We start from the raw sequence: 56841 nt of genomic DNA, 5'->3' as shown, positions 1-56841 counted from the left end.
GGCCCAGGGCGAGGGCACCGCTGAGCCCGGCCGCGCCGCCACCGACCACCACCACGTCGTGCACCACCGGGTACGTCATGACCACTGCCTCCCTCCGGGCGGGTCCGTCCCGCCGATGCCCCGGATCGTCCGCCCGGCTCACCGTACTGCCAAATTTCTTTGCCGGAATGGCAAACTGGTGCGGTGACCGACGATCACAGCGACCAGACGGCGGCATCCCGACGCGCCGGCCCAAGCCCGGTGCGCGACGGCTCCGGGCGGGCCGCAGCGGCGGGGCAGGGGCCCGGACCGGGGCAGTGGGTGGTGCCGGGCGATACCGGTGTCACCATCGAGGAGGAGGTGCTCACCACCGTCGGGCCGCGGCTGCGGGCGTTACGGCAGCAGCGTGGCGTGACGCTGAGTCAGCTCGGCGCGGCGACCGGGATCTCGGTCAGCACCCTGTCCCGGCTGGAGTCCGGCGGCCGGCGGCCCACCCTGGAACTCCTGCTCGCCCTGGCCCGCTTCCACCGGGTGCCGCTCGACGACCTCGTCGGCACGCCGATGACCAGGGATCCCCGGGTCCACCGCCGGCCGGTCGTCAGGCACGGCGTCACCATCGTGCCGTTGACCCGCCGCCCGGGTGGCGTCCAGGCGTACAAGATGATGTATCCGCCGCAGACGCCGGTGGGGGAGCCGGCCCCGCAGGTGCACGAGGGGTACGAGTGGCTCTACGTGCTCTCCGGCCGGATCCGGCTGCTGCTCGGCAGGCACGACCTCACCCTCGACGCCGGTGAGGTCGCCGAGTTCGACACCCGCACCCCGCACTGGTTCGGCAACCCGTTCGACGTGCCGGCCGAGATCCTCAGCCTTTTCGGCCCCCAGGGCGAACGCCTGCACGTCCGCGCCCGCCCCACCGCCCCCGCCCAGTCGAGTTGATCAAGAGGTTCGCGTCACCCTACCGCGAATCCGTGACGCCAACTTCTTGATCACGGGGCAACGGCGTGGTGATCAAGAGGTTGGCGTCGAAGATCCGGGCGGGGCTGACGCAAACCTCTTGATCGCCCGGCCCGGACGGGGTGGTCTGCGGTGATCAAGAGGTTTACGTCAGGAACGGCGACCAGGCTGACGCCAACCTCTTGATCGACACGAGCGGGCGCGAGCGGGCGCGAGGGCGGGCGGGGTGGGGGGCCGGCGGGTCAGGTGTGGAGGGTCCAGGTGCCGGCGTGGGGGACGGTGACCAGGGTCCAGGGGCCATCGGGGGTGACGGTGGCCCCGGGTGAGACGGTCAGCCAGGGGGAGTGGCGGACCCGGACCGGGACCTGGCCGGCGGCGGTGGTCCGGAACGTCAGCGTGGCGGCGTCCTGCCGGACCAGCACCCCGGGCCCGGCGACCAGGGGCATCGGGTCGGTCACCGCGTACAACCGCCAGTGCCGGTCCGACCAGACCTCGGTCAGGTACGGCAACCCCGCCCCGACCAGGTCCGCCTCGGCCCGGCCCACCCAGGACAGCGGCGCGTCGGCGACGGCGACGTACTGCACGGCGTACTCGTCCAGCCAGGCCCGGTAGCTGTCGGCGGTCAACGGCACACCGGTGCCGCGGGCCCCGGGGACGGTGGTGAAGAACAGCGGGTTGCGGCCGATGTCGACCTGACGCAGCCAACCCCGAGCCAGCGGCACCTCGCCGAGCTGTGCCGCCTCCCAGTAGTTGCGGGTCGGCGGCACCTCCACCCGCCCGGTGAGCCCGCGCCGGCCCAGCTCGGCGGCGAGCGGGGCGAAGTAGCTGCGATCGGCGGTCGGATCGTCGGCACTGCGGACGTCGGCGGGGACCACCGGGGGCAGCCACCAGCACACCGCCGCCAGCAGCACGGCCAACGCCACCGCGCCGGTCCCGACGGGCGGGCTGACCGGCGGGACCGGTCGGGTGGCCCCGCCGGACCCCGGGGCGGCCCGGCGCGGGAGTCGGGTGGTGAGCCAGGCGGGTGGCCGGGCGGCGGCGGCCAGCACCGGCAGCGCGAACATCGTCACCAGGCGGGTCGCGTTCAGCCCGACCGGGGTGTGCACCAGCGCCGCCGCCAGCACCCCGCCCGCCGACAGCAACGCCCCCACCCGCACCGGCCGGTACGCCACCACCGCCGCCACCAGCAGGCTGACCGTGACCGACCGGAGGGTGTCGGAGCCGCTGATGTTCATCCAGCCGCCCTCACCGAACAACAGCCCGGTGACCGCCAGCGGCACCGCCGCCGCGACCCCGAGCAGCAGGCCATCGGCCCATCGGCGGGTGACCAGCAGCGCCACCCCGACCAGGCCGACGAACAGACCCGCCACCGGGCTGCTCGCCGACGCCAGCGCCGCACCGGCCACCGCCAGGACCGGCCGGCCCCAGCCCCCGCCCCGTGTCCAGCGCCCGCCCCGGCGGTCCGCCCCGCCCGCGCTGCCCCGGCGGTCCGCCCCGGCCGCGCCGCCCCGCCCGTCCGCCCCGCCCGCGCCGCCCCGGCCGTCCGCCCGGCCCCGGGTGCCTGGCGCGAAACCCGGTCCGTCGGGGCCGTGCCGGTCGGCAGGCAGGGTAAGGGCGAGCAGGGCGACCAGCCCGAAAGCCACCCCGAGGGCGTAGGTGACCCGGCCGGAGACCAGGTTGCCGGTGATCGTCAGCACCCCGACCAGGCTGCCGAGCAGCGGCCGGGGCACCCGGGTACGCACCAGCAGGGCGGCGAACGCGGCGGCCGAGACGACCAACGCCAGTGCCCCCGTGGGACGTACCCCGAGGGTCGCCATCAGCGGCGGTGAGACCAGGCTGTAGCCGAGCGGCCGGATGCCGGCGTACCAGCGCAGGTCGACCAGGGCCCAGCCGTGCCCGGCGAAGAAGTCGGCGCGGGCCACCTGGGCCGACAGGTCCGACCCGAGCGGGGGCGACGCCAGCCACACCCCGGCGAGCACGACGGCGACCACGGTGGCCGACCCCACCACCCTGCTGCCCCGCATGCCCACCTCCGGTCCGCGCCCACGCTACTGGCAGCATGACGGACGTGCCTCACCACCTGTCCCGCTGGCTCGGTCTGTCCGGTTCGGTGCTGCTCGCCGTCGCCGCGTACCTCGGGGGTGCGCTGCCCGGGTCGGAGTTGCGACCCACCCCGGTCAGCATCTGGCAGAGCCGGCACGGGCCGCTGATCATCGTGCTCTGGCTGGTCGGCACCGGGCTGCTGGCCTGGGCGTGGTGGACGCTGCGCGACCGGGTGCCGTCGACCCGGTGGGCGCTGGTCACCGCCGGGCTGTGGGTGCTGCCGCTGCTGGTCGCGCCGCCGCTGGCCAGCCGCGACGTGTACGCGTACTCCTGCCAGGGCGCGAGTTACGCGGCCGGGATCAACCCGTACGAGCAGGGGGTGTCGGCGCTGCCCTGCCCGTGGATCGACACCATCTCCTACATCTGGCGGGACACCCCCGCCCCGTACGGGCCGCTGTTCGTGATGATCGCCGGGGCGGTGGTACGGCTCACCGGTGGTCTCGACCCGGACACCGCGCTGACCGTCAACATCGCCCTGTTCCGGCTGCTCGCCGTGGCCGGGGTGGCGCTGACCGCCGCCTGCCTGCCGACGCTGGCCCGGCGCTGCGGCGTACCGGCGCAGCGGGCGGTGTGGCTGGCGCTGGCCTCGCCGCTGGTCGGCGTACACCTGGTCTCGGGGGCGCACAACGACGCGCTGATGATCGGCCTGCTGGTCGCCGGCCTGGCCGTGGTGGCGGCCAACCCGGGCCGGCGCTGGCCGCTGCTGGCCGGCGGGGTGCTGCTCGGGCTGGCCGGCGCGGTGAAGGTGACCGCGCTGGTGGTGGTGCCGTTCGCGGTGCTGGCCGCGCTGGTCGGGCCGTACCGGATCAGGGCGCTGCTGCGCGAAGGCCTGCCGGTCGCCGGCGGCGCGCTGGTCGCGGTGGCCGGCGCGACCCTGGCGGCGGGACTGGACTTCGGATGGATCGCCGGCCTGGAACAGGGCGGTCTGGTGATCGCCTGGACCTCACCGCCGACCGCGGTCGGGCAGACCGCCGGCTACGTCGCGGCCCTGTTCGGCGCGGACGTCGACGCGCTGCCGGTGACCCGGACGATCGGCATGCTGGTGCTGGCGGTGCTGCTGGTCTGGCTGTGGTGGCGGGCCCGCACCCGCGACCCGCTGTGGCACGCCGGCCTGGCGCTGGCTGCGACGGTGGCCCTCGCGCCGCTGTTCCACCCCTGGTACTGGCTGTGGCCGATGGCCGTGCTCGCCGCGACGACCCACCGGTCGACCCGGTGGTTCGCGCTGGTGGCGTTGGTCTCGTCGTTCCTGGTGCTGCCGGACGGCACCGGGCTGCCCCGGTTCACCAAGATGCCCGGCGCCCCGCTGATGACGCTGTTGGTGATCGTGGTGGCTGTCCGGTTGGTACGGTCGGCTCGGGCGGGAAGGCGACCCGCCACCGTGGATGCGCCCGCCGACTGAGGAGAGGTGGCCGGTGACCGAGGCCGGCGCACCGACCGGGCGGGCCCGCGTGGCCCGCTACGTCGGGCTGACCGGAGCGGTGCTGCTCGCCGTGGCCGGCTGGCTGGGCGGGGTGCTGCCCGAGGTGCCGCCGACCGGCCCGTGGCGTGCGCCGCACGGTCCGGCCGCCGTGAGCTGCTGGCTGGCCGGCACGGCGCTGATGGTGGGGGCCTGGTGGGTGTTGCGCGCCGGTGCCCCGTCGACCCGGTGGGCGTACGTCACCGCCGGGCTGTGGTCGCTGCCGCTGCTGCTCACCCCGCCCCTGGCCAGCCGGGACGTCTACTCGTACGCCTGCCAGGGCTGGTCGTACGCGGCCGGGCACGATCCGTACCGGGTGGGGGTGGCGGCGGCCGGCTGCCCGTGGGTGGACGCGGTCGCGCCGATCTGGCGGGACACCCCGGCCCCGTACGGCCCGGTCTTCGTCCTGTTGGCCGCCCTGGCTGCCGGAGCCGGCGGTTCCCTGCTCGGCACCCTGCTGGTGCTGCGGCTGTACGCGGTGGCCGGGGTGCTGCTGGTGGCGCTGTGCCTGCCCGGCCTGGCCCGTGCCGCCGGGGTGCCGACCCGCCGGGCGGCCTGGCTGGGGCTGGCCTCGCCGCTGGTCGGGGTGCACCTGGTGGCCGGCGCGCACAACGACGCGGTGCTGCTCGGCCTGCTCGCGCTGGGTCTGCTGGTGCTGGTGCGGTCGCCGGGCCGGACCCGGGGGCTGCTCGTCGCCGGGGTGCTGTTCGGGCTGGCGGTGGCGGTGAAGGCGACCGCGCTGGTGGTGCTGCCGTTCGCGGCGTTGACGGCGGTGCACGGCCGCTACACCCTGCGGGCCCTGCTGCGCGACGGCGGCCGGCTCGCCGGGGCGGTCCTGGCCACCCTGGCGGCGGTGTCGGCGCTGTCCGGCCTGGGGTTGGGCTGGGTGGCCGGGCTGGCCCGCAGCGGGGACTCGCAGCAGTGGACGTCACCACCGACGGCGGTCGGCTTCGTCGTCGACTACGTCGGCGAGTTGGCCGGTCGGCGGCCGGACGCGGTGCCGGTGACCCGGGCGGTGGGCCTGGTGGCGCTGGTGGCGCTGCTGGTGGTGTTGTGGTGGCGGGCGTGGACGGCGCTGCGCCGGCTCAACGACGTCCGGCAGCGGGTGCACCGGCTTGCGGCGGCCCGGCCCCGGGTCACCCTGGGTGCGGCGGGCGCGGCGCTGGCCGCGACGGTGCTGCTCGCCCCGGTCCTGCACCCGTGGTACGTGACCGGGCCGCTGCTGCTGCTCGCGGTGGCGGCGACCCGGACCACCTGGTTCGTGACGGCGGCGGCGGTGGCGGCCTTCCTCACCCTGCCCGACGGCACCTCGGTCGCCCGCTACACGAAGGCACCCGGGGCGATCGCGATGACCGTCCTGGTACTCGCGGGCGCGCTCGGGGCGCTGCGCCGGTACCCGACCCGCCGTGACCTGCCTGACCCGCCCTGACGGGCCGGGGTGCGGGGTGGGCGCGGGCTGCCCGGATGGGCGGTTTCGAGTAGGGTGACGGCAACGTCGCGTGCCGGTGGCAGACCGTGTCAGGCATGGAGGCGTCGAACCATCGAAGGAGCCGACGTGATGCCGTCGTTCCCTTCGCCCTCGCGTGTCTGAGGGCGAGCAGACCAGGCTGATCGCCTGGAGTCAGGAAATGCGCACCGTCCACCATCGCCTGCGCGAGGCCCTACGGGTGACCCGGGACGCGCTGCGGGACGGCGCGGACGCCGAGCCGGCGACCCGGGATCTGCTGGTGTTCTGCCACGGGTTCTGTGCCGCGCTGACCGGCCACCACGAGGGCGAGGACGAGCTGCTGTTCCCTGCTGTCGCGGCGGCGTACCCCGAGCTGGGCGACACCCTGCGGCACCTGAGACAGGACCACTCGATGATCGGGCATCTGCTCTCCGGCCTGCGGGCCGCCGTGGAGCGGGCCGCCACCCCCGCCGAGATCGGCCGACATCTGGAGGGGGTGGCCGCGATCATGGAGAGCCACTTCCGGTACGAGGAGCGGCAGCTCCTGTCGGTGCTGGAGACGCTCGCCCTGGACGCGGACCCACACGTGGTCTTCGGACCGCTGTGAACGCGTCACACCCGCAGGCCGGTCGACACGTCCGCACCACCACACGGAGCAGGCCCCCGGAGATCCGGGGGCCTGCTCCGTGTGCGTGACCGCTCAGCAGTCGAAGTACATCGCGAACTCGTGCGGGGTCGGGCGCAGACGCACCGGGTCGACCTCGTTGGCCCGCTTCCACCCGATCCAGGTGGAGATCAGGTCGGGGGTGAAGACACCGCCGTCGAGCAGGTAGTCGTGGTCGGCCTCCAGGGCGTCGAGCACCTCCGGCAGCGAGCCCGGCACCTGCTTGACGTCGCCCCACTCCTCCGGCGGGAGGTCGTAGAGGTCCTTGTCGATCGGGGCCGGCGGCTCCATCTTGCTCTTGATGCCGTCCAGGCCGGCCATCATCATCGCCGAGAAGGCGAGGTACGGGTTGCTGGACGGGTCCGGCACCCGGAACTCGACCCGCTTGGCCTTGGCGTTGCTGCCGGTGACCGGGATGCGGGTGCAGGCGGAGCGGTTGCGCTGCGAGTAGACCAGGTTGACCGGGGCCTCGTAGCCGGGCACCAGCCGACGGTACGAGTTGACCGTCGGGTTGGTGAACGCCAGCAGCGACGGGGCGTGGTGCAGCAGGCCACCGATGTACCAGCGGGCGGTGTCCGACAGGCCGGCGTAGCCGGTCTCGTCGTAGAACAGCGGCTCGCCGTTGAGCCAGAGGCTCTGGTGGGTGTGCATGCCGGAGCCGTTGTCGCCGAAGAGCGGCTTGGGCATGAAGGTGGCCGTCTTGCCGTTGGCCCAGGCCTCGTTCTTCACGATGTACTTGAAGAGCTGGAGCTGGTCACCGGCGTGCAGCAGGGTGGAGAACTTGTAGTTGATCTCCGACTGGCCGGCGGTGCCGACCTCGTGGTGCGAACGCTCCACGGTGAAACCGCCGTCGACCAGCCGCCGCACGATCGAGTCGCGCAGGTCGGCGTAGTGGTCCACCGGCGGCACCGGGAAGTAGCCGCCCTTGTACGCGGTCTTGTAGCCGCGGTTGCCGCCGGCCTCCTCACGCCCCGTGTTCCACGCGCCCTCGACCGAGTCGATGTAGTAGAACGACTGGTGCGCCGAGGTCTCGTGGCGGATCGAGTCGAAGATGTAGAACTCCGCCTCGGCGCCGAAGTACGCGGTGTCGGCGATGCCGCTGGCGGCGAGGTAGGCCTCGGCCTTCTTGGCCACGTTGCGCGGGTCCCGGGAGTACGCCTCACGGGTGAACGGGTCGTGGATGAAGAAGTTGAGCGCGAGGGTCTTCTGCGCGCGGAACGGGTCGATGAAGGCGGTCGCGACGTCCGGGAGCAGGAGCATGTCCGACTCGTGGATCGCCTGGAAACCGCGGATCGACGAACCGTCGAACGCGAGACCGTCGGTGAAGACGCTGTCGTCGAAGGACTCCACCGGCAGGTTGAAGTGCTGCATCACGCCGGGCAGGTCACAAAAACGTACGTCGACGAACTTTACGTCCTCGTTCTTGAGGTATCGCAGGAGTTCCTCGGGATTGGCAAACACACGTCCTCCTGGCACGTCCACTCCGGTGGCTGGGCTCTGGCGACGCTATGACCATGGGGTTGCTCGCCCGTGTCTCCAATGTTTCTGCCGTGTTACGCCGCTAGCGGAGCGTCATCTGCGCCGCTCAGTACCCGCCGGGTTGTCCGTTCGGACGATACCGGCTGAAGCGCTGTATCGCTGTTCAGGATGAAAAGACCGAATTTGCACAGACTGCGGGAACGCCCCCGGAGTCCACCTGCTGGTCGTCCCGGGGCCATCCTGGAGCGGTTCCGGAGCGCCCGCCGCCCGACGACGGGCTGCGGGGCGGCCCCGGGCCGGCGCTGACTACCCTGGACCACCGTGACGAGTCCGCCCGCTGCGGCACCGGTGCCGCCCGCCACCGACCCCACCTTCGACCCGCCCGGCCTCGGCCGACGGTTCGGTGCCCTGGTGATCGACTGGGTGCTCTGCCTGCTGGTGTCGAACTTCTTCGCCGACCCGGTCCGTGACGGCTGGTCCCCGGTGCTGGTGCTCATCGTCGAGTACGGCTTCTTCCTCGGCCTCTTCGCCCAGACCCCCGGCATGTGGATCACCAGGCTGCGCTGCCTCGACTGGTCCGACGGCGGGCGGCTCGGGATCCCCCGGGCGCTCCTGCGCGGCCTGTTCCTGGCCCTGGTGGTACCGCCCCTGATCATGGACGCTCAGCGTCGTGGCCTGCACGACCGGCTCACCGGCGCGGTCATCGCCGACGCTCCCCGCCCCGCCCGCTGAACCAGCACCACCCCGCTGGCCCCGGACCCGACGCGAGCCGGACCCGACGGACGGGCCCGGCTCGCGGAGGCGTACCGGATGGGGGTTCAGCGGCCCCGGGTCTGGCGGAACGCGCGGCCCGGCGGCCGCATGTTCTTGGGAATCGCGCCCTTGGGCATCTGCGGCCGGGCGGTGAGCGCCTTGAGCCGCTTGTCGAGCGAGTTGACGTCCTTGCCGTTGAGGGTGCGCGGCAGCCGCATCAGGGTCATCCGCAGCTTGCGGATCGGCAGTTCGCCCTCGCCCTGGCCGATCACGTAGTCGTGCAGCGGCGCCGAGCCGATGACCTTGGCCAGCCGGCGCTTCTCCTGGCCCAGCAGGCCCCGGACCCGCTGCGGGTGCCCCTCGGCCAGCAGGATCACCCCGGGCCGGCCGATCACCAGGTGCACCATGTCCATCTGGGTGGTGGAGCTGACCGCCGGGGTGACCCGCCAGTCACCACGCATGCTCTCCATGATCTGCGCCGCCGCGCCGGGCTGCCCCTCGGCCGCGTTCATCATCGCCTTGTTGGACCGCAGGTTGAGCACGACCAGCAGCGCGAGCAGGGCGAACAGGATGCCGATCGGCAACCAGAGCCAGCCCCAGAGGATCACCGCGACCACGGTCAGCGCGAGCGGGATCAGCACCGCCCCGGCGGCCAGCGGCGCGAACCACCTGTCCTGCTTGGCGGTGAACCGGAACACCATCCCGATCTGCTTCAGCCGTTGGCCGAACGACACCTTCTCCTGGGGCTTTGCCATGCCGCCGAGTCTAGTGGTCGCCGCCAGGACGGATGATCCCCGGCCGGTGCTCGGCCGGGGCCCGACCGTGCCGGCGGTCAGCCGGCGGGCGAACGGTCCCCGACCGGCGCGGTACGGGGCCGGGGCACCACCGGCGCGGCGCGGCCGGTGCCGCCCTCGCCACGAGCGGCGTCGGCGCTGCCGCCGCCCTCCTCGTGGTAGTCCTCCTCGACGTTGACCGCCCAGACGTCGTGGTCGGTGCCGTCCAGGATGTTCTCGGCGGCCAGCATCGCGGTGAGCATGGAGTGGTCCTGGTTGTTGTACCGGTGCATGCCGTTGCGACCCACCGGGTGCACGTTCGGCACCGCCTCGGCCAGCCAGCGGCGGATCACCTCGACGGCCTCGGCGTACCCCTCGTCGTAGACCGGGTAGGCCTTCGGCATCCGCACCACGTACCCGGTGGTGACCGAGCCGGGGCGGACCAGGCCGAGCCGCTCCAGCTCGGCGGTGCCGAAGGCGACCAGCTCCGGGTCGGGGGTCGACCACAGCTCGTCGCCCTCGTTGACGAAGTACTCCAGGCCCAGGCAGGTGCCGCCGGCCCGGACCATCTCCGGCGACCAGGCGCCGTAGTTCTGGATCCGCCCGACCTGCACCCCGGGGGTGTGCACGTAGATCCAGTTGTCGGGGAACCCGGCCTCGGCCGGCACCACCAGCGCCACGGTCAGGAAGTCCCGGTGCCGCAGCGCGTCGGCGGCCTCGCGGACCTCGGTCGGCGCGGGCGGGTCCATCGCCCGGACCAGGGCCGAGATCGGCATGCTGGAGACCACGTGGTCGGCGGCGATCCGCCGCTGGCCGGACGGGCCGTCAACGGTCACCGCGACCGCCCGGCCCTCCTCGCGGTGCACGGTGTGCACGGCCGTCTCCAGCTCGACCGTCCCGCCGCCCTTGACCACCAGTTCGGCGCAGCGTTCCCACATCATCCCCGGGCCGAGCCGGGGGTAGCGGAACTCCTCGATCAGGCTGGTCACCTCGGTGCCGCCGCGTTGGGGCAGCAGCGCGCCCCGGATCGCCGCGCCGAGGGAGAGGTTGCGGATGCGCTGGGCCGCCCAGTCCGCCTGCAGCTCCGTCGCGGGGATGCCCCAGACCTTCTCGGTGTACGTCTTGAAGAACATCCGGTACAGCCGGGCCCCGAACCGGGCCGACACCCAGCCCTCGAAGTGGCTCTGGTCGGCCGGCGGACGCACCCGCGCCCACAGGTACGACCCGACGCACCGGCACGCCTCCCACACGCCCAGGTTGCGCAGCGCGTTGCCGGCCCGCAGCGGGTAGTCGAAGAGCCGCCCCTGGTAGTGGATGCGGCTCATCCGGGGGCGCAGCAGGAAGTCGTCGTCGGAGAGCAGCTCGTGCCAGAACGCCTCGACCCGGGACACCTTGGTGAAGAACCGGTGCCCGCCGATGTCGAACCGCCAGCCCTCCCGCTCCACGGTGCGGCTGATCCCGCCCACCACGTCGTCGGCCTCCACCACGTCGACCGGGGCGTGTCGCCGGGTCAACTCGTACGCGGCTGTGAGGCCGGCAGGGCCGGCGCCGATGACAACCGTGTGCGGCTGCGCCATCAAAGACACCACCATCGATGAGTTGCGGGTCAGGGCTGGCGGAATCTAACACGATCCCGCCGTGCCCGGACAGCGTCGCCGAATCGACGCCGAGCTGCGGCCCGACACCTCTTGCGGGTGCCGCCGAGGTCTGGGAAGATCGACACACTCGAATGCCCGGCGGGCGTCGCCGTGCCGGTGTTCCTCCGCAGTCGTGCCCGGTGGTTTTCTGCGGGCGTGGCCCGGTGGCGTCCCAGGGTCAGCCGACGGTGACCGGGGTGTCCTGACGGGCCGCCAGCGCCTGCTGGTAGAGCCGCCCCGCCCGGTACGACGACCGCACCAGCGGCCCGCTCATCACTCCGGCGAAGCCGATCTCCTCGGCCTCCTCGCGCAGCTCGACGAACTCCTCCGGCTTGACCCAGCGGGTCACCGGGTGGTGCCGGGGGGTGGGGCGCAGGTACTGGGTGATGGTGATCAGCTCGCAGCCGGCGGAGTGCAGGTCGCGCAGCGCCTGGGAGACCTCGGCCCGCTCCTCGCCCATGCCCAGGATCAGGTTGCTCTTGGTGACCAGACCGGCGGCGCGGGCCTGCCGGATCACGTCGAGCGAACGCTCGTAGCGGAACGCCGGACGGATCCGCTTGAAGATCCGCGGCACCGTCTCGACGTTGTGCGCCAGCACCTCCGGCCGGGCCCCGAACACCTCGGCGAGCTGCTCGGGGACGGCGTTGAAGTCGGGGATCAGCAGCTCGACACCGCAGCCGGAGCGCAGCGCGTGGATCTGCCGGACCGTCTCGGCGTAGAGCCACGCACCGCCGTCGGGCAGGTCGTCGCGGGCCACCCCGGTGATGGTGGCGTAGCGCAGGCCCATGGTGGCCACCGACTCGGCCACCCGACGCGGCTCGTCGGCGTCGAACTCGGCCGGCTTGCCGGTGTCGATCTGGCAGAAGTCGCAGCGCCTGGTGCACTGGTCGCCACCGATGAGGAAGGTGGCCTCCCGGTCCTCCCAGCACTCGTAGATGTTGGGGCAGCCGGCCTCCTGGCAGACGGTGTGCAACCCCTCGCGCGAGACCAGCCCCCGCAGCTCGGTGTACTCCGGCCCCATCTTGGCCTTGACCTTGATCCACGGCGGTTTGCGCTCGATCGGCGTCTCGGCGTTGCGCGCCTCGATCCGCAGCATCCGTCGCCCCTCGGGGGCGACCGTCGCGGAGCGCGCTGCCTGCTGGGTCGTCGGCGCGGAGTGCTCGATCGTCACAAAACCGAGCCTACGCCCGACGGCGGCGATCGATGCACGTCGGGCGACCGGCGTCACGTCACCGGTCTTGTGACACCGGCCACCCGGCGACCGGAAAAGCCCGTTACAGGCCGCCGGAACGGGTGCTAGCGTGCCGGCAGAGCTGTGACGGAGCCGAGTAACGCCCCGATCCGCCAGTGCAGAGAGCCGCCGGTTGCTGGAAGGCGGTCTGACGCCGGGGCGCGAAGACCCTCCCGAGCCGCGGGAAGAACGGCGTGCCCGCACGCCCAGTAGAGCCCGCCCGGCTGGCCCCGGTGAAAAGGCGACGAATGAGGCTCCCGCCACGGCGGGAGCGAAGGTGTGGTGGCACCGCGAGGTTCCCGCTCGCCCACACCTCCCGGGGATCGCGTTGCGATTGATCGAGGAGGTAACCGCCGTGCAACGCATCCTTTCCGCCCACCTGCCCACCCGCACCGGCACGACCGTGCGGATCGCCGGCTGGGTGCACCGCCGCCGACTGCTCAAGTCGGTGGCCTTCCTGATCGTCCGGGACGCCACCGGCCTGACCCAGGTGGTGGTCACCGACCCGGCCGTGCGGGCCGCCGTGACGGCACTGCCCGAGGAGACGGTGGTCGAGGTGGTCGGCACGGTCACCGCGAACGGCACCGCGCCCGCCGGAGTCGAGCTGACCCACCCGACCGTACGACCGCTCGGCCCGCCCGCCGTACCGCCGCCGTTCGACCTGTACCGGCCGGCGCTCACCGCGACCCTGCCCACCCAGCTCGACCACGCGCCGGTGGCGCTGCGGCACCCGACCCGCGCGGCGGCCCTGCGGATCGCGGCGGCGGCGGTGGCCGGCTTCCGGGCCACCCTGGACACCCGTGACTTCGTGGAGGTGCACACCCCGAAGGTAGTTGCCACGTCCACCGAGAGCGGGGCGAACGTCTTCGCCCTGGACTGGTTTGGTCGACCGGCCTACCTGGCCCAGTCGCCGCAGTTCTACAAGCAGCTCATGGTGGGCGTCTTCGAGCGGGTCTACGAGGTGGGGCCGGTGTTCCGGGCCGAACCGCACGACACCGTCCGGCACCTGGCCCAGTACACCTCGCTCGACGCCGAGCTGGGCTTCGTCGACGACCACCGGGACGTGATGGCGGTGCTGCGGGACACCCTCGCCGGGATGCTCGCCGAGGTGGCCCGGCGGGCCGGCGGCGCGGTGGCGACCCTGGGCCTGACCCTGCCCGAGGTGCCGGCCGAGATCCCGGCCGTGCACTTCACCGAGGCGCTGCGGATCGCCGGCGCACCCCCCGACGAACCCGACCTGGCCCCCGCCCACGAGCGGACGCTGGGGGAGTGGGCCCGCGCCACCCACGGGTCGGACTTCCTCTTCGTCACCGGGTACCCGATGGCGAAGCGGCCGTTCTACACCCACCCCGACCCGGCCCGGCCCGCGTACTCGAACGGGTTCGACCTGCTCTTCCGGGGTCTGGAGCTGGTCACCGGCGGGCAGCGGCTGCACCGCCACGCCGACTACCTGGCGGCCCTCGCGGCGCGCGGCGAGCCGGTCGAGCCGTACGCCGGCTACGTGGACGCGTTCCGGCACGGGATGCCGCCGCACGGCGGCTTCGCGATCGGCCTGGAGCGGTTCGTGGCCCGGCTGGTCGGCGCGGCCAACGTCCGGGAGGTGACCGCCTTCCCGCGCGACCTGCACCGGCTGACCCCCTGAACCGCCGGGTGTCCGCGCGAACGAGCTGGGCCGGCCTGGAGGCTGGTGGGGCGGACCGGGCCGGGCGGCCGTGCCGACGATGCTGGCCTGCGGCGGCCGCCTGGTCTGCCCGGCCGTCCGTGGTCGCCCACCGGGCTTGCACTCTGGGTAGCGGCCTCACCGGTGTCGCCGTTGATTGCCCTCCGTGATCGGTGCGGGGTGTAAGTGAAGCCCGTTCTTGTCACGTCTCAGCCCCGCACCTCGCTGATCAGGGGTTTCGTCGCTACCTCTCCCTACCCCACCTACCTGCCTATCCGCGCTTTGCTCTGCTGCCCTCGACGCGACGGTCACTTTCCGGATGCGGTGCCTCCAGGGCAGCAGAGCAAAGCGGGGGAGAGGGGTAGGTGCTACCCGGTAGCTTTTCTTACGCTGCGTAGCGGCCTGAGCGGCCTGAGCGGCCTAAGCGGGGTTGCGGCGGACGGCGCTGGGCGGCAGCGTGGCGGATCCGGTGCCGGTGGATCTGCGGCGGCCCGACGGGTGCAGCGGGGTCAGCGGGGTCAGGCCGGGCCGAGCAGGTCCCAGCGGTTGCCGGCGATGTCCCGGAACACGGCCACCCGACCGTACGGTTCGGTGCGCGGCGGCGTCACGAACTCCACGCCGGCGTCGACCATCCGCCGGTGGACGGCGTCGAAGTCGTCGACCCGGAGGAAGAAGCCGACCCGGCCGGCGACCTGGTCACCGACTGCCGCGTCCTGCCGCTCGCCGTCGGCGCGGGCCAGCAGGATGCCGGTCTGCGCGCCGGGCGGACGGACCACCACCCACCGTTTCGGGCGGCCGTCGTTGGTCAGCGAGGGCGCGTCCTCGACCAGCTCGAAGCCGAGAATCCCGGTGAAGAACGCGATGGCCGGGTCGTAGTCGGCGACGACGAGGGTGACGAGGTCGATCCGCACCGGCTCAGCCGAGCAGGGTGGGCAGGTGCCGCTCCACCACGGGCAGCACCTCGGTCACCGGGACCGGACGGCCCAGCTCGGCGGTGAGCGAGGTGGTGCCGGCGTCGGCGATGCCGCAGGGCACGATCCGGTCGTAGTACGACAGGTCGCAGTCACAGTTGATCGCGAAGCCGTGCTGGGTGACCCCGCGGGCGACCCGGATGCCGATGGCGGCCACCTTGCGGGCCGGCCCCCGGCCGTCGGCGGGCACCCAGACGCCGCTGCGCCCCTCGACCCGGCCGGCGGTCAGCCCGAACTCGGCGCAGACGTCGATCAGCAGCTGCTCGGTGCGGCGGACGTAGGCGACCACGTCGACCGGGTCGGGCAGCCGGACGATCGGGTAGCCGACGAGCTGCCCCGGACCGTGCCAGGTGATCTTGCCGCCCCGGTCGACGTCGACGACGGGGGTGCCGTCCATCGGCCGGTCCCAGGGCTCGGTGCGCTTGCCGGCGGTGTAGACGCTCGGGTGTTCCAGCAGCAGCACGGTGTCGCCGCGCTCACCGGCCACCACCGCCGCGTGCAGCCGCCGCTGCTCGTCCCACGCGGTCGGGTAGTCGACCACGCCCGCCCGGACGGCGGTCACCCCGGAAGTCGTCACGCTCACCCTGCCACCCTAGCCCCGCCCGCCGCCGCCGCGCCCCGTGAGCCTCGTCGCGCCACCGTGGGTGACCCCGCAGAACGGTGTGCACCGGTCAGGCGGCGGGGACCGTCCAGAGCCACACGTCGTCCACCCGGCGGGGCTCGCCGAGCAGGGCGGTGGCGGTGCGGCGCAGGGCGTCCTCGTCGAGGTCGTACTTGGCCCCGTGCACCTCGTCGGGGAGGACGACCGCCTCGACCCCCCAGGACCGCAGATCCGCCCGGGACAGGCGGATGCTGCCCTCGGTGACGATCGGCACCAGCCCGGTCCGGCCGGCCTGGTCCATCAGCGTGTCGAAGGTGCGCGGCGGCGGCCCGATCCGACCCCGTCCGTCCGGGCCGCCGGGGCCGAGGAAGAAGCCGGCCGGCAACCGGAACTCGCCCTGCCGGTGCGACAGGGCGTACGCCTGCCAGCGCTGCCCGTCGGGGGTCACGTCCAGGGTCAACGGGATCGGGGTGAGCACCCCGCCCGGTGAGACGTACTCCCGCCAGGTGCCGGCGGTGACGAACTCCGGCACCGGCGGGCGGACGTTGGTCAGCAGCGGGGTCGGCAGCAGCGGCAGCAGCGCCGCCGCGAAACCCACCAGCCACGCCCAGGCCGCCGTGCGGCCCGGCGGCGTCGTCCGCAACCGGTCGATCGTGTACGCCAGCAGCACCCCGATCACCGGGGCCACCACCAGGGCCAACCGGGACGGCAGGGCGGCGTTGACCACCGGCAGGTTGTCCAGCACCCCGAAGGGCAGCAGTTGACCGGTGCGTCGGCCGTTCCACTTCGCCAGCGGTCCCCAGGAGAGCACCGCGAAGACCACGGCGGTCACCCCGAGGGCGGTCAGCGTGGCCCGCCGGCCGGGGCTGGCCCGTCGCCACAGCCACCCGAAGCAGGCCACGGTGAGCAGCAACAGCGGTAGCCCGAAGAAGCTGTTCTCCTCGGTCGGATTGGGCGCCAGCGAGGTGTCCCAGCCCAGCGCGCCGGCCACCGACCGGCTCGGGTACGCCCCGAACGCGGCGATGTCCTCGGCGTGGATGACCGGGTCGAATCCGGTGCCGTGGAACCGCTGCGGCCCGGCGAAGTGCAACCACAGCGGGTACGCCAGCAGCACCCCGGCGACCAGCGCGGTCACGCCCAGCCCGCGCAGGAAGTCCGGCAGCGCGGCGCGGGCCTCGGCTCGTCGGGCCGGGTGCAACGCCCAGACGGCGAGGAAGACGGCGACCGCCAGCGCGGTGAAGAACAACCCCTCGGCGGCGATCGAGAAGGCCACCGCGACCAACACGCCGAGCACCAGCCCGCCCCGCCACCAGCGCCCCGGCCGACGCAACGCGAACACCGCCGACACCAGCAGCGGCACCAACCAGCCGGCGGTCCAGTTCAGGTGGGCGTTGGCGTGCGCGACCATGCCGGGGGAGAAGGCGATGAACAACGCCCCGACGCCCGCCGCGAGCCGACTGGCGATCAGGTGCCGGGAGAACAGCCAGTACCAGGCCAGCGCGGTGGCGACGAGGTTGAGGGTGAGGACGACCAAGAACGTCGCCGGTGGTCCGATCAGGTACGTCAGCGGCGCGAAGACCACCGCGTACACGGTGATCGAGGTGTTGACGGCGAGGTTCACCCCGTCCGGCACGTTGAGCAGATGGGTGAAGAGCGGATTCTCCCCGTGCGTGACCGCGTGCCCGCCGAAGGCGAGCAGCCACTCGAAGAGCGCCTGGTCGCTGGAGTTCACGGTGATCGCCCGCTGGTTCGGGTCGCGCCACAGCCCACTGGTCACCCAGACCGCCAACGCCACCGCGACGACCAGCACGATCAGGTCGGCCCGCCGACCCCGGGCGGCGTCCGGTGCGGCGGTGGGCGGCTGGTCGGCGGCCAGGGTCGGGGAAGTCGGCACGGAGCGGACGTTACCAACCCGAACTGGACCGACCGGTCGGACCCGGGACCCCGACCGCCCCCGGTTGCGCCGGGCGACCGGCCACCGGGCCGACCTACCCGTAGCACCGGCCCGGCCGGTCGTCGGTCGGCGGCCGTCCGGGTCAGTCGTGCAGGGCGGCGTGCAGCGCGGCGGGCAGCTCGGGGTGGGTCCAGGGGAAACCGGCCCGGGTGAGCACGGCGGGCAGGACCCGGGTGCTGGTCAGCGCCTCCTGGGCGAAGCCGCCCAGGGCGACCTTCAGGGCGACCGCCGGGATCGGCACGATCGCCGGCCGGTGCAGTTGGCGGGCGAACTCCCGGGTGAACTCGGCGTTGGTGACCGGGTTCGGGCCGACCACGTTGACCGCGCCGGCGACCTCCCCGGCGGTCAGCAGGAACACCGTCGCGTCCAGCCAGTCCCGCAGCGAGATCCACGGCAGCCACTGCCGCCCGCTGCCGAGCCGGCCGGCGATGCCCAGCTTGAACGGCAGCAACTGCGGCTTGAGCAGCCCGCCGTCGCGGTGCAGCGGCAGACCGGTCCGTAGCCGCACCACCCGGACCCCGGCGTCCTCGGCCGGCCGGGTCGCCGCCTCCCAGACCCGGCACACGTCGGCGAGGAACCCGTCACCCGCCGGGGCGTCCTCCTCGACCACCCGGTCGCCGGTGTTGCCGTACCAGCCGACCGCCGAGGAGTTGAGCAGCACCCTGGGCCGGTCGGCCGCCGGCAACCCGGCGATCGTGACGGCGAGCGTGGTGGTGGTGTCGACCCGGCTGGACCGGATCACCCGGCGGTAGTCGTCGGTCCACCGCTTGTCGCCGACCCCGGCGCCGGCCAGGTTGACCACCGCGTCGACCCCGGCCACCACGGCCGGGTCGAGCTGCCCGGCGGTCGGGTCCCACCGCTGCTCGTCGGCGGTCCGCGGCGACCGCCGGACCAGCCGGGTGACCTGGTGCCCGTCGTCGGTGAGGCGGTCGACCAGCCGGGTGCCGAGGAAGCCGGACACGCCGGCCATCAGGATCCGCATACCCCTATCTTCGGGCACGAACCCCCGACCAGATGCGCCGACCACCCACCCCCCACCCCGCCCTCCGACCGCCCCCCCGCTTCGGTGATCAAGAGGTTTGCGTCAAGGTTGATCTTCAACTTGCCCTAAACCTCTTGATCAACTGACCTAAAGCTCTTGATCACCGTGGGCGGGGCGGCGGTCGAACCGGGCGGGGTGGAGAGTCGGGGCGGGGGTGGGCGGGTAGGCGGGAGGACCGGGGCCGGGGAGGCGGCGGGGGCAGCGGACCCGTGGTGGGGGGAGTTACCGCAGGGCCGTGTCGCGGGCCGGGGCCGGGCGTAGGTCGGCCAGGAGCCGCTCCACCTCGGCGAACGCATCGGTCGGGAGCGGGCCGAGGGCGAGGGTGGCGAAGTTCTCCCGGGCCTGTGCCACCGTCCGGCAGCCGGGGATCGGCAGCGTACGGGGGCTGCGGGCCAGCAGCCAGCCCAGCGCGCCCTGGCTGAGGGTACGGCCGTCCGCGGTCAACGCCGCCCGGATCGCCGCCACCCGGGACGCCCACTCGGGCGTGGGCCGGCCGTCGCGGAACCAGACCAGCCACTCCGGCGCCCGGCCCCGGACGTCGTCCGCGCCCGGCGTGCGGGTGGCCCCGGTGAGCAGGCCCATCGCCAGTGGTCCCCGGTTGAGGCTGGCCAGGTCGAAGGCGTCGCAGACGGCGAGCATTTCCGGATTGTCGCTCAGCACCGACTCGTCGTGTTCGACGGCGATGCAGTGCGGCCCCGCCCCGGCGAACACCCGTGCCGACTCCGGGTTGTCGGTGCTCCAGCCGTACCCCCGGATCTTGCCCTGGGTGACCAGGCCCTCCAGGGTGTCGACCAGGTCGAGCGCGGCGGACGCCGGCAGGTCGTTGAGGTGCAGCAGGTAGAGGTCGACGTGGTCGGTGCCGAGCCGGCGCAGCGACCCCTCCAGGCTGGCCACCGCGTACGCCGGGCTGGCGTCCACGCCCAGCGCCCGCCGGGTCGCCTCGTCGGATCGGTTGCCGAACTTGGTGACGATCACCGCCTTGTCCCGCCGGCCGGCGAGCGCCCGGCCGAGCACCCGCTCGCTGTGCCCGGCCCCGTAGTTGCTGGCCGTGTCGAAGAGGTTGACGCCCAGGTCGAGGGCCTGGTGGATGGTGGCGACCGACTCGTCGTCGTCCACCTCACCCCAGCCGTACGGCTGGCCGTCGTCGCCCCACAGCGGGCCACCGATCGCCCAGCACCCCATGCCGATCGCGCCAACCTCGATTCCACTGCGGCCCAGAGTCCGTGTCGTCGTCATGCCGACCAGTTTTCAACCTGGAGTGCGCTCCAGGTCAAGCGGTAACATCCGGCCCATGTACCCGCCCTCGGAGGCCGCCCGGCGCAGCGGGTTCAGCCTCGACACCCTCCGCTACTACGAGAAGATCGGCCTGCTCAGCGGCGTCGGCCGCACCTCGGGTGGCCGTCGGGTCTTCACCGACGACGACCTGAGCTGGCTGGTGATCTTCCGCTGTCTGCGCGACACCGGCATGCCGATCGCCGAGATGTGCCGCTACGCCGAGCTGTCCCGCGAAGGCGAGCACACCGTCGCCGCCCGGCAGGAGCTGCTGGAACAGCACGCCGCCCGGGTCGAGGAACAGTTGACCCTGCTCCAGCGCCAGTACGCCCATCTGCGCGAGAAGATCCGCTTCTACCAGGGCCTCACCGGGGCGACCCCCGCCCCCTGAACGCCGGGCCACGCCGGTCACGCTCGGCTGGGTGCCGACCCGGCCGGGGCGAGGTCAGCCGGGCGCACCTGGTGGCCCGTCCGGTCGGCGTCCTCGCCGTCAGTGTCGGCGCAGTCCCGCCATGAGCAGGTCGAGCAGGCGACCGGCGAGGTCCCGTTGCTCCGGCCCCTGCGCCGCCAGTGACATCCCGCTCAGCCCGGCCAGCACGTCGCCCGGGTCGACGTCCGGGCGGATCGTGCCGGCGGTGACGCCGGCCGCCAGCAGCCGGGTCAGTGCCGCGACCAGCAGGTCCCGGCTCTGCGCGTACGGGTTGGTGCCGGCGGCGATCACCAGGCGCAGGGCGTCGGCCATGCCCCGTTTGGTGGCCAGGTAGTCGACGAAGCGGTCCATCCAGGCCCGGGTCGCCTCGGCGGGTGGCAGTCGGGTCAGCAGGTCGTCGGCGGCGGCGCAGAGCTTGGCCAGTTCGCTGCGGTAGGCGGCCTCGACCAGTGCCTCCCGGGTGGGGAAGTGCCGGTAGAGGGTGCCGATGCCGACCCCGGCGTCCCGGGCGATCGACTCCAGGGTCACCTCCGGCCCCTGTCGGGAGAACGCCCGCACGGCGGTGTCGAGCAGCCGCTGCCGGTTGCGCAGCGCGTCGGCGCGCAACGGCCGGGAACCACGCTCCGGCGCGTCGCCTCCTGAGCGGTTCTGCGACACGTCGCCTCCTGGTCTGGTGCAGTGGTGCCGACGGGTGGTGTCGGCGGCGGTCGGTCCCGTTCGCGGGTCGGGTGGCAACCGGAGGAACCTCCGGTTAAGCTCGGAGCCGTAGCGGAGGGCCCTCCACTTCTCATCGTACCGGTCGGGCCGCCCGGCCCACGCCGCACCGACAAGGACGGATCATGACCACCGACACGCCAGTCCACACCCCCTTCGACGCCCGGACCACCGCCCTGGAGGTGGTCCGCGACGTCGACCTCACCGGCCGCCGGGCCGTGGTGACCGGCGGCGCCTCCGGCATCGGCGTGGAGACCGCCCGCGCCCTCGCCGCCGCCGGCGCCGACGTCACCCTGGCCGTACGGGACCTCGACGCCGGTCAGCGGGCGGCCCGGGACATCACCGCCAGCACCGGCAACGACCGGCTGCTGGTCGCCCCGCTCGACCTCGCCGACCAGGCGTCGGTGGCCGCCTTCGTGGCCAGCTGGGACGGGCCGCTGCACATGTTGGTGAACAACGCCGGCATCATGGCCTCGCCCGAGCGGCGCACCCCCGAGGGTTGGGAGTTGCAGTTCGCCACCAACCATCTCGGCCACTTCGCCCTCGCCACCGGGCTGCACCGCGCCCTCGCCGCCGCCGAGGGGGCCCGCATCGTCTCGGTCAGCTCCGCCGGGCACCTGCGCTCCCCGGTGGTCTTCGACGACATCCACTTCCGGCAGCGCCCCTACGACCCGTGGGAGGCCTACGGGCAGTCGAAGACCGCGAACGTGCTCTTCGCCGTCGAGGCGACCCGGCGCTGGGCCGACGACGGCATCGTCAGCAACGCGCTGATGCCCGGCGCGATCCGCACCAACCTCCAGCGCTACGTCAGCGCCGAGGAACTGGAGCGGATGCGGGCCGCCAGCGGAGGCGGCGCGGCCAGCTGGAAGACCGTCGAGCAGGGTGCCGCCACCTCGGTGCTGGTCGCCACCTCGCCGCTGCTCGACGGGATCGGCGGCCGGTACTTCGAGGACTGCCAGCAGGCCGCCCCGAACCAGCCCGGCGCCCGCACCGGCGTCGCCGCGTACGCCCTCGACCCGGCCGCCGCCGAGCGGCTCTGGACGGTCTCCGAGCAGACCCTGCGCGGCTGACCCGCCCGGTGAACGACGGCGGCGCCCCCGGTCGATCGACCGGGGGCGCCGCCGTGGACGGGTGTTACAGGCCCAGCTCGGCCTCGAAGTTGCCGCCCTCCAGCCGCTCCTTGACCGCGACCAGGAAACGGGCCGCGTCGGCGCCGTCGATCAGCCGGTGGTCGTAGGACAGGGCCAGGTAGACCATCGACCGGACCGCGACGACCTCGCCGAGGTCCGGGTCGTTCACCACGACCGGACGCTTCACCACGGCACCGGTACCGAGCATCGCCGACTGCGGCGACGGCACGATCGGGGTGTCGAAGAGCGCCCCCCGGCTGCCGGTGTTGGTCAGCGTGAAGGTCGCCCCGGCGATCTCGTCCGGGCTGATCTTGTTGGTCCGGGTGCGCTCGGCCAGGTCGGCGACGCGCTTGGCGATGCCGCCCAGGTTGAGGTCACCGGCGTTGTGGATGACCGGCGTCAGCAGGCCCCGCTCGGTGTCCACCGCGATGCCGAGGTTCTCGGCGTCCGGGTAGGTGATGGTGCCCGCGTCGAGGTCCATCCGGGCGTTCACGATCGGGTACGTCTGCAGGGCCTCGATGGCGGCCAGCGCGAAGAACGGCAGGAACGACAGCTTCACGCCGTGCCGCTGCTGGAACGAGTCCTTCGCCTGCGCCCGCAGCCTGGCGATCCGGGTGACGTCCACCTCGATCACCGTGGTGAGCTGCGCCATCTCGTGCAGCGACTCCTGCAGGCGGTTGGCGATGGCCTTGCGGATGCGGGTCAGCTTCTCGGTGGTGCCCCGCTTGCCGCTCGGCTGCGGCTTCGCCGCCGGTGCGGCCGGGGTCGCCGCGGCGGCCGGCTGCGCGGCGGGGGCCGGCGTCGCCTTGGCGGCCTTGGCCTTCTCCGCCGCCTCCAGCACGTCCTGCTTGCGGATCCGGCCACCCACGCCGGTGCCGTTGACCGAGGCCAGGTCGACGCCGTGCTCGCCGGCCAGCTTGCGCACCAGCGGGGTCACGTAACCGGGGGTGTCACCGCCACCCTGGGCGGGCGCGGCCGGTGCCGCCGGCGCGGCCGGCTGGGCGGCCCGCTCGGCCTGCACCGGCTGGGCCGCCGACTCGGCCTCGGCGGCCGGCTCGTTGTATCCCGCCCCCTGGGTCGGCTCGGCGGCCTCGGGCTTCGGCTCGGCCTTGGGCTGCTCCGCCTTCGGGGCCGCCGCCTTCGGGGCGGGCTCCGGCTCGGGCTTCGACTCGGCCGGCGCGGCACCCGCCGCACCGATGATCGCCAGGTCCGCGCCGACGGCGGCGGTCTCGTCCTCGGGGACCTTGATCTCCAGGACGGTGCCGGCGACGGGCGACGGGATCTCGGTGTCGACCTTGTCGGTGGAGACCTCCAGCAGCGGCTCGTCGACCTCGACGGTCTCGCCCACCTGCTTGAGCCAGCGGGTGACCGTACCCTCGGTGACGCTCTCGCCCAGGGCCGGCATCTTCACCGGGGTGCCCTCGCCCGACGACGCCGGGGCGGCCTGCGCCGCCGGCTGCTCCTGGGCCGGCTGCTCCTGCTCCGGCTCCGGGCCGGTGCCCTCGGCGGCGGCCGTCGGCTCGGCGGCCGGCTCGGCCTGCTCCGGCTCGGCGGACCCGCCGTCGTCCGGCGATCCGGCCGACTCGCCCTCGCCGGAGATGACGGCCAGCTCGCTGCCCACCTCGGCGGTCTCGTCCTCGCCGACCACGATCCGGCTCAGCACCCCCGCGGCGGGGGAGGGGATCTCGGTGTCGACCTTGTCGGTGGAGACCTCCAGCAGCGGCTCGTCGACCTCGACGGTCTCGCCCTCCTGCTTGAGCCAGCGGGTGACGGTGCCCTCGGTGACGCTCTCGCCGAGCCGAGGCATGGTGACCGATACCGGCATGTTCTGAAACTCCTTCGTGGCCTGGTGCGATCCTCGCCCGCTTGCCGCCGGCGTCGCGGAATGAGTGTGGGTCAGGCGTGCGCGTGCAGCGGCTTGCCGGCCAGGGCCAGGTGCGCCTCGCCCAGCGCCTCGTTCTGGGTCGGGTGGGCGTGCACGAGCTGCGCCACCTCGGCCGGGTAGGCCTCCCAGTTGTAGATGAGCTGCGCCTCGCCGATCAGCTCACCGACCCGGGCACCGACCATGTGGACGCCGACCACCGGGCCGTCCTCGACCCGGACCAGCTTGACGAAACCGGCGGTCTTGAGGATCTGGCTCTTGCCGTTGCCACCGAGGTTGTAGTTGTAGACCTTGACCTTGTCGCCGTACTGCTCCTTGGCCTTCGCCTCGGTCAGGCCCACCGACGCCAGCTCCGGGTCGGAGTAGGTCACGCGCGGGATGCCGACCTCGTCGATCACGGCCGGGTTCAGGCCGGCGATCTCCTCGGCGACGAAGATGCCCTGGGCGAAACCCCGGTGGGCGAGCTGGAGGCCGGGCACGATGTCGCCGACCGCGTAGACGTTCGGCACGCCGGTGCGCAGCCGCTCGTCGGTCAGCACGTACCCCCGGTCGAGCTTGACGCCCTGCTCGGCGTAGCCGAGATCGGCGGTGTTCGGACCCCGGCCGACGGCGACCAGCAGCAGCTCGGCCTCGACGGTCTCGCCGCCGGCGATGGTCAGCTTGACGCCGTTCTCGGTCTTCTCGACCTTCTCGAACGGCTTGCCGACCTTGAAGTTGATCTTCCGCTTGCGGAACGCCCGCTCCAGCGCCTTGGACGACTCCTCGTCCTCGGCGGCCACCAGCCGGGGCAGCGCCTCGACGATGGTGACGTCCACCCCGAAGGACTTCCACACGCTGGCGAACTCGACGCCGATCACGCCGCCACCCAGTACGATCGCCGACGCCGGCACCCGGTCCAGGGTCAGCGCGTGGTCGCTGGTGATGATCCGCTCGCCGTCGACCTCCAGGCCGGGCAGGCTCCTCGCGTACGAGCCGGAGGCCAGCACCACGTTGCGGCCGGTGTACCGCTTGCCGTCCACCTCGACGACGTTCGGGCCGACCAGCTTGCCGGCGCCCGCCACGAAGGTGATGTTCTTGTTGCCGCCGACCAGCCCCTGCAGGCCCTTGTAGAGGCGGGAGATCACCCCGTCCTTGTACGAGTTGACCCCGGCCATGTCGATGCCGACCAGCTCGGCCTTGACCCCGAACTGCGCCGACTCGCGGGTCTGGTCGGCGATCTCCGCCGCGTGCAGCAGCGCCTTGGTCGGGATGCAGCCGTTGTGCAGGCAGGTGCCGCCGAGCTTGCCCTTCTCGATCAGCGCGACGGAGAGATCAAGCTGGGCGGCACGCAGCGCCGCCGCGTAGCCGCCGCTGCCACCTCCGAGAATGACGATGTCGAAGGTTGCGTCGTTCGGCTCGCTCACGTCCAACTCCCTGGTCGCTTCGCTGCATCGGGGGGTCACGGCGGGGCGGTACGGGCAGACCCCACCTCGGTCATCTTGTCACTTGCCCGTCCGGGGCGCGTACCGAGGTGCCCAACGACACGTCCCCGACACGTACTCTTGTCACCGTCCGCGACGACGGACGGGGGAGAGGAGTAGCCCGGTGGCGCTGTTCCGGCGACGCAAACCGCCGACGCCGGCCAACCGTGACCGGCCGGCCGACCGGGCCGACCTGGATCACCTGGCCAACTTCGCCCGCACCCGCCGGGGGGTCGAGGCGTACCTCGAACCCCGCACCACGATGACCGAGACCACCGTCATCATGATCGCCGACGACGGCGAGTGGACCCGGCGACGCATCGACGGCCCGGACGGCGCCCGCCGCTTCGCGCACGCCCTGGGCATCCCGATCTACGACGTCCGGCTGATGGGCTACCCGCAGCGGATGCGCGACTACAACGAACGCCGCAAACGCCGCCCCGAGCGGTACTGACGGCGGCCCCGGAGCCGACGATCCGGAAAACGCGGACGGGACGCCCGAGGGCGTCCCGTCGTGGTGTCGCGAATCCGTCAGCCGTTGGCGGCGACGTCCTCGACCAGATGCAGCAGGGTACGCACCGGCACCCCGGTGCCACCCTTGGTCCAGTAGCCGGTCGGCTCACCCGAGTGGTAGCTCGGACCGGCGATGTCGATGTGCGCCCAGGCCACCTCGTCGGTGACGAACTCGCGCAGGAACACCCCGCCCTGGAGCATGTGACCGGCCCGGTCCATGCCCGCGTTGACCTGCGAGATGTCCGCCACGTCGGAATCCATGCCCTTGCGGACGTCGTCCGGCAGCGGCATCGGCCAGGCCGGCTCGCCGACCGTGTCACCGGCCACCTTGACCCGCTCGCACAGCTCGGGGGTGCCCATCACCCCGGCGATCCGCTTGCCCAGCGAGATCACCTGACCGCCGGTGAGGGTGGACGTCTCGAACAGGTAGTCGGTGCCGTCGGCGCAGGCGCGGGCCATCGCGTCGCCCAGGACCATCCGGCCCTCGGCGTCGGTGTTGAGCACCTCGACCCGCTTGCCGTTGAACATGGTGACCACGTCACCCGGCCGGTAGCTGGTGCCCGACGGCATGTTCTCCGCCATCGGCAGGTAACCGGTCACCGTCACGGCCGGCTTGAGCGCCGCGATCGCCAGCATCGCCGCCCCGACGGCCGCGGCGCCGGCCATGTCGGACTTCATCTCCCACATGCCCTGCGCCGGCTTGATCGAGATACCGCCGGTGTCGAACGTGATGCCCTTGCCGACCAGCGCCACCCGCTTGCCGTTGGTCTCGCCCTGCGGGGTCCAGGTCAGCTTGACCAGCCGCGGCGGGGCCTCCGAGCCCTGCCCGACGGCGGTGATGCCGCCGTACCCGCCGGCCCGCAGCTGCTCCTCGTCGAGCACCTCGACGTCGAGCCCGGCGGCACGGGCGGCGGTGGCGACCGCGTCGGCGAAGGCCGGCGGGCGCAACTCGTTCGGCGCGGTGTTGACCCAGTCCCGGCTGGTGCGCACCGCAGCGGCCACGGCGGTGGCCCGGTCGACCTCGGCCCGCGCGGTCGCGTCGGCGGCATCCGGCACGGCGATCAGCACCTCGGCCACCGGCTCCCGCCGGGACGGCTGCGGCTTGGTCTTGTAGCCGGCGAACCGGTAGCCGCCGAGCAGCGCCCCCTCGGCCACCGCGCGCAGCGCGGCCGGCGCGTCGGCGTCGTCGGGCAGCGGCAGGCTCAGCGCCACCCGGGGCGCACCGGCCAGCACCCGGACCGCCGCGCCGGCAGCCCGGCGCAGGGTCTCCGGGGCGGGGGCGGCACCGGTCGGCTCCGGACCCAACCCGACCGCCACGACCAGCGGGGCGGTGACGGTGCCCAGCGTGGCCAGCTTGATCACCTCACCCGGGCCACCGGTCGCGCCGAGCAGGGCCAGCGTCGCGGTCAGCTTGCCGTCGAAAGCGGCGGCGATGCTCTCCGCGCCGTCGGCGAGCAGCAGGGTGCCGGTCGGACCGCTCGTGGCGTCCGGGCCGGTGGTCTGGCTGTGCACGCCGATCACGATCGCGTCGACCGCGAGCTCGGCGGGGTCGGTGTCGACCAGGCTGAGGGTGGTGCTGGACGATGTCACTGAAGCTACTCCGGGCGGGCCGGGCCGGTCGCGTCGTCGCGTACCGGCGGTGATGGTCTCCGGCGGCAACCTACCCGCCGGAGCGCGGGTGCGTCCCGCCGAACTGCCGACGGGTCCCGCCGATGCTAACCAGCGGGACAGCCGGCGGTAAGTTGCCACCCATGACGGACGTGACCTCCGACGCCGCCGTGACCCGGCTGCGCCGTTCCCCGCTGCACGCGCGGCACACCGCGCTCGGTGCCAAGTTCGCCCCCTTCGGGGGCTGGGAGATGCCCCTGGAGTACGCCGGCGGCGGCGTGCTCAGGGAACACACGGCGGTCCGGACGGCGGTCGGGGTCTTCGACGTCTCACACCTGGGCAAGGCGCGGGTCACCGGCCCCGGCGCGGCCCGGTTCGTCAACTCCTGCCTGACCAACGACCTGGACCGGATCGGGGCGGGCAAGGCGCAGTACACGCTGTGCTGCGACGACGCCACCGGCGGGGTGGTCGACGACATCATCGCCTACCGGTACGCCGACGACCACGTCTTCCTCATCCCCAACGCGGCGAACACCGCCGAGGTGGTCCGCCGGCTGCGCGCCGCCGCCCCGGCCGACGTCGAGGTCACCGACGAGCACGACAGGTACGCCGTGCTGGCCGTGCAGGGCCCCCGCTCGGCCGAACTGCTCGACACCCTCGACCTACCCACCGGCCACGACTACATGAGCTTCTCCCCGGCGACGCTGGCCGGTGCCGAACTGACCGTCTGCCGTACCGGTTACACCGGTGAGCTGGGCTACGAACTGGTGGTGCCGGCCGGGGACGCCGTCGCGGTCTGGGACGCGCTGTTCGCCGCCGGGGCGGCCTTCGACCTGCGGGCCTGTGGGCTGGGCGCCCGGGACACCCTGCGCACCGAGATGGGCTACCCGCTGCACGGACAGGACCTCTCCCTGGACATCACCCCCGTGCAGGCACGCTCCGGCTGGGCCGTGGGCTGGGACAAGCCGGCCTTCTGGGGCCGTGACGTACTGCGCGCCGAGAAGACCGCCGGCCCCCGCCGTACGCTGCGCGGCCTGGAGGCCGTCGACCGGGCCATCCCGCGCGCCGGCATGACCGTGTACGCCGATGACGCCCCGGTCGGCACGGTCACCAGCGGCACCTTCAGCCCCACCCGCAAGCAGGGCATCGCCCTGGCCCTGCTGGACACCGACCCGAAACTCGCCGACGGTGACCTCGTCGAGGTCGACATCCGGGGCCGCCGCGCCCAGATGCGGATCACCCGACCCCCCTTCGTCACCCCGTCCGTCCGCTGACCCCACCCGGCTTCGCCCCGGGCCCGGTTCGCCCCGGCTCCGGTTCGCCCCGGCTCCGGTTCGCCCCGGCTCCGGTTCGCCCCGGTGATCAAGAGGTTTGCGTCACCCCGCCCCCACCGGTTGGCTTTTTCCTCTTGATCACCGCCTCGGCCACCCCGCCGGCGTCGGTGATCAAGAGGTTTGCGTCATCTCGGAGCGGATTTCTGACGCGAACCTCTTGATCACCGGGGCGAACCGGGGCGAGGGCGAACCGGGGCGGGGAGGGCGAACCGGGTGCGGGAGCGAGCGCAGGGGAGTGCTGGGGGTGGGTGAGGGGCCGGGTCAGTGGGTGGGGTGGGGGCGTTCACCGGCGTCGAGGACGGCCTGGGTCCAGCCACCCTCGATGACGCCGGTGCCGTCCAGGACCGCCCAGTCGACGACCTCGGTGACCGCCACCTCGACCGGGGAGCCGATCCGCACGGCAGGGTCGGTGTTGGCGTCGCTGGCGCTGGCCCCGACGATCCGCTCCGGGGCGTCCCACGAGCTCACCCCGGCCCACACGTACTCGGGGCCGTCGTCGCCGGGCAGGCCGTACTTGACCACCAGTTGCGCCTCCGGGGGCAGCCCGTCGGCGAGGAACCGGGCCCGGATGTCGTCCAGCCCGGCGCGGGCGGTGGCGACGGCCCGGCTCATCGCGTCGCCGGAGCGGGCGTACCGGACGTCGGGCTCGATACCGGAGAAGAGGGTCGCGCAGGCCGCCGCGTAGTAGCGGCCGTCCGGGCCGGGGTGGCCGGGCGGCGGGCGCAGGCTCAGGAACGAGTCGGCGTCCGGGTCGGTCGCCGGGTCCAGCTCCAGCCGCAGCAGCACCGGGGCCGTCGCGCCGTGCTGCTCCGGATTGCCGTACGCCACCGCGATGTCGTGCCCGGTCACCGTGGCCAGCACCGGTAGCTGCACGAACGCCGGCACCTCCTCGCCGGCCAGCCCGTCGGTCCAGTCCCGCAGCAGCCGGCGGGCGGCACCGGTGAGCACCGCACCCCAGGCCCGGGTGAGATGGTCGGGCACCCCCTGGGTCTGCAACTCCAGCAGCCCGAAACGGCGCAGCCCCTTGGTGGTGAACCACAGCCCCTCGGTGTCCGAGGAGTACGGCACGAGCACCCAGTCGACCAGCCGGATGCGGCCCTGCGCGTCGGGCAGTGACCGCAACGCCGTCGCCGGGTCGAGGAACTGCAACCCGAACACGTCCACCACGTCACCGCCGACGGACTCGGCGACGGCGGCGGCCACCGCACGGGCCGCCCACTCGTGCGCCGGTGGCCAGCCCGGCCGGTACTCGGCCTGCACCACCACCAGGTGACTGGCGGCGGCGAGCCGGCCCAACTGGGCCTCGGTGGCGCCGAACGCGGTGAGCAGGTCCGGCGGCAACTGCGGGAACTCGTCGATCGACCGGGTGTCCACCGACATCAGCGGGCTGTCCAGCATCTGCGTGGCCAGGCCGTACACCGGGTCGGCGAGGCGGCCGGCGAGACCCCGTACCGCCGTCTTCGGGCTCACCGGTGGCAACCCCGCCACCGGCACCAGGTAGGTCGCGCTGAGCGACTCCGGGACCGGTACGGGCAGGAAGTCGTCCGTGATGAGCAAGTCGTCCCCCGGAAGGCCGTGCCGGTGCTGTCGGGGCAAACGCTACCCGGCGCGCCGCGTCGTCCTCAGCCGGACAGCACCAAGCCCAGGTAGACCAGCGTGGTCACCACCTCCACGGTGGCCCCCAGCACGTCGCCGGTGATGCCGCCGAGCCGGCGTACCAGGTGGCGCAGCAGACCGGTGGCGACGGCGAGGGCGGCCAGCACGACCAGCGGCCCCTGCCACGGCCGGCCCGGCACGGCCGGCACCGCCACCAGCGCGACAGCGACCGTGCCGACGACCGGCGCGAGCGGCCCGACCGTCCCGGCGACCAGCGCGCCCAGCCCGTCGGGGCGGGCGGCCGGCACCCCCCGGCGGCAGGCCAGGGTCACCCCGAGCCGGCCGGCGGCGGTGCCGGCCAGCGCCGCCGCGAGCGCCGCCGGCCAGGACCGCCCGGCCAACTCGGCCAGCGTCGCCGTCTGGACCAGCAGCACGACCACCAGCGCGACCACGCCGAACGGGCCGACGTCCGGCTTCTTCATGATCTCCAGTGCCGCCGTGCCCCGCCGGTAGGAGCCCAGCGCGTCCACGGTGTCGGCCAGCCCGTCCAGATGCAGCCCCCGGGTGAGCAGGGCCGCCGCCGCGACGGTCACCCCGGCGGCGACCAGGGGCGGGGCGAGCGCGGCCAGGCCGAGCAGCAGCGCGCCCAGCACCGCCCCGAGCAGCAGCCCGACCAGGGGCGCGAGCGCCATCGCGGTGCCCGCCGTCGCCCGGTCGATCCGCCCGGCCCGGACCGGGACGGTGGTGAGGGTGGTCAGCGCCAGCCGGAACCCGTCGCCGCGCCCCGACTCAGCCGGCACGCCGGCCGGACGGGTCGGGCTCCGGCCCGGCGTCGGCGGGGGCGGTGGTGGTCGGCCCCGGACCGGCCGGCGTCGGCTCGGCGAACTCCGGGGTGACGTCGTCCGCCCCGGCCCCGGCGGCGGCCGGCGCGGCATCGGAGTCGGCCGGGAGGTCGGTGCGAGCGAGGCCGGGGGCGGGGGCGGTTGGCGCGGTGGTGGCTGCGACATCGCCATCGGCCGGGGCGGTCGCGGCGTCGCCGGTCGGCGTGGTGTCGGTCGGCGTGGTGTCGGTGGGCTCGTCGTCGGGGCCGCCGTGGTACGGGTGCACGGGCAGCGACCCGGCCAGCGCCAGCACCGAGCGCAGCAGCGGCAGGGCGGCCAGCGCGTTCGCCCCCTCGCCCAGGTCGAGCCGCAGATCCAGCAGCGGGGTCAGGCCGAGCACGTCGGCGGCCAGCCGGACCGCCGGGTGACCGCCGTGGTCGACCAGCAGGCACCAGTGCCGGGCCTGGCCGGCCAGATCCCGGGCGACCATGCCGGCGGCCAGCCCGACCGGGCCGTCGAGCAGCACCGGCACCCGGCGGGCGGTCGCCCCGAGCAGCACCCCGCAGGCCACCGCCACGTCACCACCGCCCAGCTCGGCCAGGATGTCCTTGGCGTCGCGGGGGGAGCGGCGGGTGCGGTGCAGCGCGTCCCGGATGGTCGCGCACCGCACCATCCAGGCCGCGTCGTCGATCTCACCGTCGGCGGTGTGCACCCGGCCGAGCACCGTCGGGGCCTCCGCGCCGGCCGTCGCGACCAGCACCGCCGCGGCGGCGGCCTCCGCGCCCGCGCCGCACGCCCCCAGCACCAGCAGCCGTACGCCCGCCTCGGCGGCCTCCTCGGCCAGCCGCCAGCCGTAGCGCAGCGCCGACTCGACGGTGTCGGCGTCCAGCGCCGGCCCGTGTTCGATCGGTGCGGCCGGCGGGGCGTCCACCACCTGCAGGCCGGCCCCGTTCTCGGCGGCCAGCCGGGCCAGCGTCCCCCGACCGGCGCGGGCCTGCCGGGCCAGCCGGGTCGACTCGCCGACCGGGGCCCCGGCCGCCACGCCCCCGGTGTGGTCGCCGTGCAGCAGCAGCACCCGCACGTCCGTCCACGGCGTCGGGGTGGAGGTGCCCTGGGTGGCGGCGGCGAACTCGACCACCCGTTCCAGCACGCCCAGGCCGGCGCCCGGCAGGTCCAGGGTGCCGAGCCGCTGCACCGCCTGCGGGCCGGCGTACTCGTCGGGCATCGGCAGTTCCATGCCGGGCTGGATGACCAGCCCGGTGGCGATCACCGGCAGCGCCATGGTCGACGTGGTCCAGGTCGTGCCGGTCGCGGTCGGCGGGGCCGGCGGCACGGTGGGGGTGAGCACCTCCGGCAGCGGCCCGTCGGCCGGCAGCGTCGCTGCGGCCGGGGCGACGCCGTCCACCCCGTCGACCGGGACGGCGCGGGCGGGTACGTCGACCGGCGGGACCGGTGCGGACGGCTTCAACCAGACCGGCTGGCCGGCGACCACCAGGGCGACCGCGTCGCAGGCGTCCGCGACGGCCCGGTTGGCGGCGCCCAGCGCGTCGGCGAACGCCCGCCCCAGCGGGGTGGTCGGCACCAGCGACAGCCCCACCTCCGGGCTGACCAGCACGATCCGCGCCTCGCTGGCGCGCACCGCGTCGGCCAGTTCGGTGATGGTGGCGACGTCGTCGGCCGGCTGGTGGGCCGGGTCGAGCAGCACGGTCACCCAACCGCCCAGGTCGTCCACGAGCATCGTCTCGTTCGGCCCGGCCGAGGCGAGCACGTCGGCCAACCGGCGCGGGTCGTCGGCGGTCTCCTCGGTGGTCCAGCTGCCCGGTCGACGGGCCCGGTGGGCGGCCAGCCGGGTGGCCCACTCGGTGTCCTCCGGGTCGGCGGCGGCCGCGGTCGCCACGTAGCGCACCGTCGGCGCGTCGGCCACCAGGGACTCGGCGAACTCCGACTTGCCCGAACGGATACCGCCGAGCACCAGGACCGTGTTCCACCCCTCAACGGACATGCCCGTACCTTAAGGCCGCCCGACCCGGCCCCGCCCGCCGGCCCGGACCCGTCACGCTGCGCGGAACCCGGCAGCCCGGGGGCGTGCGTCGGGTGCGCCGCGGTGCCGGCCGACTACGCTTGCGGGGATCCGTCCCCCGGGGACGGTTGAGCGGCGAGGGGAGACGCGGCATGGCGTGGAGCTGGCGGTACGAGGGCACGGACGGCGCAGCGGTCGACGGGCCGGCCGAGACGTTCAGCAGCCAGGCGGACGCCGAGTCCTGGATCGGCCAGACCTGGCGGGAGCTCGCGTCGTCAGGCGTCACCGCGGTCACGCTCGTCGAGGACGACCGGGTGGACTACCGGATGAGCCTGCTGCCGACGGCGGAGTGATGGCCGGCGACCGCCCGGGGGGCGAGCCGCTGGTGCTCGGCGTGCCCCGGGCGGCGTTCCGGCCCAGTCCGGTCTTCCTGGCCCTGGTCGCGCTCTTCGTCACCAGTGGCGTGCTGACCTGGAACGGGGTCGGCAACGTCCGGTTCGACGTGTTCCTCTTCGTCGTCTCCGGCTGGCTGGTCTCGCTCTGCCTGCACGAGTACGCGCACGCCGTGGTCGCCTACCGGGCCGGCGACCGGGACATCGCCCACCGGGGCTACCTGACGTTGAACCCGCTGAAATACACCCACCCGCTGCTGTCGATCGTGCTGCCGGTGGTGGTGGTGCTGCTCGGCGGCATCGGCCTGCCCGGCGGGGCGGTCTGGGTGGACCGGCACGCCATCCCGGGCCGGCTGCGGCACACCCTGGTCAGCCTCGCCGGCCCGGCCACCAACGTGCTGTTCACCCTGCTGCTGGTGGTGGTGCTGCGGGTGGGCATCGACGCGGGCGGCCCGGTCGAGTTCTGGGCCGGGGTGGCGCTGCTGGGGTTCCTCCAGCTCACCGCGAGCGTGCTGAACCTGCTGCCGGTGCCCGGCCTGGACGGCGGCAACATGATCCAGCCGTGGCTCGGCCCGCAGTACCGCCGGATGTACGACCTCTTCGCGCCGTTCGGGTTCATCCTGCTGTTCGCGCTGCTGTGGAACCCGCGCATCGGCGGCTGGTTCTTCAGCGCCGTGTTCTGGCTCAGCGACCTGCTGGGGCTGCCGCCGTGGCTCTACGGCACCGCGCTGTCCCTGATCCGCTTCTGGCAGAGCTGACCGCACCCCACCCCGGACCGACCGGGGGTGGGGTGCGGCCGGTGCCGGTCAGGGCCGCTTGGCCGGGCTCTCCGTCTTGGCCGGGTCCCGCTCGGTGACCGGGGCGACGATCTCGTCGATGGCCTTGAGCAGGTCGGCCTCCAGGGTCACCCCGGCCGCCTTGACGTTGTCGTGCACCTGGTCGGGGCGGGACGCGCCGATGATCGCCGAGGCGACGTTGCGGTTCTGGAGCACCCAGGCGACGGCGAGCTGTGGCATGGTCAGCCCGGCCTGCTCGGCGAGCGGCTTGAGCTGCTGCACCCGGGTCAGCACCTCGTCGCCCAGCCACTGGGCGATGAAGTTGGCCCCGGACTTCTCGTCGGTGGCCCGGGAACCGGCCGGCGGCGGCTGGCCCGGCAGGTACTTGCCGGACAGCACGCCCTGCGCCATCGGCGACCAGACGATCTGGGAGATGCCCAGCTCCTCGCTGGCGGGCACCACCTCGGCCTCGATGACCCGCCACAGCATCGAGTACTGCGGCTGGTTGGACACCAGCGGGATGCGCAGTTCCCGGGCGAGGGCGTGCGCCTCGCGCAGCTGCGACGCCTTCCACTCCGACACGCCGATGTAGTGCGCCTTGCCGGCGCGTACGACGTCGGCGAACGCCTCCATCGTCTCCTCCAGCGGCGTGCTGTAGTCGTACCGGTGGGCCTGGTAGAGGTCCACGTGGTCGGTCTGGAGGCGACGCAGCGAGCCGTCGATCGACTCCATGATGTGCTTGCGGGACAGCCCCCGGTCGTTGCGGCCGGGACCGGTCGGCCAGTAGACCTTCGTGAAGATCTCCAGCCCCTCCCGGCGCTCCCCGGCCAGCGCCTTGCCGAGCACCGTCTCGGCCCGCGTACCGGCGTAGACGTCGGCGGTGTCGAAGGTGGTGATGCCGGTGTCCAGGGCGGCCCGGACACACGCCAGCGCCGCCTCCTCCTCGACCTGCGAACCGTGGGTGATCCAGTTGCCGTACGAGATCTCACTGACCATGAGGCCCGAGCGGCCAAGGTGTCGGAATTCCATGCTCCGACCCTAGCCCCGTCCGGTGCGCCGCACCCGTCGGCGCAGCCGGTGTCAGAGCACCGGGTGGGTGTCGGCGAGCAGCCGTTCGATCTCCGCCACCACCGTGTCCCAGTCGGGGTGCACCGGGGGGATCAGCGGCTCACCTCGCCGGTCCAACGCCCCCCAGTGGTTCATCCCGTCGCCGACCAGGAACGCCACCGGGTGCACCACCAGCGCCGGGTGCACCGGCCGGACCAGCACGGCGCCGGTGCGGTCGAGCACCCCCCGCCGGCCGGCCAGCTCCACCACGGCCAGCCCCTCGTCGGTGAACCCGTCGAGCCGGCGGCCGTCGGACAGCGTCGTGTCGATCCCGTGGTAGCGCGGCGGGACGACCAGCCGCCCGTGCCGGTCCACCGCCCCCCAGCCGCCCCGGCGTACCGCCGCCACCCCGGCCCGGAACGGCCTGACCTCCTCGAAGCCCGCCGGCACCACCACCGTCCCGTCGGGTTCGATGGCCGACCAGTCGGCGTCGCCGCCCTGCGACACCCAGGCCAGGCCGTCGGAGAAGGCCAGCACCCGGGCGTACGCGGGACCGAGCAGGGTGCCGCCGGTCTCGTCGATCAGCTCCCACCCGGTCTGGTCGGGGCGGCGTACCCAGGCCATCCGCTCGTGGAACGGCTGCGCCTCGACGTACCGGTAGTCGACGACGAGTTCGCCGTCGGTGTCGGCGTACCCCCAGCGACCCTGGCCGTCGTGGGTGGGGCGCGGGGACCGGCGGCCGTGCCGCACCTCGTCCCGACTACGCGGGTACGGCCCGAAGCCGCCCCCGGCGGCTGCGCGGGCGTGCACCGCGTCCAGGCACACCGCGATCCGCCCGGTCAGCTCCGGGTCGTCGGCCCGGCGCAGGTCCAGGGCCCGTTCGAAGTGTCCACACGCCTCGATCAACCGACCCTGGTCGTAGCAGGACCGGCCGGCGTGCTCGTGCAGCGCCGAACGCAGCCGGTCCGGCAGCTCGGTCGAGTTGGCCTCGGTGAACAGCCGGTCGGCCTCGGTGAACTCACCCTTCCACCGCAGCGCCTCGGCCAGCCGTGCCCGGGCCAACGCGGTACGCCGCAGCTCCCCTGTCGCCTCGGCGTAGGTCAACGCGAGCCGGCCGTCGGCCACCGCGTCGTCCAGGTCGTCGACCAGCCGGGACAGCACCGCCCGCAGGCTGAGCAGCCGGGCGCGGGCCCGGTTGTCCAGGGCCGAGGCGAGCTTCTCGGTCAACCGGCGGCGGATGATCCGTAGCTCCGCCGGGTCGTCGACCACCTCGCGCAGGGTCTCCGGGTCCAGCCGCCACCGGTAGCCGGCGAGGACCTGCTCCGGGTCGGCCTGCCGGGGCGTCGCGGCGTCCCGGGATTCGGCCGGGGTGCCCGCGGTCGGGCCCGCCGCAGCGGCCCGTTCGGTGGTGTCGGCCCGGTCCTCGGTCGTCGCCGGGTCGGTGCCGGTGGCCCGGTCCGGTGGTGTCGGCCGGTCCTCGGTGGTGACCGGGTTCGCGGGGACGGCCCGGCCCGGCGACGGGGGCGGTCCGGGCGGGTCGCCGACCGTCGTCGTGGCCGTCGGGTCGGTGTCGTGGTGGATCCCGCCGTCGACGGACCCCACCGTGCCGTCGGTCATGACGCCGCCCGCTGCGGTGTCGGTCGGTGCCAGGTCGACCGGATCGGTGTCGACCGGATCGGTGTCGGTCGGGGTGATGTCGGCCGGGGTGGTGTCGGGCAGGGCGATGCGGGCGAGGGTCATGTCGACCGGATCGGTGCCGGGCAGGACGGTGCCGGTGCTGCCGGTGACGGGTGCGGGGGGCACCGGGACGGCGTGGTCGGGGACTGCCACCGGGACGGCGTGGTCGCCGGCCGGGTCGGGGCCGGCGGGGGTGACCGGAGCGGCGTGCCGCGTCGGGCCGGCGTCGACGTCCATCGTGCCGGACCGGTCCTGCGGGGTGTCCCCGCCGGGCACGGCCAGCAACGCGGCCGGGTCCGTGGTCGCGGGAGGACCACTCAGGGCGCTCCGGAAGGTGCCGCCTGGGGGATCGGAGGCGTCGGGGACCGTCGGGCGGGGACGCCCGGCACCGGGTGGCCCGGCAGCGGCTCCGCCCTCGGCCGGGCCGTCCCCGGTGTGCGTCCCGGCGTCGGCGGGGATGGTCGACCGGCCCGGGTCGCCGGTGGCGGCCGGTGGGACCGGGCCCGGGTCGGCGGGCTGCGACGGTGGTGCCGGCGACCGGGGTACGGGCACGTCGGGGCCACCCGTCGAGGCCCCGTCGGACGCGGCCGGACGGCCGACCGTGGACGGGCCCGGCGGGCTGCCGCCCGTCGGGCGGGCGGCAGGCGTCGTACTGTCCGTCGGGGTGGTCGGCGTGGGGGTCGACCGGCCGGGCCGGAACCAGGCCGCCGAGCCGCCCGACGGGGTCGGGGCGGCGTCGACCGGACGGTCGGTGCCGCCGGTCTCCGGTGCCGGCGGAACGTAGCGGCGCGGCCGGTCGGGGGTGATCTCCAGGGCGGGCCGGTCGGCGGTGGGTGTCGCCGGGGGGCGACCGGCGGCACCCGGGTCGGTGGGCCCGTCGGCTCCCAGGCCGGCGACGGGTGCCGTCGGGGGGCGGGCGGCCGGGCCCGGGTCGGTGGGCCCGTCGGGTCCGGTGCCGGTGGCGGGCGGTGCCGGAGGGCGGCCGGCGGGCCGGTCGACCGGTGGCGTGTGCTCCGGTGGCCGGCGGAACTCGATGTTCAACCGGGCGGCCGGCGGCGCGGAGACCGGGGTGGCCTGGTCCGGGGCGGGCAGGGGCGGCGGGCCGGCGGCGTGGCGCTTGCGGATGGGCAGCTCGGTGGGGGCATCCGGCGGCAGGGTGGTCTGCCGGGCGGCCGTCGGGGCCGGCGTGTCGGGGCCACCTGGCCGGGTGCCGGCCGACGGTGGCGCAGGCCCGGGTCGGGGGCCCCACGGGCCGGTCGCGGGTGGGCCCGCAGTGGTCGTGCCGGGCGGCGACGACACCGGGGCCGGTGACACCGGCAGCCCGGAGACCGGTGCTCCGGACACCGGGTGGCCGGGCGGTGGGTCCAGGGGCGGCGAACCGGCGTCCGGACGTCCCGGGGTCGCCGCACCGGGGCGACGGTCGCCGGGGAACCCCGCAGTGGTCCGGGCCGCCGGACGGTCCCCGTGTCGGGTGGGCGGCTCGGCCGGATGCCGTGGGGGGTACGCCGGCCGGTCGTCGCGGCCGTGGTCCGGTTCCCGCGTCGGGCGGGGGTCGGTGCCGGTACGACCCCACGGCTCGCGGGACGGCTCGTCCTGCGGACGCAGGTCGGGGTACGCCAGGTGGCGGGCCGCCGGCTCGTACGGCTGCGCCGGTCGGCGCTCGTCGTGGCCACGCGGATGCTGCCACCGCTCCTCGGGGATGGCCGACGTCGTCGACCGGCTGTCGTGGCGTGGCGGGCGGCCGGGCGGGGTGTCGTCGAGCGGGCGGGCCGGCGGGGCGTCGTGGGGTGCGCGCTGCCACCGGTCCGGGTGTCCGGGGGCGGCGGGCCGTCGGTCGGGGTCCCGCCGCGGCGGGTCGTCCTCCCGGAACCGGGTCGGCAGGTCCCCGCCGGGTGCGGGCCCGGCCGGGTACGGGTCGTACCGGTCGGCGGCGCGGCGGTGCGGCTCGTCGTCGACCCGGCGGCGGTCGGCGGCGGGGCGTTCGCTGGTGGTGCGCCGCCTCGGCAGGCCCTCGCCGGGTTCGCGCGGCCAGTCCGGTTCGGTGGACCGGTCGGGGCGGGCGTGGGGCGGCTCGTGCCGGGGCGCGGGGGACACGGGCGGGCGGCCGGGGGACACGGGCGCGCTCCGCTCCTGCCGGGGCGGGCTGTCGTACCTGTCGGTGTCGGCCCGGTCGCGGTGCCAACCGGTGGGTGCCGGTTCGGCGTCGCCCCGCCGACGGTCCGACCAGCTGATCCGGTCGGCCTGCCGGTCGTCGTACCGCTCGGGTGCGGGCTGCCGGCGTTCCCGCTGCCAGATCGGCCCGTCCGCCGGCCGCCGGTACGCCTCGTCGGCGGGCCGCCGGTACGCGTCGTCGGCGGGCTCCCGGTAGGTCTGGTCGGCCAGCCGGCGGTACGGGTCGTGGTCGCCGCGCCGCTCGGGGTCGTCCCGACGGGGCGGCTCGTCAGCCAGGTCGGACCAGGACCGGCCGAGGTACGTGCCGTCGGAGCGGGTCGGGGCGAGCGGGGGTACCTCGGCGCGGCCGGAGGCGGTGACCCGTCCCCGGGGGTCGGCGTACTGGGAGCCGAGGTCGCCGGGATAACGCTGGCCGGGGAACTGCGGATGCCACTCGCCGGTCGGCTCGATCACCCAGGACGGTTCCTCCGGGGCGTCCCAGCGGTCGGACCAGCCGCCCGTCACCTGGTGGCTCCGGCTCCACGCGTGCGGCGCGGCCCGATGCCCGGCTCGCGTCGCTCGCTCACGGCGGTGTCACCTCGTTGCAAATTGTCGTGCAGGGCGCCCCGGGATGCCGGTAAAGTCCCCCGTCCGGCATGGCGGGGCTGCGGAAGGAGGGTAACGGCGTGGGCTCGGTCACCGCCACTGCGGCACCGTCCACGAGCGCAAACGTTACCCGATGGTTCCGGACATTCGGGGCCATATCCCGGGCCGGTTTCCGGCGCTACTCCACCTACCGGCAGGCGGCCCTGGCCGGGGCCGTGACCAACACCGTGTTCGGCTTCCTGCACTGCGCGGTGCTGCTGGCCGCCGCCGGTGCCGGGAGCGTCGGCGGGTACGACAAGGCCCAGCTCGCCACGTTCGTGTGGGCGGGTCAGGGGCTGATCGCCGTGGTGCTGCTCTGGGGCTGGACCGACCTGGCCGACCGGATCCGTACCGGCGACGTGGCCGCCGACCTGCTCCGCCCGGTGCACCCGGTGACCAGCTATCTCGCCACCGACCTGGGCCGGGCCGGGTACGCCGCACTGGCCCGGCTGCTTCCGCCGGTCCTGGTGGGGCCGCTGTTCTTCGACGTCTACCTGCCGTCGCGGTGGCCGACGGTCGGGCTCTTCGTGGTCTCGGTGGTGACCGCCGTGGTGCTCTGTTTCGGCTGCCGGTTCCTGGTCAACGCCGCCGCCTACTGGTGGCAGGACGCCCGGGGCCCGGTGCTGCTGTGGACCCTCGGTTCGGGGGTGCTGGCCGGGCTCTACTTCCCGCTGCGTTTCCTGCCCGACTGGCTGCAACTGGTGCTGTGGTGCGGCACGCCGTTCCCGAGCCTGCTGCAGACCCCGCTCGACGTGCTGGTGGAGCGGGACCCGCCGGCCGTCCAGGTCGGCCTGGTCGCGCTCCAGGTCGGCTGGGCGGTGCTGGTGCTGGCGGCCTGCCGGCTGGTGCAGCGGCGGGCCGAACGTCGCCTGGTGGTGCAGGGTGGTTGAGTCACGGGCCGGCGGGACGTTCGGGGCGTACCTGGCGTTGGCGGGGGCGCAGGCCCGCGCGCAGACCACCTACCGGGCGTCGTTCCTGCTCGACCTGGTGGGCAACGTCGGGGCCACCGTGTTCGACGTGGTGGCCGTCCTGGTGATCTACGGGGTGACCCGGGAGCTGGGCGGGTTCACGCTGCGCGAGACGCTGGTGATGGTGGGGCTGTCCTCCAGCGCCTTCGCGGTGGCGGACCTGCTGGTCGGCAACATCGAGCGGCTGCCCACCCACGTGCGGACCGGCCTGTTCGACGCGGTGCTGCTGCGCCCGCTCGGCGCGCTGCCCCAGCTGCTGCTGATGAACCTGCCGCTGCGCAAGGTGTCCCGGGGCCTGTTCGGGGTGGGTGTGCTGGTGGTGGCGTTGACCTCGGCCGGGATCGACTGGACGCCGGCCCGGGTGGCGTTGGCGGTGCTCGCCCCGCTGGCCGGGGTGGTGTTCTTCGGGTCGCTCTTCGTGGCCACCGCCACCGTGTCGTTCTGGTGGGTCGACTCCGGCGAGCTGGCCAACTCGGTCACCTACGGCGGGCGGGACTTCACCACGTACCCGGTGACCGTCTTCGACGGGTGGTTCCGGGCCGCCTTCGCGTACGGCCTGGGGTTCGCCTTCGTCAGTTACCAGCCGGCGCTGGCGCTGCTGGGCCGCGCCGACCCGCTGGGCCTGCCGTCGTGGGCCGGCTGGGCGGCGCCGGGGGTGGCGCTGGTCGCCGTCGCGGTCGCGGCGGCGGCCTGGCGCACCGGCATCCGCCACTACCGGAGTACGGGGTCATGAGCGTCATCGAGCTGGACGGGCTGCGCAAGGAGTTCACGGTACGGGTGAAGGCGGGCCGGCTGCGTCGACAGAGGCGGACCGTCACCGCCGTGGACGGCATCGACCTGCGGGTGGAGCGGGGCGAGCTGCTCGGCTATATCGGCCCGAACGGGGCGGGCAAGTCGACCACCCTGAAGATGCTCACCGGGGTGCTGAGCCCGTCGGCGGGTCAGGCCCGGGTGTGCGGGCTGCGCCCGGTCGCCGACCGGACCCGGCTGGCGCTGCGGATCGGGGTGGTCTTCGGCCAGCGTTCCCAGCTCTGGTGGGACCTGCCGCTGGCCGACTCGTTCGACCTGCTGCGGCACCTCTACCGGGTGCCGGCCGCCGCGCACGCCGCCCGGCTGCGCCGCTGCCGCGACCTGCTCGACCTGGACGACTTCCTGACCACCCCGGTCCGCCAGCTCTCGCTGGGGCAGCGGATGCGCGGCGAGTTGACCGCCGCGCTGCTGCACGACCCGCAGGTGCTCTTCCTCGACGAACCGACGATCGGGTTGGACGTGGTGAGCAAGCAGGCGGTGCGGGGGTTCCTCGCCGAGCTGGGCCGGGCCGGCGACACCACGCTGGTCCTCACCACCCACGACCTCGCCGACATCGAGCGGCTCTGCGCCCGGCTGGTGGTGGTCGACCACGGCCGGGTGGTGCACGACGGGTCCATCGCCGCCCTGCACGCCCGGTACGGCTCCCGTCGGCTCGTCGTCGCCGACCTGGACGCCCCGCTGGCGGTCCCGCCGCAGCCGGTGGGGGCGGCGCTGCACCGGGTCGAGGCGGACGGACACCGGCTGGTCTACGCCCTGGAGTCGGCGGGGGTGGCGGAGGTGATCTCCGCGTTGGCCGGGGTGGCCGCGCTGCGGGACCTCTCGATCGTCGAACCGGACATCGAGGACGTGGTGGCCCGGCTCTACCGCAGCCCGGCCCCCGACCCGCGTCGCCCGGCCTGACCGGGTCCTCTCCCGCTCCGCCGTCCGGTCCCGCCGGACGCGACGAGGCCGGCCGGACGCGACGAGGCCCGCCGGACGCGACGACGGCCCCGCCACCGGGCGGGGCCGTCGGGAGACGTCGGTCAGATCGGGTCGCCGATGTTCACCCGGGGGGCCGGCGCGCGCATCCGGCGGAAGGTGATCGACCGCATGATCGCGTAGAGGTAGAGCGACCCCATCCGCTCGCCGCTGTTGGGGTGGCGCTCCCGCACCAGCTTCTTGATCCGCCGGGAGATCAGCACCGAGTCGATCACCACGCCGAGCGCGAGCGCGCCCCACACCACGTTGGAGGCGAGCCGGATCGCCTGCGGCATCGCCGCGTTCGACCCGATCAGCACGATCAACGCGCCGCCGAAGAACCAGGTGCCGATGGTCCGCCGGGAGTCGACCACGTTGCGGGCCAGCAGCCGTTCCGGCCCCCGGTCCCGGGGGCCGCCCTCGCGGCGGAACTCGGCGGCGGCCTCGGTGCGCGCCTTGCGGCGCTGCTCCCGGGCCTCCTCCTTGGTCAGCGGCCGGGTCGGGCCGGCCGGCCGGCGACCGGCGACCGGCCGTTTCGGGGTTTCGACGCCCAGTTCCTTCTTGCTCGGGGTGTAGCCCCGGGGGCGCGCGGCGGGTGGCTCCTCGGTCACCACCGGGGCGGTGGCGGAGGAGTCGGAGTCGGCGGACTTGCGGCGAAACAGCGACGGCACGAGGTGAAGGGTAGCCATACGACGGCGCCCGGTGCACATCACGGTGCACCGGGCGCTCGGTGGAGCGGGTCGGCCGGGCCGACGGGCAGCGGTCGGACCGGCCGCGGAACGCGTGTGGTTACGGCCGCTCGACGTGCGCGCCGAGGTTGGCCAGCTTGGCCTCGAAGTCCTCGTAGCCCCGGTTGATCAGGTCGACGCCGTACACCCGGGAGGTGCCCTCGGCGGCGAGCGCCGCGATCAGGTGGCTGAACCCGGCCCGCAGGTCCGGGATGACCAGGTCGGCGGCGTGCAGCTTGCTCGGGCCGGCGATCACCGCGGAGTGCTTGAAGTTGCGCCTGCCGAACCGGCACGGGGTGCCGCCGAGGCAGTCCCGGTAGACCTGGATGTTGGCACCCATGGAGTTCAGCGCCTCGGTGTAGCCCAGCCGCTGCTCGTAGACCGTCTCGTGGACGATCGACAGGCCCCGGGCCTGGGTCAGCGCCACCACGAGGGGCTGCTGCCAGTCGGTCATGAACCCGGGGTGCACGTCGGTCTCCAGCGCCACCGCGTTCAGCTCGCCGCCCGGGTGCCAGAAGCGGATGCCGCCCTCCTGGCCCGGGTCGCCGAGCTTCGGCGGGCGGGCGTCGGTGACCTCGTACTCGCCGCCGACGGAGCGGAAGATGTTGAGGAAGGTCATCATGTCGGCCTGCTGCGCGCCGAGCACCTCGACGTGGCCCCGGGTGGCCAGCGCCGCCGCCGCCCAGCTCGCCGCCTCGATCCGGTCCGGGATCGGCCGGTGGGTGTAGCCGTGCAGCTTCTTGACGCCCTGGATCTCGATCACCCGGTCGGTGTGCACCTTGATGATCGCGCCCATCTTCTGCAGGATGCAGATCAGGTCGATGATCTCGGGCTCGACGGCGGCGTTGCGCAGCTCGGTGACGCCCTCGGCCATCACCGCGGTCAGCAGCACCTGCTCGGTCGCGCCGACGCTCGGGTACGGCAGGGCGAACTTGGTGCCGTGCAGCCCGTTCGGCGCGGACAGGTGCAGACCCTCGGGGGTCTTGTCGACAGTCGCGCCGAACTCGCGCAGCGCCTGCAGGTGGAAGTCGATCGGGCGGGGGCCGATGTGGCAGCCGCCCAGGTCGGGGATGAAGGCGTGGCCGAGGCGGTGCAGCAGCGGGCCGCAGAACAGGATCGGGATCCGGCTGGATCCGGCGTGCACGTTGATCTGGTCGGTGCTGGCGCTCTCGACGTTGGACGGGTCGAAGACCAACTCGCCGTCCTCGACGCCGTCGGTCACCTTCACCCCGTGCAGGCCGAGCAGCCCGCGGACCACCTCGACGTCACGGATCTTGGGAACGTCGAAGAGCCTGCTGGGCGAGTCGCCCAGCAGGGCCGCGACCATCGCCTTGGAGACCAGGTTCTTCGCGCCGCGCACGCGGATCCGCCCTTCGAGCGGAGTACCTCCGTGTACGACCAGGACGTCGTCCGTCAACGCAAACCTCCAGCGCGTCGGGTGGTGCGGGGTGAGTCGATGGTGGGGCATGCTGTCCAGCTGTCCGGTACGAGCTGTGCAGCTACCCGGAACGGGGCCGGCCCAAAACGGTCCCCGTGGTACGTCGCCCCGGCAGCATAGCCCTCCGTGACGAATTGGGAATTGGTCACCGCACCGGTACGGGAACGAACCGGGGATTCCGGCACGTTTCCGTACCTCGACGGTGACTTCGGGTAATCAGGTGGTGGCCGGCGGCGGGGTGTCGGCACCCGGCAACGCGAGCATCTGGTCCAGCGCCACCCGGGCGTGGTGCGCGGTGTCCGGATCGACGGTGATCTGATTGACGACCCGGCCGGCGACCAGCTCCTCCAGCGCCCAGACCAGGTGCGGCAGGTCGATCCGGTTCATCGTGGAGCAGTAGCAGACCGCCTTGTCCAGGAACATGATCTGCTTGTCCGGGTGGGCCAGCGCCAGCCGGCGGACCAGGTTCAGCTCGGTGCCGACCGCCCACGCCGACCCGGCCGGGGCCGCCTCGATCGCCTTGATGATGTACTCCGTGGAGCCGACCTGGTCGGCGGCGGTGACCACCTCGTGCCGGCACTCCGGGTGCACCAGCACGGTGACCCCGGGCACCCGGGCCCGGACGTCCTGCACGCTGTCCAGGGTGAACCGGCCGTGCACCGAGCAGTGCCCCCGCCACAGGATCATCTTCGCGTCGCGGACCTGCTCGGCGGTGAGCCCGCCGTTCGGCTTGTGCGGGTCGTAGAGCACGCAGTCGTCGAGCGAGTAGCCCAGCTCCAGCACCGCGGTGTTGCGGCCCAGGTGCTGGTCGGGCAGGAACAGCACCTTCGAACCCTGGGCGTAGGCCCAGTCCAGCGCCCGCTTGGCGTTCGACGAGGTGCAGACCACCCCGCCGTTACGGCCGACGAAACCCTTGATGTCCGCCGAGGAGTTCATGTACGTCACCGGGACGGTGTCCGCCGCGACACCCAGGTCGGTCAGCACCTCCCAGGCCCGCTCGACCTGCGACAGCACCGCCATGTCGGCCATCGAGCAGCCGGCGGCCAGGTCGGGCAGGATCACCCGCTGCGCGTCGGTGGTGAGGATGTCCGCGCTCTCGGCCATGAAGTGCACGCCGCAGAAAACGATGTACTCCGCGTCGGGCCGGGCCGCGGCCTCCCGCGCTAGCTTGAACGAGTCGCCGGTGACGTCGGCGAACTGGATCACCTCGTCGCGCTGGTAGTGGTGGCCGAGGACGAACACCTTCGTGCCCAGCGCGGCCTTCGCCGCCGTCGCCCGGGCCACCAGGTCCGGGTCGCTCGGCGCCGGCAGGTCTCCCGGACACTCCACGCCACGCTCGGTGGCGGGGTCGCTGCCACGGCCGAGGAGCAGCAGCGCGGTCGCCGTGTTGGAGGGTTCCACCCAGGTCGAAGTCACGTCCTCATGGTCCCACAACGGGCCGTTCGCACGACCGCTGCCGGTGTGGGCTGCCACACTGCTGCGCGCCGATGTGGCCTGCCACACTCGGGGGCATGCGCGTGCTGCTCTGCCCGGACAAGTTCGCCGGCACCATCGAGGCCCCCGAGGTGGCGGCGGCCGTCGCCGCCGGTTGGCGCGAGGTGGCCGACGCGGACGAGCTGCTGATCCGTCCCCTCGCCGACGGCGGGCCGGGCTTCGTCACGGTGCTCGCGGGCGCGCTCGACGGCCGCCGGGTGCCGGTGCCGACCGTCGACCCGCTGGGCCGGCCCGTCTCCGGTGAGATCCTGCTCACCGCCGACGGCGTCGGCTACCTGGAGAGCGCCCAGGCGTGCGGGCTGCACCTGCTGTCCGCCGCCGAACGCGACCCGAAGGCCACCACCTCGTACGGCCTCGGCGCGCTGGTCGCCGCCGCCGTCGAGCACGGGGCCCGCACGGTGGTGGTCGGGCTGGGCGGTTCCGGCACCAACGACGGCGGAGCCGGCCTGTTCGCCGCGCTCGGCGCGACCCCGCTCGACGACGCCGGCCGGGCCCTGCCGTACGGCGGGGCGGCGCTGACCGCCGTCGCGGCCCTCGACGGCGTCCCCCGGCTGCGCGGCGCGACCCTGGTCGCCGCCACCGACGTGGACAACCCGCTGCTCGGCCTGCACGGCGCGAGCAGCGTCTACGGCCCGCAGAAGGGCGCCGACCGGGCCGACGTACTGCTGCTCGACGCCGCGTTGGAGCGCTGGGCGGCGGTGCTGGAACGGGACCTGCCCGGCTGCCCGCCCGGCCTGGGCACGCTGCCCGGGGGCGGTGCGGCCGGCGGCCTCGGCGCGGCGATCCTCGCCCTCGGTGGGCGCTGCGAATCCGGCATCGACCTGGTCGGCCGGGCGATCGGGCTGGAGGCCGCGCTGGACGACTGCGATCTGGTGATCACCGGAGAGGGCTCGTTCGACCACCAGTCGCTGCGCGGCAAGGTCGTCGCCGGGGTGGCGGGCGCGGCCCGCGACCGGGGGGTGCCCTGCGTGGTGCTGGCGGGGCGGGTGAGCACCGGCCGACGGGAGGCCGCCTCCGCCGGGGTGACCGAGGCGTACAGCCTGGTGGAGCACTTCGGCGGCGAGGAACGCGGCGGGCTGGCGGCGGCGATGGGCCGGCCCGCCGAGGGGCTGCGGGCGCTCGGCGCGCGGCTAGCCCGGCAGTGGAGCCGCTGAGCTGCCGGGGCGGATCCGGCCGGTTCCGGGGGCGGCCGCCGGGCGGCGATCGCGCCGCCCGGGTGGACGCCGCCGGGGCGGCGTACGATCGGAGCTGGACCACACCGGGAATCACTGGGCGACACGTGCTGTTGGCCAGGGTGTCCGGACCCATACCGCGCAGGGAGATTTCCACGTGACCACGCCAGCGCAGACCGACCCGACCGAGGCCCAGGCCCCCACTTCCGTCGTCCTCACCGACGTCGCGGCGCAGAAGGTCAAGGCCCTGATCGAGCAGGAGGGCCGCGACGACCTGCGGCTGCGGGTCGCGGTGCAGCCGGGTGGCTGCTCCGGCCTGCGGTACCAGCTCTTCTTCGACGAGCGTTCGCTCGACGGTGACGTCGTCACCGACTTCGACGGGGTCGAGGTCGTCGTCGACCGGATGAGCGCCCCCTACCTGGCCGGGGCGACCATCGACTTCGCCGACCGGATCGACGCCCAGGGCTTCACCATCGACAACCCGAACGCGGGCAGCTCCTGCGCCTGCGGCGACTCGTTCAGCTGAGTCCAGGTCCGTCCGAGGGGGCCGTCCCGCGCCGGGACGGCCCCCTCGTCGTCCCGCCCGGACCGGTAGGCTGACCCGCGCCGTGCTCCCGACCCCGAGGGTTGACATGAAGATCGCCGTGACCGGCTCGATCGCGACCGACCACCTGATGAGCTTCCCGGGTCGCTTCGCCGACCAGCTCATCGCCGACCAGCTGCACAAGGTGTCGCTCTCCTTCCTGGTGGACGACCTGGTGCTGCGGCGGGGCGGGGTGGCCGCCAACATCGCCTTCGGCATGGGGCAGCTCGGGCTGCGTCCGGTCCTGCTCGGCGCGGTCGGTGCCGACTTCGCCGACTACCGCTCCTGGCTGGAGCGGCACGGCGTGGACTGTGACTCGGTGCACGTCAGTGAGGTGGCGCACACCGCCCGCTTCGTCTGCACCACCGACACCGACATGTGCCAGATCGCCTCGTTCTACGCCGGCGCGATGAGCGAGGCCCGCAACATCGAGCTGGGTCCCGTCGCGGACCGGCTCGGCGGCCTCGACCTGGTCCTGGTCAGCGCCAACGACCCGGAGGCGATGATCCGGCACTCGGCCGAGTGCCGGGACCGGGGCTACCCCTTCGTCGCCGACCCGTCCCAGCAGCTCGCCCGGATGGACGGCGACGACGTGGTCTCGCTGATCGACGACGCCGAGTACCTGATGACCAACGACTACGAGAAGTCGCTGTTGCAGAGCAAGGCCGGCCTGACCGACGCCCAGCTCCTGGAGCGGGTGAAGGTGCGGGTCACCACCCTCGGCAAGGACGGCGTCGAGATCGCCACCCGGGACGCTGAGCCGTTCCGGGTGCCGATCGCCCGGGAGATCCGGGCCGTCGACCCGACCGGTGTCGGCGACGGTTTCCGGGCCGGTTTCTTCGCCGCCCTGTCCTGGGGGCTCGGCCTGGAACGCGCCGCCCAGGTCGGTTCGCTGCTGGCCACCCTGGTGCTGGAGACCGTCGGCACCCAGGAGTACGAGGTGCGCCGCGACCTGTTCGTCAAGCGGATCGCCGAGTCGTACGGGGACGACGCCGCCGAGGATGTCCGACCGCACCTGGTGCCATGACGCAGCTCCTGGTCGTCTTCGCCGGCCTGCCGGGGGTGGGTAAGAGCACCCTCGCCGGGCAGGTCGGCGTGGCGCTGGGCGCGACAGTGCTGGCGGTCGACCCGATCGAGCGGGCGCTGGCCCGGCACGGGCTGACCGGCCCCGGGGCGGGCCAGGCCGGCTACGACGCGCTGGCCGGGCTGGCCGAGGTGCAGTTGGGGCTGGGCGCGAGCGTGGTGGTCGACGCGGCCAACCCCGCAGCCGGCACCCGGGAGCTCTGGTTCGAGCTGGCCGAGCGGGCCGGGGTGCCGCTGCGGCTGATCGAGGTGTACTGCGGCGACGAGGCGGAACTGCGCCGCCGGGTCGAGGCCCGGCACACCGCCGACCCGCTCGCCCCGACCTGGGAGCAGACCCGGCAGCGCGGCACGGGGTACGAACCGCTGATCGGCCCCCGCCTGGTGGTCGACACCACCATCCCGATCGACCCGCTCCCGGCGATCCTCCGCTACCTCACCTGATCCCGGCCCGCCTGGTGGTCCCGGTCCGGGCACCTGGCGGTCCCGGTCCGGGCACCTGGCGTGCGGCCGGTTCGGCTGGCGGCCGGTTTCGGGTAAGGCGGCCCGAGCCGGGCGGGGTCAGCCGGCCTGACCGGGGGAGCGGGTCGGGGTGGCGGCGACGAACGCCGCCCACTGACGGGCGGGGAAGATCAGCACCGAGCCGGACCGGTCCTTGCTGTCCCGCACCGCCACCCCGTCGGGCAGGACGGCACACTCGACGCAGTCGCCGTTGTTGGCGCTGCGGCTGCTGGTGAACCAGCGGGCGGTGGTGAGATCGGGGGTGTGCACGGTGGCCTCCGGGGGGTCAGGCCGCGCCGGCCAACTCCCTGATCAGCGCGCGTGACTCGGCGGGCGAGAGGGCGACCTGGCGCAGGTTGTCTGCCACCATGCTATAGGTGCGGACCCCGTCCGGGTCCTGCACGTACATCGCCCCGTCCAGCACCTCGGTGTAGGCGATCGGCCGGACCTGCGCGAACTCCAGCAGGACGAACTTGCCCAGTGGTGTCGCCGCGTGCGGGCCGTCCTCGGGGCGGAGCACCTGCACGGTGACGTTCGGCAGCTCGGACATGGTGGCCAGGTGGGCGAGCTGGGCCCGTCGGGTCTCGTCGCCGTTGACCCGTAGTCGCAGCGCCGCCTCGCCGATCACCGCGTGCAGGGTGAGCGGGTCGTCGTCGGTGAGCCGCCGGGCCCGGGTCTGCCGGAACGACACGAAGCGCTCGGCGTGGTCGGGGCGGACGAACCCGGTGCCCAGGGTCAGCGCCTGGGCGTACTCCTCGGTCTGGAGCAGACCGGGGATGACCATCGACTCGAACACGAACGCCCCGTCGGCCAGCCCTTCCAGCCCGACGTACGTCTTGAACCAGTCCGGCATCACTGCGGCCCAGGGTGCCCACCAAGTCTTGGCGTCGGAGCGGCCGGCCAGCGTGGTCAGCCGGTCGATCGCGGGCTGGTCGGCCCCGCAGGCGCGGAGCACGGCGGCGATGTCCTCGGGAAACTGCTGGTAACGGCCGGTCTCCATGTGGCCGAGCTTCGGCTTGCCGATCCCGGTGCTGGCCGACAGCTCGGTCAGCGTCATCGGTGCTTCGCGGCGATACCGACCCAGCTCGGCACCGATCAACCAACGCAGCGCCGAAGGATCTGTTCGCCTGCCCATGTATCGCCTCCACCATGTGTACCGACGAGAACATCATGCCGTCGAGTCTTCCGAAGAGCAAGGATAGAAGCTATACGTATAGCAACGACTCTTGGAGGTGGTCATGCCTGACCCCGCGCCGCTCGGCACGCCCGAGGAGTTCCACCTGATGCTCGTCGAACTCGCGAACGAGTTCGCCCCACGCCGGTTCGCGCTCTGCGAGGAGTACGGCGACCGCCTCGACGGCGCGGTCTTCGCCTGGGGCCTGGCCTTCCCCGACAGCGCCCTGCTGCGCCACGACGGGAGAACGTCGACCGGGCACTTCGCCACCGCCGAGAGCGCGTTGCGCCTCTTCGCCCGCACCGGCCGCCGCCTCCACCTGATCTGGATCGACACCCCCACCCCCACCCCCACCACCCCCGCTTCTGTCGATCATGGAGTTGTGGTGCCTTCGAACCGGCAGTAATGCCGCAGATCGGCCACCACAACTCCATGATCGACGGAGCGGGGGTGGGGTGGGTGGGGCGGGGTGGGTGGGGTGGGGTGGGGTGGGGTTAGTGGGTGCGGCGTACTTCGTAGCCTGGGCCCTCGGGGGTGGCGGTGACGAACTCGTGGGCGCGCATGCGGCACCAGGCGGGGATGTCGACGGCGGCGGCCGGGTCGTCGGCGAGGACCCGTAGCACCGCGCCGACGGGCAGCTCGGGCAGCCGGCGGGCCAGCGCGATCACCGGCAGCGGGCAGCGCTGCCCCCGACAGTCCAGCACCTCCACCGGCCCGACCCCGTCGGTGCTGGCCCCGGTCGGGCGGCCCACCGGCCCGGCCCCGTCGTTGCTGGCCCCGGTCGGGCGATCGATGGGGGTGGACCCGTCATCGCCCGTCCTGGTCGGCGGGCGGGTCGGGTCGGGCGGGGTGGTCACCGGCCCACCATGCCGGCTCGGCGGGCGGGTCGGGTCGGGCGGGGTGGTCACAGGCCCACCACGCCGGCGTCGGCGCGCAGGTCGGCGACGATCCCGGGCAGCTCGGCGAGGAACCGCTCGACGTCGGCCCCGGTGCTCTCCCGGTGCAGCGAGACCCGGACGTTGCCGTGCGACAGCACCCCCATCGCCTCCAGCACGTGCGACGGGCGCAGCGTCGAGGAGGTGCAGGAGGAACCGGAGGAGACGGCGAAGCCGCGCCGGTCCAGCGCGTGCAGCAGCACCTCGCCGTCGACGTACAGGCAGGAGAAGGTCACCAGGTGGGGGAGCCGGTCGACCGGGTCGCCGACCACCTCCACGTCCGGCACCTCGGCGGCGACCCGGGACCGGATCAGGTCCACCAGGGGCGTCAGCCTCGCCGCCTCGGCCGCCGCGTCGGCGGCCGCCGCGCGCAGGCTCGCCGCCGCCGCCACCACGGCCGGCAGGTTCACCACCCCGGGGGTACGCCCGAACTCCCGTTCGTCGGCCGGCCACGGCGACTCCCAGCGGGTGCCCTTGCGGACCACCAGCAGCCCGACCCCGGGCGGACCGCCCCACTTGTGCGCGCTGGCGGTCAGCACCGACCAGCCGGCGGGCACCGGCACCCGGCCCACCAGCTGGGCCGCGTCGACGTACAGCGGCACCCCGGCGGCGGTGCAGGACTCGGCGGCCACGGCGACCGGCTGCACGGTGCCCACCTCGTGGCTGGCCCCGATCAACGCCGCCAGCGCCACCCCGGGGGAGTGCACCGTCGCCGACCAGGCATCCAGGTCGAGCCGGCCGAGCCGGTCCACCGGTACGGAGGTGGCGGTCCCACCGGCCGCGACGTGCCGCTGCGCGGCGTGCAGCACCGCCGAGTGTTCGATCGCCGAGTGCACCAGCGTCGCCCCGGTCCGCTGCCGGCCGACCAGGCCACCGAGCACGGCGGAGTGCGCGGCGTGCGTACCGCTGGGGGTGAAGGAGACCTCGTCGGGGCGGACGCCGAGGGTGGCGGCGGTGGCCTCGCGGGCGGCGTCGAGGAGCTGGCCGGCGCGGCGGGCCCGGCTGTAGAGGCGGGCGGGGTCGGCCCAGCCGTCGTCGAGGGCGGCCAGCAGCGCCTGCCGGGCGACCGGGTGCAGCGGCGCGGCGGTGGCCGCGTCCAGGTAGACCGGGTGGGCACTCACGACCGCAGACGCTATCGCGTCGGGGACGGAGGCACCCCCCGATGGGGGCGGACACTGACCCCAAGACCGTCGAGCCCGCCATGGTCGAGTAATCTGCGACCGTCGGTGACGCCTTTGCCGTCGGTGCTGATGGAAAGCCCCACCGCGGCGCGCTAGGGAGGCAGGACCAGGTGGTCGCAAGGAGTTCGGAGGTACGGCCGTCGGCCGTACGGCACGGTGCTTCCCCCGGAGCCGGTGTGCGTCGGCGGCGTGGTGCTGGCCGGCTCGCCGGGCTCGGTCTCGGCGGAGCTGCGCTGCTGGTTCTGCTCACCGGGTGTGACGTCGGCCGCTCGGTCGACGGCTTCGGCTGGCCGCAGGGCGGCATCACCCCCGAGTCGCACCGGATGTACGACCTGTGGATCGCCTCCTGCATCGCCGCCCTGGCGGTCGGTGTCTTCGTCTGGGGCCTGATCTTCTGGTGCGTCGTGCGTTACCGCAAGCGCGGCAACGAGCTGCCGGTGCAGACCCGCTACAACCTGCCGATGGAGTTCCTCTACACCATCGCGCCGATCCTGATCGTCTCCGTGCTGTTCTACTACACGGCCGTGGTGCAGACCGACGTGGTGCGCACGACGAAGAACCCCGACGTCACCGTCGAGGTCGTCGCCTTCAAGTGGAACTGGCAGTTCAACTACCGCGACGGCCAGGGCACCGAGGCCAACACCGTGGCGTCGGTGCTGGGCACCAGCGAGGTCATCCCGGTGCTGGTGCTGCCGACCGACCGGTCCATCCGGTTCGAGGAGACCAGCCGCGACGTCATCCACTCCTTCTGGGTGCCGGAGCTGCTGTTCAAGCGGGACGTGATGCCCGGCAAGATCCGTAACGTGTTCGAGGTCTCCAAGCTGGAGTCCGAGGGCGCGTACGTGGGCCGCTGCGCCGAGCTGTGCGGCAGCTACCACGCCTTCATGAACTTCGAGCTGCGGGTGGTCTCGCCGGAGGCGTACGACCAGTTCCTCGCGGCCAAGCGGGACGGCAAGTCGACGCAGGAGGCGCTGACCGCCATCGGCCAGGATCCGTACGCGACGACCACGCAGCCCTTCGACACCCGTCGTACGAAGGACAACTTCAACCCGGACGACGCGTCCGCGAGCGCGGGAAACTGAGGTATCCGGCATGAAGACCGAGTGGCGTATCTTCCTGATCATCGCCGTGTTCCTGCTCGGCGCGACGGCCCTCTACGGCGCGTGGACCTACGGCGACGGCGGCCAGGTCGAGTGGGTCGGCACGGTGGCCCTGTTGCTGTCCTTCCTGCTCTGCGCGATGTGCGGCGGCTTCTTCTGGTTCGTCTCCCGCCGTATCGACCTGCGCCCGGAGGACCGGCCGGACGGTGAGATCGCCGACGGCGCGGGCGAGATCGGCTTCTTCAGCCCCGGCAGCTACTGGCCGTTCGGGCTGGCGCTGGCCGCCGCGGTCGCCGGTCTGGGCCTGGTGTTCTGGCAGTTCTGGCTGCTCGGGCTGGGCCTGGTGATGGTCATCTTCGCCGCCTGCGGCCTGCTCTTCGAGTACTACTCCGGCACCCGGCGCACGGCCGAGCACTGACCTGACGACGACGGGCCCGCCGCTCCCTACCCGGGAGGCGGGCCCGTCGTCGTCAGGTGATCGACTCCGGCGGGCCGGAGTCGCGGTATCCCGGCGGGCCTGATGCCGCTGTTTCGGCCCGGTTGGGTGGATCAGGCCGGCTCGGGCCAGACGGGTCCCTGGTCGGTCCAGGTGACGCCCCGGTTGCGGCAGAGGCAGAAGGGGTGACCGACGGGGTCGGTGTAGACCCGCCATCCGTAGCCGTCGGGGCCGACGAAGTCCTGCGCCAGCGTCGCGCCGAGGGTCAGGACACGACGCTGCTCGGCCTCGATGTCGTCGACTTCGAAGTCGAGGTGGAACTGTTTGGGGTGTGCGCCGTCGGGCCACTGCGGGGCGCGGTAGTCCGCCACCCTGATGAAGGCCAGCTCGATCTCGCCGAACCGGATGCCGGCCCACTCCTCGTCGCTGCCCGCCTTGACCGGGCGACCCGTCACCGCGGCATAGAAGTCCGCCAGCTTTATCGTGTCCGGGCAGTCGATGATGAAATCCGTGAGTCGGAGCATCAGGTGATCCTGCCATGCCGCCCAGCGGGACGGAGCCCGCGACGGGACCGGGAGCCGCAGGGGTCAGGCCGCGTGACGACCGGCCGACGGGCGGCGGCGACGGTCGGCCAGGCGGGTGGGCTGGAAGGCGAAGGTCGCGATCAGCACCGCCGCCCCGCAGCCGGTGCAGGCCAGCTCGGGGCAGTCGACGCCGTGACCGTCGGGGCACGGCGGTGTCTCGAACGGCTGAACGCCCTCGCAGGTGTCGCAGTAGAGCTCGCGGTCCGACACGGGCGTCTCCTCTCGCTCCGGAAGCCGCCGATGGCCATCGCCGCCATCACCGGAAACGGAAAACTACTCCGATGTAGTTTCCCACGCCCCTCCGACAGTTCCCCGCCACCCCACCAGCCCGTCACCTCGACGTTCCGCGCGTCACGCCGCCCGCCCGCGTTACGCGGGCAGGGTGCCACCCCGCGTGACGCGCCGACCGGGGCCGGCCGGTCCGCCGTTGCGGAGGCGGTCGGGAGTCAGCGGGACGGGAGAGGGTCAGAGGGACCGGGCGACGTCGACCCAGCGTTCCAGGACGGCCGCCGCCGCCCCCGAGTCGACGGACTCGGCGGCGCGGGCCATGCCGGCGCGGACCGCCTCGGTGAGGTCACCGTCCAGCGGGGTCTGGGTGGCCAGCGCGACGGCGGCGTTGACCAGGACCGCGTCGCGGACCGGACCGGCCTCGCCGGCCAGCAGTCGCCGGGCCACGGCCGCGTTGTGCGCCGCGTCGCCGCCCCGCAGGTCGGCCAGGGTGGACCGGGGTACCCCGAGGTCGGCCGCGTCCAGCAGCGCCTCCCGTACGGTGCCGTGCTGGGCCACCCAGACCCGGGTCGGCGCGGCGGTGGTGAACTCGTCCAGGCCGTCCTCGCCGCGCATCACGATCACCGAGTCGCCCCGGCCGGCGAAGACCTCGGCCATCACCGGGGCCATCCGGGCGTCGAAGCAGCCGACCGCCCCGGCGTGCGGCCGGGCCGGGTTGGTCAGCGGGCCGAGGAAGTTGAACGCGGTCGGCACGCCGATCTCCCGCCGGACCGGGCCGGCGTGACGCATCCCGGGGTGGAACCGGGCCGCGAAGCAGAAGGCGATCCCCGCCTCGGCCACGCACCGGGCCACCTGCTCCGGGCCGAGATCCAGCGGTACGCCGAAGAACTCCAGCAGGTCGGCGGTGCCGCACAGGGACGAGGCGGCCCGGTTGCCGTGTTTGACCACCCGGACCCCGGCCCCGGCCACCACCAACGCGGTCATCGTCGAGATGTTGACCGTGTGGGCGAGGTCACCGCCGGTGCCCACCACGTCGACCGCGGTGCGCCGCAGCTCCTCCGGCAGCCTCACCGGCACCGCGTTGCCGAGCATCGCCTCGACCAGGCCGGCCAGCTCGGCCGGGGTCTCGCCCTTCGCCCGCAGCGCGACCGCGAACCCGGCGATCTGTGCCGGTACGGCGGCACCGGCCATGATCTCGTTCATCGCCCAGGCGGTGTCGGCGGTGGACAGCTCGTCGCCACGCAGCAGCGCGTTGAGCAGGTGCGGCCAGGTCCGATCGCCCATGGTGGGCCTCCCGAGC

At 73.9% G+C, this 56841-nt stretch carries 50 protein-coding genes and 3 pseudogenes (1 of these 53 only partly in view); 22 read left to right on the top strand and 31 right to left on the bottom strand.

Annotation, left to right across the window (positions count from 1 at the left end; translation table 11 throughout):
• A pseudogene (locus JQN84_RS32665) lies at positions 1-79 on the bottom strand (NAD(P)/FAD-dependent oxidoreductase); its annotated part reaches 1034 nt to the left of the window's first position; the annotation flags it as partial.
• Positions 80-327: 248 nt separating this feature from the next.
• On the opposite strand from JQN84_RS32665, the gene JQN84_RS17355 reads away from it, so the two are divergent.
• On the top strand, positions 328-915 hold the full coding sequence (locus JQN84_RS17355; RefSeq protein WP_204959651.1) for a helix-turn-helix domain-containing protein: 588 nt from the start codon (positions 328-330) through the stop codon (positions 913-915).
• 260 nt (positions 916-1175) lie between these two features.
• Here JQN84_RS17355 and JQN84_RS17350 read toward each other — a convergent pair.
• Positions 1176-2354, bottom strand: a pseudogene (locus tag JQN84_RS17350) (hypothetical protein); the annotation flags it as partial.
• 168 nt (positions 2355-2522) lie between these two features.
• Positions 2523-2957: pseudogene (locus JQN84_RS32590) on the bottom strand (hypothetical protein); the annotation flags it as partial.
• A gap of 44 nt (positions 2958-3001) precedes the next feature.
• On the opposite strand from JQN84_RS32590, the gene mptB (JQN84_RS17345) reads away from it, so the two are divergent.
• From mptB (JQN84_RS17345) to JQN84_RS17335, 3 genes are all read left to right on the top strand, one after another.
• The gene (gene mptB, locus JQN84_RS17345) at positions 3002-4435 is read left to right on the top strand and encodes a polyprenol phosphomannose-dependent alpha 1,6 mannosyltransferase MptB (RefSeq protein ID WP_204959650.1); all 1434 of its coding nucleotides are present in this window, start codon (positions 3002-3004) and stop codon (positions 4433-4435) included.
• A complete protein-coding gene (gene mptB / locus JQN84_RS17340; protein WP_204959387.1) occupies positions 4419-5921 on the top strand; it encodes a polyprenol phosphomannose-dependent alpha 1,6 mannosyltransferase MptB in 1503 nt (500 codons plus the stop codon). The genes mptB (JQN84_RS17345) and mptB (JQN84_RS17340) overlap by 17 nt, the downstream gene beginning before the upstream one ends.
• Before the next feature lie 154 nt (positions 5922-6075).
• On the top strand, positions 6076-6546 hold the full coding sequence (locus JQN84_RS17335; RefSeq protein WP_204959386.1) for a hemerythrin domain-containing protein: 471 nt from the start codon (positions 6076-6078) through the stop codon (positions 6544-6546).
• Between the two features lie 93 nt (positions 6547-6639).
• Here JQN84_RS17335 and glnA read toward each other — a convergent pair whose 3' ends face one another.
• Positions 6640-8064, bottom strand: coding sequence for a type I glutamate--ammonia ligase (gene glnA, locus JQN84_RS17330; RefSeq protein ID WP_088644628.1), 1425 nt, complete (start codon positions 8062-8064; stop codon positions 6640-6642).
• Positions 8065-8403: 339 nt separating this feature from the next.
• On the opposite strand from glnA, the gene JQN84_RS17325 reads away from it, so the two are divergent.
• Entirely contained in the window at positions 8404-8814 is a 411-nt protein-coding gene (locus JQN84_RS17325; protein ID WP_372445989.1) for an RDD family protein, read from the top strand.
• 86 nt (positions 8815-8900) lie between these two features.
• Here JQN84_RS17325 and JQN84_RS17320 read toward each other — a convergent pair whose 3' ends face one another.
• From JQN84_RS17320 to lipA, 3 genes are all read right to left on the bottom strand, one after another.
• Positions 8901-9590: a DUF4191 domain-containing protein gene (locus JQN84_RS17320; protein WP_204959385.1), complete on the bottom strand. Its 690-nt coding sequence runs from the start codon at positions 9588-9590 to the stop codon at positions 8901-8903.
• A gap of 77 nt (positions 9591-9667) precedes the next feature.
• Positions 9668-11185 (bottom strand): NAD(P)/FAD-dependent oxidoreductase, encoded by a 1518-nt coding sequence (locus JQN84_RS17315; protein WP_204959384.1) that lies wholly within the window; start codon positions 11183-11185, stop codon positions 9668-9670.
• A gap of 238 nt (positions 11186-11423) precedes the next feature.
• Positions 11424-12473 carry a lipoyl synthase gene (gene lipA, locus JQN84_RS17310; protein ID WP_204959383.1) on the bottom strand — a complete coding sequence of 350 codons (1050 nt, stop codon included), beginning with the start codon at positions 12471-12473 and terminating at the stop codon, positions 11424-11426.
• A gap of 358 nt (positions 12474-12831) precedes the next feature.
• Between lipA and aspS the strand changes: the two genes are divergently transcribed.
• On the top strand, positions 12832-14118 hold the full coding sequence (aspS, locus tag JQN84_RS17305) for an aspartate--tRNA(Asn) ligase (RefSeq protein WP_204959382.1): 1287 nt from the start codon (positions 12832-12834) through the stop codon (positions 14116-14118).
• A gap of 536 nt (positions 14119-14654) precedes the next feature.
• Here the strand turns inward: aspS and JQN84_RS17300 are convergent.
• The 5 genes from JQN84_RS17300 to JQN84_RS17280 all read right to left on the bottom strand — a co-directional run bounded on the left by JQN84_RS17300 (position 14655) and on the right by JQN84_RS17280 (position 19940).
• Complete coding sequence (locus tag JQN84_RS17300; protein ID WP_088644634.1) at positions 14655-15047, bottom strand: VOC family protein; 393 nt, start codon at positions 15045-15047, stop codon at positions 14655-14657.
• A gap of 4 nt (positions 15048-15051) precedes the next feature.
• Entirely contained in the window at positions 15052-15690 is a 639-nt protein-coding gene (lipB, locus tag JQN84_RS17295; protein ID WP_204959381.1) for a lipoyl(octanoyl) transferase LipB, read from the bottom strand.
• Between the two features lie 88 nt (positions 15691-15778).
• A complete protein-coding gene (locus tag JQN84_RS17290) occupies positions 15779-17602 on the bottom strand; it encodes a DUF6311 domain-containing protein (RefSeq protein WP_204959380.1) in 1824 nt (607 codons plus the stop codon).
• A gap of 142 nt (positions 17603-17744) precedes the next feature.
• Positions 17745-18644 carry a TIGR01777 family oxidoreductase gene (locus tag JQN84_RS17285; RefSeq protein WP_204959379.1) on the bottom strand — a complete coding sequence of 300 codons (900 nt, stop codon included), beginning with the start codon at positions 18642-18644 and terminating at the stop codon, positions 17745-17747.
• Positions 18645-18926: 282 nt separating this feature from the next.
• The gene (locus JQN84_RS17280) at positions 18927-19940 is read right to left on the bottom strand and encodes an aldo/keto reductase (protein WP_204959378.1); all 1014 of its coding nucleotides are present in this window, start codon (positions 19938-19940) and stop codon (positions 18927-18929) included.
• A 55-nt stretch (positions 19941-19995) separates the two neighbouring features.
• Here JQN84_RS17280 and JQN84_RS17275 point away from each other — a divergent pair, with 55 nt between their 5' ends.
• Positions 19996-20367 carry a MerR family transcriptional regulator gene (locus tag JQN84_RS17275; protein WP_204959377.1) on the top strand — a complete coding sequence of 124 codons (372 nt, stop codon included), beginning with the start codon at positions 19996-19998 and terminating at the stop codon, positions 20365-20367.
• A gap of 99 nt (positions 20368-20466) precedes the next feature.
• On the opposite strand, the gene JQN84_RS17270 is transcribed toward JQN84_RS17275, so the two are convergent.
• Positions 20467-21063, bottom strand: coding sequence for a TetR/AcrR family transcriptional regulator (locus tag JQN84_RS17270; protein WP_281895383.1), 597 nt, complete (start codon positions 21061-21063; stop codon positions 20467-20469).
• Positions 21064-21245: 182 nt separating this feature from the next.
• On the opposite strand from JQN84_RS17270, the gene JQN84_RS17265 reads away from it, so the two are divergent.
• Positions 21246-22190, top strand: coding sequence for an SDR family NAD(P)-dependent oxidoreductase (locus JQN84_RS17265; RefSeq protein ID WP_204959376.1), 945 nt, complete (start codon positions 21246-21248; stop codon positions 22188-22190).
• A gap of 64 nt (positions 22191-22254) precedes the next feature.
• Here the strand turns inward: JQN84_RS17265 and sucB are convergent, their stop codons facing one another.
• Entirely contained in the window at positions 22255-24075 is a 1821-nt protein-coding gene (gene sucB, locus JQN84_RS17260) for a 2-oxoglutarate dehydrogenase, E2 component, dihydrolipoamide succinyltransferase (protein WP_204959375.1), read from the bottom strand.
• Between the two features lie 71 nt (positions 24076-24146).
• The gene (gene lpdA, locus JQN84_RS17255; RefSeq protein WP_204959374.1) at positions 24147-25574 is read right to left on the bottom strand and encodes a dihydrolipoyl dehydrogenase; all 1428 of its coding nucleotides are present in this window, start codon (positions 25572-25574) and stop codon (positions 24147-24149) included.
• Between the two features lie 142 nt (positions 25575-25716).
• On the opposite strand from lpdA, the gene JQN84_RS17250 reads away from it, so the two are divergent.
• Positions 25717-26046 carry a hypothetical protein gene (locus JQN84_RS17250; protein ID WP_145921071.1) on the top strand — a complete coding sequence of 110 codons (330 nt, stop codon included), beginning with the start codon at positions 25717-25719 and terminating at the stop codon, positions 26044-26046.
• Between the two features lie 77 nt (positions 26047-26123).
• Here the strand turns inward: JQN84_RS17250 and JQN84_RS17245 are convergent, their stop codons facing one another.
• Complete coding sequence (locus tag JQN84_RS17245; protein ID WP_204959373.1) at positions 26124-27695, bottom strand: leucyl aminopeptidase; 1572 nt, start codon at positions 27693-27695, stop codon at positions 26124-26126.
• A gap of 161 nt (positions 27696-27856) precedes the next feature.
• Between JQN84_RS17245 and gcvT the strand changes: the two genes are divergently transcribed.
• Positions 27857-28987 carry a glycine cleavage system aminomethyltransferase GcvT gene (gene gcvT, locus JQN84_RS17240; RefSeq protein ID WP_204959372.1) on the top strand — a complete coding sequence of 377 codons (1131 nt, stop codon included), beginning with the start codon at positions 27857-27859 and terminating at the stop codon, positions 28985-28987.
• Between the two features lie 321 nt (positions 28988-29308).
• Here gcvT and JQN84_RS17235 read toward each other — a convergent pair whose 3' ends face one another.
• The 3 genes from JQN84_RS17235 to JQN84_RS17225 form a co-directional block, all read right to left on the bottom strand.
• A complete protein-coding gene (locus JQN84_RS17235) occupies positions 29309-30604 on the bottom strand; it encodes a DUF2314 domain-containing protein (protein WP_204959371.1) in 1296 nt (431 codons plus the stop codon).
• 65 nt (positions 30605-30669) lie between these two features.
• Positions 30670-31443 (bottom strand): adenosylcobinamide-GDP ribazoletransferase, encoded by a 774-nt coding sequence (gene cobS / locus JQN84_RS17230; RefSeq protein WP_204959688.1) that lies wholly within the window; start codon positions 31441-31443, stop codon positions 30670-30672.
• Positions 31433-33466 (bottom strand): bifunctional adenosylcobinamide kinase/adenosylcobinamide-phosphate guanylyltransferase, encoded by a 2034-nt coding sequence (locus tag JQN84_RS17225; protein ID WP_204959370.1) that lies wholly within the window; start codon positions 33464-33466, stop codon positions 31433-31435. Before JQN84_RS17225 ends, cobS begins: the two co-directional genes overlap by 11 nt.
• 170 nt (positions 33467-33636) lie before the next feature.
• Here JQN84_RS17225 and JQN84_RS17220 point away from each other — a divergent pair, with 170 nt between their 5' ends.
• Entirely contained in the window at positions 33637-33837 is a 201-nt protein-coding gene (locus JQN84_RS17220; protein ID WP_088644650.1) for a hypothetical protein, read from the top strand.
• Complete coding sequence (locus tag JQN84_RS17215) at positions 33837-34634, top strand: site-2 protease family protein (protein WP_204959369.1); 798 nt, start codon at positions 33837-33839, stop codon at positions 34632-34634. The genes JQN84_RS17220 and JQN84_RS17215 overlap by 1 nt, the downstream gene beginning before the upstream one ends.
• 48 nt (positions 34635-34682) lie before the next feature.
• Here JQN84_RS17215 and JQN84_RS17210 read toward each other — a convergent pair whose 3' ends face one another.
• Positions 34683-35681: an aldo/keto reductase family protein gene (locus JQN84_RS17210; protein ID WP_204959368.1), complete on the bottom strand. Its 999-nt coding sequence runs from the start codon at positions 35679-35681 to the stop codon at positions 34683-34685.
• Between the two features lie 51 nt (positions 35682-35732).
• A complete protein-coding gene (locus JQN84_RS32300; RefSeq protein ID WP_307821270.1) occupies positions 35733-40052 on the bottom strand; it encodes a WG repeat-containing protein in 4320 nt (1439 codons plus the stop codon).
• 161 nt (positions 40053-40213) lie between these two features.
• Here JQN84_RS32300 and JQN84_RS17200 point away from each other — a divergent pair, with 161 nt between their 5' ends.
• The 3 genes from JQN84_RS17200 to JQN84_RS17190 are packed head-to-tail and all read left to right on the top strand — an operon-like array spanning position 40214 to position 42850.
• Positions 40214-41062 carry an ABC transporter permease gene (locus tag JQN84_RS17200; protein ID WP_204959367.1) on the top strand — a complete coding sequence of 283 codons (849 nt, stop codon included), beginning with the start codon at positions 40214-40216 and terminating at the stop codon, positions 41060-41062.
• Entirely contained in the window at positions 41055-41873 is an 819-nt protein-coding gene (locus tag JQN84_RS17195; protein WP_204959366.1) for an ABC transporter permease, read from the top strand. The genes JQN84_RS17200 and JQN84_RS17195 overlap by 8 nt, the downstream gene beginning before the upstream one ends.
• Entirely contained in the window at positions 41870-42850 is a 981-nt protein-coding gene (locus tag JQN84_RS17190; protein WP_204959365.1) for an ABC transporter ATP-binding protein, read from the top strand. The genes JQN84_RS17195 and JQN84_RS17190 overlap by 4 nt, the downstream gene beginning before the upstream one ends.
• A gap of 122 nt (positions 42851-42972) precedes the next feature.
• On the opposite strand, the gene JQN84_RS17185 is transcribed toward JQN84_RS17190, so the two are convergent.
• The 3 genes from JQN84_RS17185 to nadA all read right to left on the bottom strand — a co-directional run bounded on the left by JQN84_RS17185 (position 42973) and on the right by nadA (position 46489).
• Positions 42973-43596 (bottom strand): DUF3043 domain-containing protein, encoded by a 624-nt coding sequence (locus JQN84_RS17185; RefSeq protein ID WP_204959364.1) that lies wholly within the window; start codon positions 43594-43596, stop codon positions 42973-42975.
• 100 nt (positions 43597-43696) lie between these two features.
• A complete protein-coding gene (murA, locus tag JQN84_RS17180) occupies positions 43697-45052 on the bottom strand; it encodes a UDP-N-acetylglucosamine 1-carboxyvinyltransferase (RefSeq protein ID WP_204959363.1) in 1356 nt (451 codons plus the stop codon).
• Positions 45053-45289: 237 nt separating this feature from the next.
• A complete protein-coding gene (gene nadA, locus JQN84_RS17175) occupies positions 45290-46489 on the bottom strand; it encodes a quinolinate synthase NadA (protein WP_204959362.1) in 1200 nt (399 codons plus the stop codon).
• A 71-nt stretch (positions 46490-46560) separates the two neighbouring features.
• On the opposite strand from nadA, the gene JQN84_RS17170 reads away from it, so the two are divergent.
• The 4 genes from JQN84_RS17170 (at position 46561) to JQN84_RS17155 (ending at position 49846) form a co-directional block, all read left to right on the top strand.
• Complete coding sequence (locus JQN84_RS17170; protein WP_204959361.1) at positions 46561-47721, top strand: glycerate kinase family protein; 1161 nt, start codon at positions 46561-46563, stop codon at positions 47719-47721.
• A 175-nt stretch (positions 47722-47896) separates the two neighbouring features.
• Positions 47897-48265: an iron-sulfur cluster insertion protein ErpA gene (gene erpA, locus JQN84_RS17165; protein ID WP_204959360.1), complete on the top strand. Its 369-nt coding sequence runs from the start codon at positions 47897-47899 to the stop codon at positions 48263-48265.
• Positions 48266-48371: 106 nt separating this feature from the next.
• Positions 48372-49349 (top strand): carbohydrate kinase family protein, encoded by a 978-nt coding sequence (locus JQN84_RS17160; RefSeq protein WP_204959359.1) that lies wholly within the window; start codon positions 48372-48374, stop codon positions 49347-49349.
• Complete coding sequence (locus JQN84_RS17155; RefSeq protein WP_204959358.1) at positions 49346-49846, top strand: P-loop nucleotide/nucleoside kinase family protein; 501 nt, start codon at positions 49346-49348, stop codon at positions 49844-49846. Before JQN84_RS17160 ends, JQN84_RS17155 begins: the two co-directional genes overlap by 4 nt.
• Before the next feature lie 117 nt (positions 49847-49963).
• Here the strand turns inward: JQN84_RS17155 and JQN84_RS17150 are convergent, their stop codons facing one another.
• Positions 49964-50173, bottom strand: coding sequence for a DUF397 domain-containing protein (locus JQN84_RS17150; protein ID WP_204959357.1), 210 nt, complete (start codon positions 50171-50173; stop codon positions 49964-49966).
• A gap of 16 nt (positions 50174-50189) precedes the next feature.
• A complete protein-coding gene (locus JQN84_RS17145; protein ID WP_255553971.1) occupies positions 50190-51038 on the bottom strand; it encodes a helix-turn-helix domain-containing protein in 849 nt (282 codons plus the stop codon).
• Positions 51039-51141: 103 nt separating this feature from the next.
• On the opposite strand from JQN84_RS17145, the gene JQN84_RS17140 reads away from it, so the two are divergent.
• Positions 51142-51483, top strand: coding sequence for a hypothetical protein (locus JQN84_RS17140; RefSeq protein WP_204959355.1), 342 nt, complete (start codon positions 51142-51144; stop codon positions 51481-51483).
• Positions 51484-51571: 88 nt separating this feature from the next.
• Here the strand turns inward: JQN84_RS17140 and JQN84_RS17135 are convergent, their stop codons facing one another.
• Positions 51572-51787 carry a sulfurtransferase TusA family protein gene (locus tag JQN84_RS17135; protein ID WP_281902926.1) on the bottom strand — a complete coding sequence of 72 codons (216 nt, stop codon included), beginning with the start codon at positions 51785-51787 and terminating at the stop codon, positions 51572-51574.
• A gap of 194 nt (positions 51788-51981) precedes the next feature.
• Positions 51982-53133 carry a cysteine desulfurase family protein gene (locus tag JQN84_RS17130; RefSeq protein ID WP_204959354.1) on the bottom strand — a complete coding sequence of 384 codons (1152 nt, stop codon included), beginning with the start codon at positions 53131-53133 and terminating at the stop codon, positions 51982-51984.
• A gap of 170 nt (positions 53134-53303) precedes the next feature.
• Between JQN84_RS17130 and ctaC the strand changes: the two genes are divergently transcribed.
• Positions 53304-54275: an aa3-type cytochrome oxidase subunit II gene (ctaC, locus tag JQN84_RS17125; RefSeq protein ID WP_204959353.1), complete on the top strand. Its 972-nt coding sequence runs from the start codon at positions 53304-53306 to the stop codon at positions 54273-54275.
• Between the two features lie 10 nt (positions 54276-54285).
• A complete protein-coding gene (locus tag JQN84_RS17120; protein ID WP_204927841.1) occupies positions 54286-54711 on the top strand; it encodes a cytochrome c oxidase subunit 4 in 426 nt (141 codons plus the stop codon).
• A gap of 131 nt (positions 54712-54842) precedes the next feature.
• Here the strand turns inward: JQN84_RS17120 and JQN84_RS17115 are convergent, their stop codons facing one another.
• The 3 genes from JQN84_RS17115 to trpD all read right to left on the bottom strand — a co-directional run bounded on the left by JQN84_RS17115 (position 54843) and on the right by trpD (position 56825).
• Positions 54843-55253: a VOC family protein gene (locus tag JQN84_RS17115; protein ID WP_204959352.1), complete on the bottom strand. Its 411-nt coding sequence runs from the start codon at positions 55251-55253 to the stop codon at positions 54843-54845.
• Positions 55254-55316: 63 nt separating this feature from the next.
• Positions 55317-55523, bottom strand: coding sequence for a hypothetical protein (locus JQN84_RS17110; RefSeq protein WP_204959351.1), 207 nt, complete (start codon positions 55521-55523; stop codon positions 55317-55319).
• Positions 55524-55778: 255 nt separating this feature from the next.
• The gene (gene trpD / locus JQN84_RS17105) at positions 55779-56825 is read right to left on the bottom strand and encodes an anthranilate phosphoribosyltransferase (RefSeq protein ID WP_204959350.1); all 1047 of its coding nucleotides are present in this window, start codon (positions 56823-56825) and stop codon (positions 55779-55781) included.
• Positions 56826-56841: the final 16 nt, after the last annotated feature.

This window comes from Micromonospora humidisoli, assembly GCF_016900955.1.
Classification (GTDB): Bacteria; Actinomycetota; Actinomycetes; order Mycobacteriales; family Micromonosporaceae; genus Micromonospora; species Micromonospora wenchangensis.
This window is presented reverse-complemented; position numbering and strand designations above follow the sequence as displayed.

Coding starts and splice junctions, on each gene's coding strand:
- JQN84_RS17210 (WP_204959368.1), bottom strand. CDS start 35,681: ATGGAATTCCGACACCTTGGCCGCTCGGGCCTCATGGTCAGTGAGATC.
- JQN84_RS17280 (WP_204959378.1), bottom strand. CDS start 19,940: ATGACGACGACACGGACTCTGGGCCGCAGTGGAATCGAGGTTGGCGCG.
- JQN84_RS17190 (WP_204959365.1), top strand. CDS start 41,870: ATGAGCGTCATCGAGCTGGACGGGCTGCGCAAGGAGTTCACGGTACGG.
- JQN84_RS17215 (WP_204959369.1), top strand. CDS start 33,837: ATGGCCGGCGACCGCCCGGGGGGCGAGCCGCTGGTGCTCGGCGTGCCC.
- JQN84_RS17145 (WP_255553971.1), bottom strand. CDS start 51,038: ATGGGCAGGCGAACAGATCCTTCGGCGCTGCGTTGGTTGATCGGTGCC.
- JQN84_RS17120 (WP_204927841.1), top strand. CDS start 54,286: ATGAAGACCGAGTGGCGTATCTTCCTGATCATCGCCGTGTTCCTGCTC.
- JQN84_RS17225 (WP_204959370.1), bottom strand. CDS start 33,466: ATGTCCGTTGAGGGGTGGAACACGGTCCTGGTGCTCGGCGGTATCCGT.
- JQN84_RS17160 (WP_204959359.1), top strand. CDS start 48,372: ATGAAGATCGCCGTGACCGGCTCGATCGCGACCGACCACCTGATGAGC.
- sucB (WP_204959375.1), bottom strand. CDS start 24,075: ATGCCGGTATCGGTCACCATGCCTCGGCTCGGCGAGAGCGTCACCGAG.
- JQN84_RS17320 (WP_204959385.1), bottom strand. CDS start 9,590: ATGGCAAAGCCCCAGGAGAAGGTGTCGTTCGGCCAACGGCTGAAGCAG.
- JQN84_RS17155 (WP_204959358.1), top strand. CDS start 49,346: ATGACGCAGCTCCTGGTCGTCTTCGCCGGCCTGCCGGGGGTGGGTAAG.
- mptB (WP_204959387.1), top strand. CDS start 4,419: ATGCGCCCGCCGACTGAGGAGAGGTGGCCGGTGACCGAGGCCGGCGCA.
- JQN84_RS17285 (WP_204959379.1), bottom strand. CDS start 18,644: ATGCGGATCCTGATGGCCGGCGTGTCCGGCTTCCTCGGCACCCGGCTG.
- JQN84_RS17185 (WP_204959364.1), bottom strand. CDS start 43,596: ATGGCTACCCTTCACCTCGTGCCGTCGCTGTTTCGCCGCAAGTCCGCC.
- JQN84_RS17140 (WP_204959355.1), top strand. CDS start 51,142: ATGCCTGACCCCGCGCCGCTCGGCACGCCCGAGGAGTTCCACCTGATG.
- gcvT (WP_204959372.1), top strand. CDS start 27,857: ATGACGGACGTGACCTCCGACGCCGCCGTGACCCGGCTGCGCCGTTCC.
- JQN84_RS17265 (WP_204959376.1), top strand. CDS start 21,246: ATGACCACCGACACGCCAGTCCACACCCCCTTCGACGCCCGGACCACC.
- trpD (WP_204959350.1), bottom strand. CDS start 56,825: ATGGGCGATCGGACCTGGCCGCACCTGCTCAACGCGCTGCTGCGTGGC.
- JQN84_RS17315 (WP_204959384.1), bottom strand. CDS start 11,185: ATGGCGCAGCCGCACACGGTTGTCATCGGCGCCGGCCCTGCCGGCCTC.
- JQN84_RS17275 (WP_204959377.1), top strand. CDS start 19,996: ATGTACCCGCCCTCGGAGGCCGCCCGGCGCAGCGGGTTCAGCCTCGAC.
- JQN84_RS17220 (WP_088644650.1), top strand. CDS start 33,637: ATGGCGTGGAGCTGGCGGTACGAGGGCACGGACGGCGCAGCGGTCGAC.
- JQN84_RS17115 (WP_204959352.1), bottom strand. CDS start 55,253: ATGCTCCGACTCACGGATTTCATCATCGACTGCCCGGACACGATAAAG.
- JQN84_RS17170 (WP_204959361.1), top strand. CDS start 46,561: ATGTGGCCTGCCACACTCGGGGGCATGCGCGTGCTGCTCTGCCCGGAC.